This is a genomic window from Streptomyces fuscichromogenes (assembly GCF_014645815.1).
GTDB lineage: Bacteria > Actinomycetota > Actinomycetes > Streptomycetales > Streptomycetaceae > Streptomyces > Streptomyces fuscichromogenes.
The window spans coordinates 1-57,671 of the sequence record NZ_BMML01000019.1 but is presented as its reverse complement, the minus strand read 5'-3'; the positions used below and the strand labels follow the sequence as shown (position 1 = coordinate 57,671).

The following is a 57,671-nucleotide window of genomic DNA, read 5'->3' as shown; positions in this document are numbered from 1 at the left end:
GGCCCCCAGTGCCCCGGTCCGAAACCGGGCCCGCCGGGACCGAAGCCGGGGCCACCCGGACCGAAGGGCCCGAACGCCGCGCGCCCGCCGTCACGTCCACCGAAGCCGCCCCGCCCGTGCGGGTGGGAGCCGCCCTGACCATGTCCACGCTCGAATCCGTGGGAACGCATGACAATCACTCCATTCCATCGTTGATCAGTCGCGTATCGTTCGCGATGCCTCAACGATATATCGTAAGTGTTCGCATGGCAAGGCCCTTGCTGGGGATTGATGACCGACCCGCCTCGGTGAAGGTTGAGTAAATCTCAGCGAAGGTTGATGGATCACTGTTCGTCTCGATGAAGGTTCACCACCTCCCCATCTGTCTCAGCGAATGACTGACCGGAGTGATGTCCCTTCTCACATGATCTGGCCCAAGCCGTGCTCGTGACCTGCGGCGACCAGATCAGCTGGGACGGGCAGCGGCTCGGGATGCCAACTGGTCTGGTCCGGGGTGTGCGGATGTCGCACGTCGTCCCGGATGATCTGGTCCGCCTGGTGTCCCGCCCGGCGACGGTCGTCTCGTGGGACACGTGCCTCCGCCTCTCTCCGGCTCGCCGTGACCTTCACGGAGAGCCGGAGAGAGGCGGACGTATGTCCTCAGCAGAGGAACCGGGAACTGACGACGTCTTGGGCGTGGCATCCGGGTTGGTCATCGCCGAGAACTACTCGTTCAGCCTGGTCGACATAGCCGCCCCCTCGCAGGGGAACCCGACGGACCGGCAGCCGGTGCCCGGCAGCCTGGTCACCCTCGGCACCGGTTCCGTACTCGCCACGTTCGCCAGCGCGGTGGAGACCCACGAGCCGTACGTGGACCTGGAGTGCTGGCCGGCCGAACCGCCGTACGGACCGGGCGATGACCCCTGGGAGGTCAACGCCCGCGAGACCCTCGTCGTGCCGGCCGGCCGCCTCACCGTCATATCGGGCGTGTCCGGCCAGGAAGCGGCGTTCAAGCTCACCATCCCCCCAGGCCCGTACCAGATGGCCGTGTGGTGCAGAGGCCGCGCGGACGCCCGCGCCGCCAGAGGCAGCTATCTGTACGGTGTCGAGCACTGGCTGGTCCGCCTCTGGCCGCCCACCGGACACCGGACGGACCCGATCAGCTGAGACGCCAAGCGAATCGGACCAGATCAGCTGAGACAGGGACCGGATCGACAGAGACGGGACAAGTGATCTGTGACAGTGGAGGTGGCCCGTTTGCCACCGAAGTTGGACCGACGGCCATCGGTGTCACCGAAGATGGGTCACTGCATGGTTTGTGACAGTGAAGTTGGACTCGGCGAGGTATTTCCGCAGGTAGGCGGGCGGAAGACAGTTCGCATGAGCGAGCCGGGTGATGAACAATCGGGCTCCTTCGCCGCTCTGCGGACGGACCTGGAACGGCAGCCGGACGACGGGGATTTCCCCGGCCGGCGGGATCACCGGCCTGCGTCCGGGCGCTTGCGGCGGGACGCGATGTCCAGGTCGACGGCCGGCAGGCCCGCCTTGTCGATCTTCTCGGTGCGGCCGAGGACGGCGTCGACGGCGGCTCCGCGGATCTGGTGGGAGAGGGTGCCGATCATGTCGCCGGTGCGGGTGTGGATGAAGCGGTCCAGGCGGGTCAGGGTGCCGCGTGCGTGCTCGTGCAGCACGAGGTTCGCCTCCGTCTGAGCCACCAGCGCCTTCCACTCGGTGTTGTAGGGAAAAGGGTGGGTGGCCATCGAGGTGAAGCGGGCGGCGATCGGGTCTCCTCGGGTGCCGGAAAGCAGGCTGCCGGACTCGACGTCGATGCCCGCGTAGGCAAAGGTCGCTGGGATGCGCTCGGAGAAGTGCTTCAACGTGTCCGAGGCTTCGGCTCCGTGACGCGTCATCAGCGAAATGTTGTGGATCTCGTCGACCAGAATCACGCCGGTCCGGGCAGTTGGTGGCTGACGTGGTCCCAGGCCAGGTCTCCGAAGGGGACCGGCGCCCGGTTCAGGTATTTCCAGGTCGCTTGGACCCACTCGCCTTCGCCTCGGTGGTTGCGTACCCAGACGTAGGAGACGTCGTAGGGGTCGCGGTGGACCTCCCAGAGCCCCCGCTTCGCGCTGACACCGGAGTCACGCAGACGCATCGGACCGAGGTCGGGGGTGTCGTAGGTGCGGTTGTTGATGCGGATGCCGTAGGAGTTGACGGCCCGCCAGGCCGCGGGCAGGAGCTCGACGTAGTCCTGCCCGCTGAGCGCGACCGGGACGTAACCGCATGCCTCGACCAGGGCCGCGTACTTCTGGTTCGGGGTGAACGGCCGCCCCGGGTGGTCGGGGTCGCGCAGGCCCTCGTGCGGGCGGTTCTGCCAGTGCGCGACGATCCACTCGTCCAGCAGGTCCTGCAACTCGGTCAGCGACCACAGGTTCTCCTGCTCAGGGTGCCGGCCGCGCCGGTCGGTGTTGCGACCGGTGTGGCCCGGCAGGAACTGGGTGAACATCATGGCCACCGAGCCCAGCATTTTTTCGATGTGTCCCTTCTGGAAGGGCGAGCCCTTGTGGGTGGGCTGGAAGTCGATCTCCAGGAACCGGCAAGAGGCACGGAAGTTGTGGGAGATGAATGCCTTGCCGTGGTCGCAGACGATCATCTCTGGGACGATCACCGGCTTGGCCGCCGCGTGCTCCAGGCGCTCGTCCGGCGTCAGCAGCCTGCGGTGCGGCAGAACCGACCGGGACATCTTCAGCGCATCGACCCAGCCCGGCCGCATCAGCTCGGGAGTGACGGTGCGAGCCAGCAGCACACTCGCGTCCACCGACTTCGTCGTCGGCCTCAGCACCGCCGCCGACAGCGTCCTGGACGCGACATCGATCATGCCGGTGAGCTCGACCCTGCCGACCACTCCGTCGTCAAGGCGGACCATGACGTCCAGCGGGGTGGAGTCGATCTGCATGACCTCGCCCGGAGCCGACACCGTCAGCTCTCCGAACGGGGCAGCGGCCCCGTGAGCCTTCGAGCGGCGCGTGACGGCCGAGCCGGTCGCGTGGGTGCCCTTCGTCAGCTTCGCCAGCAGCCGGTGGAGCGTGGCCCTGGACGGCCACGTAGCCGCCTGCCCTTCCTCGGTCTGCTTGAGGATCTCCTTCGTCCTCCAGATCAGGTAGGACGCGGTCCGTGTGGAGGCGTCGACGCCTTCCTTGATGGCCTGACGCATCGCGTCCACCACCTTGGGGTCCACCGTCCCGAACTCCGGCCGCTTGCGGGCCGCGCGGCCATCCGCCAGCCCCGCAACCCCGTCCTTGAGGTAGCAGCGACGTGCCCGGTCCGTACTCCTCGCGCGGTTCCGTGCCGGGCTCCGCGTCCGGCGGCAGTCCGTGCACTACTTCCAGGATGTGGCTCTCCCACCACAGTGCCTGTTTGACCGCTGCCGCCGGGAGCGCCTCCAGGACGGACGAAGCCGGCAGCGGCATCCGCTCCGGGCGGAACAAGACCTCAAAATCCTCCGCCTCGAACAGCTCGATCAAGGCCACACCCGGTGCGGATCCCCGGCGTCCTCCAGGACCGCGGCCTGGGCGGTCACCTCAAGCACTGCCCGGACCTGCCCGTCGAATCGGACTCTCTCACCGACCACCAGAGCCGACGGACGCGTCAACCGGCCCACCGCTGACGCCCCTTCGCCCAGACCAGGCTCCCGGTCTCCATCAGTTCTCCCGACAGATCCGCGTTCATTTTCCCCGACCACAGCAGGTGGAACAGCACCGGCAGAACCTGTATCCGGTCGCCGACCAGTCCAGTGCCCTCCCACAAGCCCTTCGGCTCGCTGAACACTTCCAGGAGGCGCTCAGCGACAGCCTCCGGCCGACCGGAGCGTCCCCGGCGATACCGCGACAGCCAGCGGACGTTGGCCATGAGCACCGGATCAGGACGGCCGGCCCACTCGCGGCGCTGTTTTCGGCCGTCGTCCCAGTGCAGCCAGAAAGGCCGCGACGATGTCGCCATCACCTGCGGATCGCGGTCGAGCAGGATCAACCGGTCTCGCTCCAGCCACGACTCATGGCCCACGTGATCCCGCGCGGTCACCGAGTAGTACCAGCCGGCGAAGCCCGGCGTTTCCTTGTCCCAACGGAACGGCCTGACAGGTTCGACGGCCTCGAAGGAAACCTGCCGACTCGCTCCCAGAGGGAGCCTGCAATGCTCTCCGCCGCTGAGAAAGTCCAGCTCAAACGCTGCTAACGCCTCGTCGCCGTACGCACACGACAGAGCTTTCACCGCACCCCCAGCCCCCAGGCCGAGCAGGCGCTCAACCTTCGGTGAGATGAGGAGCCGTCCGTTCGCCTTCGCTGAGAATCGCGGAATCTTCACTGATACGGGTCAGGGATACCCCCTTCCCGATCCTGGGGTACGCCGGATCGCGCCCGGGGAGGGCGAAAACTAGCCTTCGGCCATGATTCCGACCCTGCGGAAGCACCTCGCCACGGCCCTCGCGGTCACCACCCTGCTCACCGCCGGGGCGGCCGACGCCGTCGCCCGGCCCTCCGGCCCCTCCCCCGCGGAGCAGTTACGCCGGGACACCGAGGCGATCCGGGCCCTTGGTGTCAGCGGCGTGCAGGCGCGCGTGATCGGGCCCGACGGCCGGCAGTCCGTCGCCACCAGCGGCACCGCCGACCTGGCCACCGGCCGGCCGGTCCGTTCCGACGGCTACTTCCGCATGGCCAGCACGTCCAAGACGCTGATCGCCGTCGTCGTACTCCAGCTGGCGGCCGAGGGCCGGCTGTCCCTGGACGACACGGTCGAGCGCCGGCTGCCGGGAGTGGTGCGGGGCAACGGCAACGACGGCAGCCGGATCACCGTCCGCCAACTCCTCCAGCACACCAGCGGCATCCACGACGACCTGCCCGGATACACCACGCCGGAGGAGTACCACCAGCAGCGCCACGACGTCCACACCCCCGGGCAGCTGGTCGCGCGGGCCATGGCCCACCCGCCGGACTTCCCGCCCGGCGCGGGCTGGGAGTACTCCAACACCGGCTACGTCCTGCTCACCATGATCGTCCAGAGGGTCACCGGCCGACCCGCCCACCGGGTGATCGAAGACCGTGTCCTGCGCCCGCTCGGCCTCGACCGGACCCGGTGGACGGGCACCTCGCCCGCCCTGCCCAGGCCGCACGCCAGGGCCTACCAGCTCTTCGGCCCGGACTCCCTGGTGGACGTCACCGACCAGATACCGGTCGACTCCGAGACCCTCTCCTGGGTCACGACCACGCGGGACGAGAACGACCTCTTCCGCGCGCTGCTCACGGGCCGCCTGCTACCGGCGCGACAGCTGGCCGAGATGAAGCGGACCGTCCCCGTGAGCGCGGAGGTCCAACAGCTGTGGCCCGGCGGCCGGTACGGGCTCGGCCTGGCCGAACGCCCGCTGAGCTGCGGCGGAACCTACTGGAGCCACGAGGGCGGGGACGGCGGCTACATCACGCTCAACGGTGTCACCGACGACGGCCGGCGAAGCGCGGTGGTCTCCATGTCCGAGGCACGCGGCGACACCCCGGAGCACATCCTGGGCCAGGAGAACGCGGCGAGCACCCTGATCGACCACGCCCTGTGCGGCGCCGTCTCCTCGTGATCCCGGGCACCCAACAGGGGCGTTGCATGACCATGCGTTCTCATGCATAATCTTCCTATGTCCAAGGTCCTCACCTCCCTTCCCGCCGGCGAGCGCGTCGGCATCGCCTTCTCCGGCGGGCTCGACACCTCGGTCGCGGTCGCGTGGATGCGCGACAAGGGCGCCGTCCCGTGCACCTACACCGCCGACATCGGCCAGTACGACGAGCCCGACATCGCCTCGGTGCCCGGCCGCGCGCACACCTACGGTGCCGAGATCGCGCGCCTGGTGGACTGCCGGGCCGCGCTGGTCGAGGAGGGCCTGGCCGCGCTCACCTGCGGCGCGTTCCACATCCGCTCGGGCGGGAGGGCGTACTTCAACACCACGCCGCTCGGCCGTGCCGTCACCGGCACCCTGCTGGTGCGGGCGATGCTGGAGGACGACGTCCAGATCTGGGGCGACGGGTCGACCTTCAAGGGCAACGACATCGAGCGGTTCTACCGCTACGGCCTGCTCGCCAACCCGCACCTGCGGATCTACAAGCCCTGGCTGGACGCGGACTTCGTGACCGAGCTCGGCGGCCGCAAGGAGATGTCCGAGTGGCTGGTGGCCCACGGGCTGCCGTACCGGGACAGCACCGAGAAGGCGTACTCCACCGACGCCAACATCTGGGGCGCCACGCACGAGGCGAAGACCCTGGAGCACCTGGACAACGGCATCGAGACCGTCGAGCCGATCATGGGCGTGCGGTTCTGGGACCCCGAGGTCGAGATCCTTCCCGAGGACGTGACGATCGGCTTCGACCAGGGCCGCCCCGTCACCGTCAACGGCAAGGAGTTCGAGACCGCCGTCGAGCTGGTCATGGAGGCCAACGCGATCGGCGGCCGGCACGGGCTCGGCATGTCCGACCAGATCGAGAACCGGATCATCGAGGCGAAGAGCCGGGGCATCTACGAGGCGCCGGGCATGGCGCTGCTGCACGCGGCCTACGAGCGGCTGGTCAACGCGATCCACAACGAGGACACGGTCGCGCAGTACCACAACGAGGGGCGGCGGCTGGGGCGCCTCATGTACGAGGGCCGGTGGCTGGACCCGCAGGCGCTGATGATCCGCGAGTCGCTGCAGCGGTGGGTCGGCGCGGCCGTCACCGGTGAGGTGACGCTGCGGCTGCGGCGCGGCGAGGACTACTCGATCCTCGACACGACGGGGCCGGCGTTCAGCTACCACCCCGACAAGCTGTCGATGGAGCGCACCGAGGACGCGGCGTTCGGCCCGGTGGACCGGATCGGCCAGCTCACGATGCGCAACCTCGACATCGCCGACTCGCGGGCGAAGCTGGAGCAGTACGCGGGGCTGGGCCTGATCGGCTCCGCCAACCCGGCGATCGGTGCGGCGCAGGCGGCGGCGACGGGCCTGATCGGCAACATGCCGGAGGGGGGCGCCGAGGCGATCGCGTCCCGTGGGGAGGCTGCGCCGGACGCCGACGAACTGCTGGACCGGGCGGCGATGGAACTGGGCACGGACTGAGCGTTCCGCTCAGGGGGCCGACTCGATGGCGGGTCGGCCCCTTTTCGTTGCCGGGGCGCGGGGGCCTCGCGCCCCGGGAGCCGACGGCAGCCCGGCCGGTGCGACACCGTCGTGGTTGCTCGCGCAGTTCCCCGCGCCCCTGAAAAATTCAGCTGCGGGCAGGCGTGCCGCAGGGCGGCACGCGCCAGGTGGAAATCGGTCCAGGGCTCCGGGATTGGCCTTGGTCGGGGGCACGGGGCAGGACCTAGCGTCTGGGGCATGCGGATTCGAATCGTCGATGCCTTTGCCGAGCGGGCGTTCTCCGGGAATCCGGCCGGGGTGGTGCTACTGGACCGCTTTGCCGAGGACGGGTGGATGCAGAACGTCGCCATGGAGGTGAACCACGCCGAGACCGCGTTCGCGCACCCCCTGCCCGCCGGCGGGGACGCCGACTGGGCGTTGCGGTGGTTCACGCCGGTCACCGAGGTCGCGTTGTGCGGGCATGCCACCCTGGCCACGGCTCATGTGCTGCACACCACGGGGGCGCACCAGGGGCCGGTACGGTTCGCCACCCGGAGCGGGGTGCTGATCGCCTCGGCCGGCGCCGACGGGTCGATCACCCTCGACTTCCCCACCGCCCCGCTCACCCGGGTCGACGTGCCCGAAGGGGTCGCCGGCGCGCTCGGGGCCGAACCCGTCGCCGTCCTCGACACCGGGCCGGACATCGGGGATCTGCTCCTCGAACTCGCCGACGAGGAGACCGTCCTCGGCCTCTGCCCCGACCACAGGGCCCTCGCCGCCTACTCCGCGCGCGGGATCATCGCCACCGCCCGCGCCGCGGATCCGGCCCAGGGGTACGACTACGTCTCCCGCTGTTTCTTCCCGAACGTCGGCATCGACGAGGATCAGGTGACCGGCAGCGCGCACACCGCCCTCGCGCCGCACTGGTCCGGGCGGCTGGGGAGCGATGATCTGACGGGGCTTCAGGCCTCCCGTCGTACCGGGCTCGTCCGGACCGCGCTGCGCGGAGACCGCGTGCTGCTGACCGGGCGCGCGGTCACCGTCGTCGACGGCGAACTGCTCACGCCGTAGGCAGCCAGCCCACCTTCCCGGCCAGCAGCGCGTAGCCGACGAACGCGCCGATGTCGAGCAGGGAATGCGCCACCACCAGGGGACCGACCCGGCCCCACCGCCGGTACAGGTAGACGAAGACCACGCCCATCACCATGTTGCCGACGAAGCCGCCGATGCCCTGGTAGAGGTGGTACGAGCCGCGGAGTACGGAACTCGCCACCAGCGCGGTGCCGGCCGTCCAGCCCAACTGGTCGAGCCGGCGCAGCAGATAGCCGACCACGATGACCTCTTCGAGGATCGCGTTCTGCATCGCGGAGAGGATCAGTACGGGGTACTTCCACCACACCTCGGGCAGTGCCTCCGGGACCACCGTGAGGTTGAAGCCGAGGCCGCGCGCGGCCAGGTAGAAGGCGATTCCGGTGCTGCCGATCACCGAGGCGACGGCCGCGCCGCGCCCGAGGTCGGGCCAGGGGCGGGTGCGGTCGAAGCCGAGGGTGCGCAGGCTCGCGCCCTCGCGCAGGAGGAGGTGGGCGACCAGGAGGACGGGGACGAGCGCGCTCGCGATGCCGAAGAGCTGCCAGGCGAGATCCAGCCAGGGGCGGCCCGGTGCGGCCGACGCGTTGAGGGTCGCCGCCTGGTCCTTGAGGCCACCCGGTTTGGTGACCGATCCGACAAAGCTGATCAGGGCGGACACTCCGCTCGCACCCAGCGAAAGCCCCAGAACGAGCAGTGTCTCGTCCCTGAACATCCGCCGCGACGGCCGCTCCAGTGGGTAAGTACCGGCCACCTGGTCCGCCTCCACCTGCACTCCTGCCTCCAGTTGAGCAATCCCGCCCCATGGCCATCTTCGCGCCACTACTGTCTCGAAAGCAGTTACGAAGACCGTGCGCGCCGGGCTGTCGGGGGACAGGGAGGGGCACCACCGTCATGGGACGTCACAGCTTGCCCGATCCACCCAGGGCGGGTGCGGCCGCCCCCCGTCCACGCACCCGCCGCCGCACGACGGCCGTCACGACCGCCCTCGTCCTGGTCGTCGCCGGGGGTACGGCGGCCGCCGTACGGAGCGGTCTGCTCCCGTTCGGCGCCTCCTGCCAGGACGACCCGGTACGGGTGACGGTCGCCGTCTCCCCCGACCTCGCGCCCACGCTGACGGCGGCGGCGAAACGGGCCCGCGCACAGGACGTCACCTCCGACGGACGGTGCATCGCGGTCACGGTCGACGCCGAGGAGTCGTACAAGGTCAGCGACACGCTCCAGGCGGGCCGGAAGCCGGATGCGCAGGTGTGGGTGCCGGACTCGTCGCTGTGGCTGGACCGGGTCGCGGCGGCCGGTACGGCGGCCCAGGTGACCTCGCTGGGCAATGTGGCCGAGACACCGGTCGCGGTGGGGATGGTGCCGGCCGCCGCGAAGTCACTGGGGTGGCCCGACCGGACGTACAGCTGGCTGGAGCTGGTCGGGGCCTCGACGCGGAGCGACTCGGTGAAGCTGGGCGCGGCCGATCCGGCGCGCAGCGCGGCGGGGCTGCTCGCGCTCACGCAGCTCGGTACGGCCGCGGCGAGGGTGAAGGGCGGGGCCACCAGGGCCGCCGCGCTGATGAAGACACTCTCGCAGCGGGTCTCCGCCACCGACGCCCAGGTCGTCGACACCCTGCCGCGCGACTCCTCCGGCACGGAACAGGGCAACCCCCGGCGCAACCAGGCGCTGATCCTCACGGAACAGGCGGCCTTCGCCCACAACGCCACGGCCGGTTCCGCCCGGCGCCTCGACCTCTTCTATCCGAAGGACGGCTCACCGGCGCTCGACTACCCCTACGCCCTGCTCGACGAGACGGAGCTGAGCACCGACGAGAGCCGGGCCGCGCTGCGGTTCATGACGTACGTGCAGCAGCCGGCCCAGCGGACGCTGCTGGCGAAGGACGGCTTCCGCACGGACGACGAGAGCGTGCCGGCGGCCCTGGTCGACCGGGCGGGCGGCAGCGACCCGCAGCCTTACGCCGAGCCGGCCGTGGCAGCGGCCTCGGAGTCGGCCGTGCGGGACGCCCTCGGCACCTGGACGATCACCGTGCAGAGCGCCCGGATCACCACGGTCGTCGACGCCTCCGCGTCCATGTCCGAACCGGTCTCCGGGGGCCGCTCCCGTATGGACGTCACCAAGGCCTCCCTCCTCCAGGCCCTCGCGACCTTCACCCCCGAGGACGAGATCGGCCTCTGGGAGTTCTCCACCAAGCTGGACGGCGCCAAGGACTACCGCGTCCTCGTCCCGACGGAACGCCTCGGCGACCGCAAGGGCACCGGCACCCAACGCGACCTCCTGTCCTCGGCGTTCAGCGACCTCAAGCCGGTCCCGAACGGCGCGACGGGCCTGTACGACACGACGCTGGCCGCGTACCGGGAGGCGACGGCCACCTACGCCAAGGGCAGGTTCAACGCCCTCGTCGTCCTCACGGACGGCGAGAACCAGGACCCGGGCAGCATCTCCCGCACCCGGCTGCTCAGCAACCTGCGCCGGCTGAGCGACCCGCAGAAGCCGGTTCCCCTGATCGTCATCGCCATCGGCCCCGACGCCTCGAAACAGGAGGCACAGCAGATGGCCGAGGCCACCGGCGGCTCGGGCCACCAGGTCGACGACCCGTCGCAGATCCACACGGTCATCCTCCAGGCGATCGTGGCAGCGGGAGCGACAGGAACGACGGGCACGGAGTGACTCCGCCGGACATGGCCGCGGTGGCTGAGCACCGTTGCGGCGGACAAGGGGCCGGCAGCAGCGCCCCCCGCAAGCGGCACACAGGCTGAGCACACCGACAAGCCCTGGCGACAACGCCCCGAAAGGGGCGCGGGGAACTGCGCGACCAGCCCCCACCGCGCCGCACCCGGCACCCCACCTCACCCGGCACGCCACACGCCGCACCCCGCACCCCGCACGCCGCCGACCCCACGGCACCCCGCCGGCCCTCACCAGCAACCCGGTCGGCCCTCACTCACCCCGCAGGGACCGGCTCCAGCAACCCCACCGGCCAGGTGTGCACCGGATCCCCCTCGTTCATCAGCTGCGCGTAGCGCCGTGTCATCGCCGCCAGCGCCGCGTCCCTCGGCAGCCCCTGTTCCAGCGCCCGGTGGAACGTCGCCGCCTGCCAGGAGGCCCCGTTGACCCTTCTGCGGCACCGCTCCTCGATCACGCCGAGGTAGAAGTCCCGGTCGGCGGGCTCCACCCCCCAGGCGTCCAGCCCGGCCTCCGCCAGCGGCAGCAGCTCGTCGCGGACCAGGGTGACCGCGTCCACCTCCGCCGTACCGCCGCCGTACCGGGCCCGCCGCGGCCAGACCAGCCGCGCGTCGATCCCGTGCCGGCACGCCGCGTCGAAGTTGGCCTCGGCCGTGGCGAACGGCAGCCGTGTCCACACCGGGCGGGACTCCTCCGCGAGGGCACGGACCAGCCCGTAGTAGAACGCCGCGTTGGCGACCACGTCGGTGACGGTGGGCCCGGCCGGCAGCACCCGGTTCTCCACCCGCAGATGGGGAACGCCGTCGGCGATGCCGTAGACCGGCCGGTTCCAGCGATACACCGTGCCGTTGTGCAGGACGAGTTCCGCGAGCCTGGGCACCCCGCCCGCGTCGAGGACGGCCAGCGGGTCCTCCTCGTCGCAGATCGGGAGGAGGGCCGGGAAGAAGCGCAGGTTCTCCTCGAACAGCTCGTACGCCGAGCTGATCCAGCGTTCGCCGAACCAGGTGCGCGGCCGGACGCCCTGCGCCTGGAGCTCCGGCGGCCGGGTGTCGGTGGCCTGGAGGAACAGCGGGGGGCGGGACTCCCGCCACAGTTCGCGGCCGAAGAGGAACGGGGAGTTCGCGCCCACGGCGATCTGCGCGGCGACCGCCGCCTGCGCCGCGTTCCACACGTCGGCGAAGCGGGCCGGGGTGACCTGGAGGTGCAGCTGCACGGAGGTGCAGGCGGCCTCCGGGACGATCGACTTCGACGTGCACACGAGGTGCTCGACGCCCTCGATGTCGAGCAGGAAGTCCTCGCCCCGGGCGGCCACGATCTGGTCGTTGAGCAGGGTGTACCGGTCCACCTCGGAGAGGTTCGCGGAGACCAGGTCGTCCCGCTCCAGGGTGGGCAGGATGCCGGTCATCACGATGCCGGCCGCCACCTCGCCCGCCTTGCGGTCCGCGTACGCCAGCGAGGTCCGGAGTTCCTCCGCGAGCCGGTCGAAAACCCGGCCGTCGAGCCGGTGTGGAGCTATGTTCACTTCCAGATTGAACATGGCGAGTTCTGTTTGGAAATCGCGGCTCGCGATACGTTCCAGAACCTGTCCGTTCAACATTCTCGGCATGCCGTCGGCGCCGGCCAGATTCAATTCGATCTCGACGCCCATGAGGTTCTTGGGGCGGTCGAACCGCTTCTCCACCAGCAGCCGCTCCAGCCCCGTCAGACAGTCACGGAGCTTTTCGCGGTAGCGCCGGCGATCGGACAGGTCGAACCGGCCCGCCACGACCTTCTCCCCCATCGAAGCGTCCCTCCTCGAATGGGCGGGCCGGACCTCCGGCCGCCGGTGTCCCGAGTCCAGGTGGGATGATGCCCAGCGGAGGCGATCGATAACGTCGCGCGCGCCACCCGTACCCGCTACTCTGTTGGAATGTGTCCCGCGGCACATTCACGAGGCATGGCACAGTATGCAACTTCAGGTTCCCCGTTCCCCTCGTGAAAAACGCCGACTGCATCCGGCCGACCGCGACAGCCCCGTCATACGAGGTCAGTAGGGTTCCGACGGGCGGGAAATCGGGAGGATTCCGCACGAATCAACGGCCGAATTGCGCCTAGCCATGTTCTGTGAAACGGCCCGGTGAAACGCCACCTGAACAGGCGTCGTATAAACTCCGCGAACAAGGCAGAAGGCTGGCGCCCACGGTCCTGGTTCCTGCCGTCCGAGTGACGTGTGGCAGGCAACGCCCGCATCTCTCTTCACCGAACCGGGCCCCCGCCTCTCTGACCTCCTGTGAGCTGACAGCGCCGTCCGCCCCCGCCCTCGCGCCGCCGCGCCTGTCGAATGAGAGGCGACCCACCATGCCGCTGCAAGTCCCTGCTGCCCCCGCGCCCGCACTGCGTTCCGTCCTGACCGCCCTTGGCTCTCCCACCGCGGTCCGCGAGGCCCGGACCCCGTCCCTGCGCACCGCCCAGGGACCCGCGACCCCCGAACTCCCGCTTCCCGTACACGTCATGGACCGGATCACCCCGGAGGGCGTGTCCGCCACCCGGCTGGCCGGCTGGCGCTTCCTGATCCGCTGCGGCGACCGGGCGGTGGCCGGGGCCGACACGATGCTCACCCCGGACGGCTGGGCCTTCTCGCACTTCTTCGAGGGCCCCTACATCACCTCCACCGAGCGGGCCGTACACCAGGCAGAGGCCCTGCAACAGACGTACCAGCCGCGCCTGTTGTCCCTGCCCGGCCTGTACATGCTCACCCTCTGGCTGCACGGCGACTGCACGGCGGACGGCGCCGAGGGACACCCGGCCGCCACCGACCTGCTGGTGCCGCTGGCGCCCGCCCCGCCCGGCATCGCGGCCCACCGGCCGCACCTGGTCGCCGAGCTCCTCCCGGTGCTGACCCACCGGATCACCCCGGCGCCCCTGCTCATCACACCCGCCTGACATCTGCGCCGCAGCCCCCGTCGTGCCCCGCCGCTCCCGGTCGAGCGGCGGGGCACGCACTGCTTTCCTTTCCATTCCGCTCGTACGAGCAATTCACCGCTCCAAAGAGACTGACTAGCCCCATCCGGCCATGTGAAATCATCCGAAAGGACAACCGGGCCGAGTTGAACCGTCCGCGCGGGTGACGCGTCTCCAACCTGTGAGAAGCGGTGCAGCCAAATCCCTGCGGAGCAACGTCCGGAAGGCAACACTGGATTCTGACCGACTCATCAGCACGGGGGACCTAGATGACCACGACCGAGCGAGAGACCCTATCCATGTGCCAGCACCAGCCGCCGTGTCCGACAGCCGAATCCGCCGACCGGGAGTCCGCCCGCCTCATGGCGCACCACCCGGAGCAGGGGTGGAGCCTGCTGTGCAACGGCGTTCTGCTCTTCGAGGACACCGGTGAGCTCCTGCCCGACGGCCAGATCATCGCGCCGCACCGCCCGCTCGGTGCCGGCCGTGTGGTGACCGCCGCCTGACGGACCAGCGCACCACTCCCGGGCGGCCCCGCCGCTCCGCCCGGTGACCAGCAGGGGCCGGACGCACACCCAAGGTGCGCACCGGCCCCGACGTGTGTCCGGGGCCGGTTACCCCGTGTAGCCGAGCGCTGTGCGCAGCGCGAAGTAGGCCGGTTTGGGAGCGAACGTCTCGTCCCAGGGCAGGGCCGCGCCCTCGCCGGGGAAGAACGCCGGGATCCACGAGTACTTGTCCGTCCAGTCCCAGACCGTGATGCCCACGCAGTGCCGGACCGCCAGGCAGGCCTTGGTCAGATCGGCGTACCAGGCGGCCTGCTCGGCCAGCTTCTCGTCGGTGGCCGGCAGCTGCATGCGCACGTCCACCTCGGTGAGCGCGGTGTCCAGGCCGAGCCGGGAGAACCGGCGGAGGTTGTCCTCCAGGGTCGACGGATAGCCGTACTGGAGGGCCAGGTGGGCCTGGAAGCCGATGCCGTCCAGCGGGACCCCCGCGGCCCTGAGCTGCTGGGCGAGCGCGTAGTAGGCGTCGCTCTTCGCGCCGAGGCCCTCGATGTTGTAGTCGTTGAGGTAGAGCCTGGCGTGCGGGTCTGCCTGGTGGGCCCAGCGCAGCGCGTCCGCGATGTAACCGGGGCCGAGCGTCTTGTACCAGAGGGTCTCGCGGTAGCTGCCGTCCTCGTTGAACGCCTCGTTGACGACGTCCCAGGAGTAGACCTTGCCCCGGTAGTGCCGTACCTCGGTCTGGATGTGCTTCTTCAGGACCGCCCGCAGTTCGGTGGCCGTCCAGTCACGGGAGGTGAGCCAGTCGGGCAGCTGGCTGTGCCAGACCAGGGTGTGGGCGCGGATCTGCTGGTGGTTCCTGCGGGCCAGGTTCACGATCTGGTCGCCGTTGGTCCAGTCGAAGACGCCCTGCTGGGGCTCGGTGGCGTACCACTTCATGCCGTTGCCGGGCGTGATCATGTCGAACTCGGTGCCGAGCAGCTTCGTGTAGGCGGTGTCGGTGAGTTCGGGGTTGTCGGTGGCACTGCCGAAGTAGCGGCCATGGCGCTGGGCCAGTTCGGCGAGGGTGGGCGGCCGGTCGTGGGCCTGGGCGGCCGGGCCGGTGGCCACTCCCGCCGCCACGAGTACGGCCGCGAGGGCACCGGCGAGTCTGAGACGCGTGCGGGACATCGTGCGACTCCTGTCCGTGAAGGGGCGTGAAGGGGGTGTTCAGCCCTTGGTGGCGCCTGCGGTGAGGCCGCCGACGAGCTGGCGCTCGGCGACCGAGTAGAAGGCCAGGGCGGGAACCATGGCGAGGACCAGATAGGCGAAGACCCGGGCGGTGTCGGTGGCGTACTGGCCCTGGAACTGCTGCACGCCGACCGGGATCGTCCACCACTTCGGGTCGGTGAAGACCAGCAGCGGCAGGAAGAAGTTGTTCCAGCTGGTGACGACCGCGAGCACGGAGACCGTGCCGAGCGCCGGCCGGGCCATGGGCAGCAGGATCCGCCAGAAGAAGGCGAACGGCCCGCAGCCGTCGAGGGTCGCGGCCTCCTCCAGCTCACCGGGGATCTCCCGGAAGAAGCCACGCAGGATGATGATGGTCATCGGCAGTCCGAACGCGGCCTGCGGCAGGATCACGCCCAGCGGGTTGTCCAGCAGGTCCATCGAGCGCAGCAGCAGGAAGAGCGGCAGGGCGGCCACCGCGAAGGGGAACATCAGGCCCATCGTGAACACGGTGAACAGCACTTCCCGCCCGCGGAACGCGAACCGTGCGAAGGAGAAGGCGGCGAGTGCCGAGACCGCGACCACCAGGACGGTGGTGGCGACGGCGATCAGCGTGCTGTTGCCGACCAGCCGCCAGAACGCGCCGGAGCCGAGGATGCCGGTGTAGTTGGAGGTGATCCAGGACTCGGGCAGCCCGACCGGGTTGCGGGACAGCTCGCTGGTCGTCTTGAACCCGGAGAGCAGGGCGTACAGCAGGGGTACGACCATCAGCGCGCCGACCACGACGAGGACCAGGTGCAGCGGAAGTGTCCGTACGGTCTTGCGGCTGCCGTTCATGCGCCGTCCCCCCGCATGTTCGTGGTGGCGCCCGCCAGGTCGCGGCGGAGCACGAACCGCTGGTAGGCGAGGGCGAAGACGAGGCTGACGCCGAACATGGCGACGCTGATCGCGCTGGCGTAGCCGACCTGGTAGCGCTTGAAGCCGTACTGGAACATGGTCACGGCCATGGTCTCCGAGTGGTGGTCGGGGCCGCCCGCGGTGACCACCCACACCAGGTCGAAGAGCTGGATGGAGCCGATCACCGACAGGAAGACGCTGATCCGCAGGGTGGGGGCGAGCAGCGGCAGGGTGACGTGCCGGAAGCGCTGCCAGGGCGAGGCGCCGTCGACGGTCGCGGCCTCCGTCAGCTCGGCCGGGATGGACTGGAGTCCGGCCAGGTAGAGCATCATGTGGAAGCCGAAGTACTTCCAGGTCATGACCAGGAAGAGGGTGGCCATGACGGTGGAGGGGTCGGCGAACCACTTCCCGCCGAGCGCGCCGAGGCCGATGTCGCTCAGCAGGTGGTCGGCGAGCCCCTCGTCGGGGGCGAAGATCATGCCGAACAGCACGCCGGTGATCGCCTCGGAGAGCACGTACGGCGCGAAGAACAGCATCCGGTAGACGGCCCGGCCGCGGATCCGCTGGTTGAGCAGGACCGCCATGGCGAGGGCGAACGGCAGTTGCAGCGCCAGCGACAGCACGACCAGGAGCAGGCAGCGCCACAGGTCGCCGAGGAAGACGTCGTCCTGGAGGAGTCGGGTGAAGTTGTCGGCGCCGGTGTAGTCCGAGGGCATGCCGAAGCCGCCCCAGCGGAAGAACGAGGCGTACAGCGCGAACAGGATCGGCAGCAGGACGAGCACGCCGAACAGGACGAGGGCGGGCAGCTGGAAGCCCATCGCGGTGAGCCAGTGCAGCAGCCGGCGCCGGGTGCGCGCCCGGCCCGCGGGCGGGAGCGGGCGCGGCGCGGCGTCCGGCCCCGGCCGCGTGCCGGGCAGGTAGGTCGAGGTCATCGGGCGGCCTACTGCTCTTCCTTCGCGGTCTTGGTGATCGCCTGGGTGACGTCCTGGGGCGACTTGGATCCGGCGATCAGCCCGGCCACGCTGTCGTTGACCTGCTGGCCGACGGCGGGCGCGTAGGCCTGGTCGAGGTAGAGCTGGAAGCCGGTGGCGGCCTTCAACTGGGCCTGCACGAGCTTGAGGTTGGCGTCGCTCAGCGCGCTCTCGGCAGCCGGTACGACGGGCAGCACGCTGGTCTTCTTCACCAGTTCCACGTCCGTCGTCTCGGAGGCGAAGAACTTCAGGAAGTCGACGGCGGCCTGCGGGGCGTCGGCGCGCAGTGCGTGTCCGCCGCCGCCCCCGAAGACCTCGGTGACGGTGCCCTGGCCGCCCTCGACGGCCGGGAACGGGAAGAAGCCGAGGTCGGCGCCGATGCCCTTGCCGGCGTCGGCCTCGACGCTCGGGGCCCACTGGCCCATCAGCTCCATCGCGGCCTTGGCGTTGCCGACGGAGGCGGCCTGGCCGGTCGGGCTGGAGTAGGCGGCGCCCAGGAACCCCTTCTGGAAGGGCTGGAGGGCGACGAGGTCCTTCAGGTGTTGTCCGGCCTCGACGAACCCGGCGCCGGTGAAGTCCTTGTCGTCGTTCGCCTTCTTGAGGGCGGCGATGCCGGCGGTGCGCATCGCGAGGTAGGCCCAGTAGTACATGCCGGTCCAGCTCTCCTTGCCGGCCAGGGCGAGGGGGGTGACACCGGCGGCCTTCAGCTTCTTCACGGCGTCGAGGAAGGCGCTCCAGGTGGCCGGGGGCGCGCTGATGCCGGCCTTCTTGAAGAGCGCCTTGTTGTACCAGAAGCCGACCATGCCGATGTCGAAGGGGATGCCGTAGGTCTTGCCGTCCAGGAGGTACGGCTGCTTGGCGACCGGGAGCAGGCCGTCGGCCCAGGACTTGGTGGGGGCGGTGAGGTCCTTGACCAGCCCGGCGTCGACCTGCTGCTGGAGGACGCCGCCGCCCCAGGTGTGGAAGATGTCGGGGAGCTTCCCGGAGGCGGTCAGGGCCGTCATCTTGGTCTTGTAGGCGTCGTTCTCCAGCTGGACGATCTTTATCTTCACCTTGGGGTTCTGTGCCTCGAACTTCTTGGCGAGGGCCGCCCAGACGCTTTTGGCCGGTTCGGTCGTGGAGATGTTCCACCACTCGACGGTGGTGGTTCCCGACGACCCCGAGTCCGAGCCGCCGCCGCACCCGCTGAGGGCGGTCATGCCCAGCCCGGCGGCCGCGGTGGCCGTCAGGAAGCCGCGTCGGGACAGTGCCGGGTCGCCCATGTTGCGCTCCTTGGGATACGGGACGACCGACGCCGTCCTGGTTCGGTGGTGCTCTGGGGGCCGCCGTTTTCGAAACATTCGGTATTTTCACCGAACGTTCCGAACGGCGACTCTAGAAAGGCGGATCAGGAGCGTCAAGGTGTCGCGCATCAGCTGATGGGCACGTATTCGAACCAGTCGAAGGCGGACCGGCCCTCGGTGACGTACATGCCGACGACCCGGCCGGTGAACCCGCCCGCCACCTCGGTGGAGAGGTACCGGCCGTCGAGTTCGGCCAGCCGAACGACACCGTCGGACGTTTCCACCGAAAGGGTCACGGCATCGGGCCCGGCGGGGCGCACGCCGGTCCCGTCGTCCTGGCCGGGGGCGGTCGCGGTGGGCGGTGGCACCCGGGTCGTACGGATCTCCACCACGAGGGTCAACGGACCCGGCGGCACGACGAGTTCGGCCAGCCGCTGCCGCAGCGGCCCGATCCGCGCGACCGCGCTCGCCACTCCCCCGCCCACCTCCAGGTCGTAGTGGTGGGCCTCGTCGATGCGGACCGACAGGCCCGCGCGTCCCGGGCCCGGGTCGAGCAGGGCGGCGGCCCGGCAGTCGGCGTGCTGCTGGCGCCGGCCGACGAAGGTGTGCCCGGCGCGGTCCAGGGTGTCCCCGGTGGCCGTGAGCGTGAGCCACCCGGGCCGTTCGGCCAGCGACCAGGACCCGTCCGGCCGGCTGCGCGGGGAGATCCAGTGCGGCGCGAGGGCCGGGGCCGTGAAGTCGTCCCGCGCGGGCGGCTGTTCGACCGGGTGCCGGGCGGCCGGCGCCCCGTGCCGGGCCCGGACCGGGCCCATCCGCGGCCAGCCGTCCACCCACGTCACCGGGGCCAGGAAGGTCTCCCGGCCGAGCACATGGAACTCCGGGAACCAGCCGCGCGGCCGGGTGCCGAGCAGCACCGCCCACCAGCTGCCGTCGGCCGCCCGGACCAGGTCGGCGTGTCCGGTGCTCTGGACCGGCTCCCGGGTGCCCCGGTGCGAGACCAGCGGGTTGCCGGGCGCGGGCTCCCAGGGCCCGCGCGGCGAGCGGGCGCGGGCCACGGACACCCCGTGGCCGAGCGCGGTGCCGCCCTCGGCGACCAGCAGGTACCACCACCCGTCGATCCGGTAGAGATGCGGTGCCTCGGGGTCGCGCAGCCCGGTCCCGGACCACATCGGCAGCGGGCCCTCCAGCACCTTCCCGGTCCGGGTGTCGATCCGGGCGACCGCGACCCCCGCCACCGCGCACCAGCAGTCGCCGTTCTCGTCCCAGGCGAGGTCCGGGTCGATGCCGGGGACGTCGATCCACACCGGGTCGGACCAGGGCCCCTCGGGCCGCTCGGCGGTCACGAGGAAGTTGCCTCCGCCGCTGACGTTCGTCGTGACGACGTGGAAGAGCCCGTCGTGGTGCCGGATCGTCGGGGCGTACACACCGCCCGAGGCCGGCGTGTCGTCCGGCAGCGTCAACTGCCCCGGCCGGTCGAGGACGTTGCCGAGCTGCCGCCAGTGCACCAGGTCCCGGCTGCGGAAGAGCGGGACGCCGGGGAAGTACTCGAAGCTGGAACAGACGAGGTAGTAGTCCGCCCCGACCCGGCACACGCTCGGGTCCGGGTGGAAGCCGGGGATGACCGGGTTGTCGTACGTCCGCATGCGCGGGTCCTGCATAGGTGTACCCCTCCCCAGGCCGCACCGAAAGTTTCGGCACGGTCGGCGAACATTACGGGGCGCACTGTAGGAGTCCGTCCGAGCTCCGACAAGGCGGCGGTCACAGCTTCAACCGGTACGGCAGCAGACACACCACGACGTCGGTGCGGGCCCGCAGGACGGTGGCGAGGAGCAGGCCGCGCTGGTTCTGGAGGATCTCGTAGCGCCGGTGCCTCGGCTCCACCTCGGGGATGAGGACGGCGACCTGGCGGCCGTCCGCCGCCGCCCGTTGCACGTAGGCGACGACGGGCTGCACCAGCGAGCGGTGCGGGCTGTCGATGATGTCGAGGCGCACGCCCGGGTCCCAGCGCGCCCAGGCCTCCTCCAGGGCCCGGGACCTGGCCGGGTCGGCGTGCACCGCGACCGCGACCACCTCGTCGCCGAGGGCGAGGGCGGCGCCGACGGCGTGCCGGGCGAGCTCGCTGACCTCGCCGATCGGCACGATCACCAGGCTGGCGGTGCGCCGGGGCGGCGGTTCCGGGATCCGGCCGAGGCCCAGTTCCTCGCCCACCTCGGTGTAGTAGCGCTGGATCCGGGCGAACAGCAGCATCAGCAGGGGTACGGCGAGCACGACCACCCAGGCGCCCGACAGGAACTTGCTGAACAGCAGGATGACGCCGGCCAGGGTGGTGAGCACGGCACCGGTGCCGTTGATCAGCGCACGGCGTCTCCAGCCGGGCGGGCGCCGGGCCGCCCAGTGCCGGACCAGGCCGAGCTGGCTGAGGGTGAAGCCGATGAAGACGCCGATGGCGAAGAGCGGCAGCAGCCGGTGGGTGTCGGCGTCGGTGGCCAGCAGGAGGAGCGCGGCCAGCAGGGCGAGGGCGACCACGCCGTAGCGGTAGACCGGGCGTTCGGCGCGCAGGCCGAAGAGGTGGGGCAGCCGGTGGTCGCGGGCGAGCAGGCTCATCAGCACCGGCAGGCCGCCGAAGCTGGTGTTGGCGGCCAGCCCGAGGACGAGGGTGACGACGAGGTTGGTGGCGTAGTAGGGCCAGCCGGTGCCGTAGGCGCCCGCGGTGAGCTGGGCGAGGACGGTCACCCCGCCGCGCGGGGCCACCCGGTCGCGGTGGATCAGGACGGCCAGCCCGATCAGCATGGTGCCCAGCAGCGCCCCCAGCATCAGTTCGGTGCGCTGGGCGCGTCTGACCCTCGGCTCCCGGAAGGTCGGCACGGCGTTGGCGATGGCCTCGACACCGGTCAGGGCCGAGCAGCCGGACGAGAACGCCTTGAGGACCACCAGCGCGGTCAGCGCCTCGGTCGCGTGCACGGGACGGGCGGTGCCGACGACGGCGAGCGGGTGCGCGCGCAGCAGGCCGAGCAGGATCACCCCGAGGATCGCGACGACGAAGAGGACGGTCGGCAGCATCAGCACCCGGGCGCTCTCGGTGACGCCCCGCAGGTTCACGGCCGCCAGCAGGGCCAGACCGACCAGACAGACGAGCAGCTTGTCGCCGGCGAGGGCCGGGAAGGCGGAGGCGAGCGCGTCGGCGCCCGCGGCGAGACTCACGGCGACGGTGAGCACGTAGTCGACGACCAGGCTGGCGGCGGCCAGCAGGCTCGCGGTGGCGCCGAGATCGGCCTTGGCGACGGCGTAGGCGCCACCGCCGTCCGGGTGTACGGCGATGACCTGGCCGTACGAGACGACGAGCGCCGCGAGCAGGAAGGTGATCGCGAGGGTGATGGGCAGGGTGGCGGTGAGCGCGCCGGTGCCGGCGACCACCAGGGCCAGCACGATCGCCTCGGGGCCGTACGCCACCGAGCTGAGCGCGTCCAGAGAGAGCGCGGCCAGGCCTTCCAGACTGGTCAGACGGTGTTTGTCGCCCTCGCCCGGACGCAGCGGAACCCTCGGTCTCAGTTCACGGCGTGCCAGGCCATACACCATCGGGACCTCATCGGGGCCGGAAGGGACGGGTCGCCACCAGTGTCAGCGGCCGCCCGGTCAGGCGCAGCCCACGAGCCGCCGACCTGGCCGGGCCCGGGGGCGGTCATGTCCGGGGGCGGTCATGTCCGAAGGCCGCCGCCTCCTGGGGGCAGGGATGCTGACGGGACACCGGCCACCTGCCCTTCGGCGCTGGTGGCGGTGGTCACAGCGGCTGTCAGAGGCGTGCCAGGAAGCTCCCCGGGCACTGGCGATCACCCGTTCGGCGCAGTGTGATGCAACAACCGGATCGGGGTACCCGTCCGGCCGGCTGCGGAAGAACGGTGGAGACATGTCCGGTGACGACGCCTGGTGGGTGCGCCGGCAGTTCCTCGACGTCCTGCCGGCGCTTGGCGTTGCGGGAGCCGGGGATGTCGGTGTGCGGGAGTTCGTCGACGAGGGCGACCCGGGGGGCGGCGCGCGAGCACGGCGTCGACGTCCATCTCCGTGAACACCGCGCCCCGGTACTCCAGTTCGCGGCGCGGGAGTTCCTCCAGGCCGTGCAGCATTGCCGCGTGCCATGTCATCCTTCGAAGCGGTAGCCCGTGCCGGGCTCGGTGATCAGATACCGGGGGTGCGAGGGGTCCGCCTCCAGCTTGCGGCGGAGCTGGGCCATGTGGACCCGCAGGTAGTTGGTCCTGTCGCGCTGCGACACCCCCCACACCTCACGCAGCAGGTGCTGCTGCGTGACGAGCCGGCCGGGGTTGGTGACCAGGATCTCCAGCAGGTGCCACTCGGTGGGGGTGAGGCGCACGTCGCGGCCCGCGCGTACGGCCTTCCTGGCGAGCAGGTCGATGGTGAAGCCGTCGGTCTCCACCAGGGTGGTCCCGGGGACGAGCGGCACGTCCTCGGTGCGGCGGACCGCGGCCCGCAGCCGGGCGAGGAGTTCGTCCATGCTGAACGGCTTGGTGATGTAGTCGTCGGCGCCCGCGTCCAGCGCGGCCGCCTTCTCCTCGGAGGCCTGCCGTGCCGACAGCACCAGGATCGGTACGCGGGTCCGGCCGCGCAGCGCCCTGATGACGTCGACCCCGTCCATGTCGGGCAGTCCGAGGTCGAGCATCACCACGTCGGGCTGACGCGCGGCCGCCAGCCGGAGGGCCGTGGCGCCGTCGGGCGCCGCGTCCACTCCGTACCGGCGTGCCTGCATGTTGATCACGAGTGCCCGTACCAGCTGGGGGTCGTCTTCCACGACCAGCACGCGGGTCATCAGCTGCCCCTGGTCAGATCCTTCAGTGCGATGTTGAGTTCGAGGACGTTCACCCGGGGCTCCCCGACGAAGCCGAGGGTGCGGCCCGTGGTGTGGTCCTTCACCAGCCTCTCGACCGAGGTGACCGGCAGGTGGTTGCGTTCGGCCACCCGGCGCACCTGGAGCTGCGCGTACGCCGGGGAGATGTCCGGGTCCAGTCCGGAGCCGGAGGAGGTGACGGCGTCGGCGGGCACCTGGGACGGTGTGACCGGGTAGCCGGGCACCGAGTTGTCCTTGACGACCGCGGCCCTGGCGGCCTGCACCTGCCGGATCAGCACCTTGTTGTCGGCGGCGAGGTTGGTCGCGCCCGAAAGGATCAGCTTGTACCGGGTGTTGACGCTGTTGCTGCCGAGCCCGTTCGCCGGACGGCCCTGGAAGTAGTCCAGGCTGTAGCCCTGTTGTCCGATCAGGGACGAACCGACGACCTTGCCCTGCGACTTGGTCTCGGAGCCGTTCGCCTTGTCGTGGAACGCGGCCTGGGCGATGCCGGTGACCACGAGCGGGTAGATGACGCCCGTCACCAGGGTCAGCACGAGCAGCGCCCGCAGACCCGCACCCAGCAACCGGGCAGTGTTCGTAACGGAGTTGTTCATGGCGATCAACACGCTTTCAAAAAATTACAGCCCGGGGACGAGGGAGATGAGCAGGTCGATGATCTTGATGCCGATGAAGGGGGCGATCAGCCCGCCGATGCCGTAGATCGTCAGGTTCCGGCGCAGCATCTTGTCCGCACTCACCGGCCGGTACTGCACGCCCTTCAGGGACAGCGGCACCAGCGCGACGATGATCAGGGCGTTGAAGATGACGGCCGACAGGATCGCGGAGTCCGGCGAGGACAGGCCCATGATGTTGAGCTTGTCCAGACCGGGGTACACGGCCGCGAACAGCGCCGGGATGATCGCGAAGTACTTCGCCACGTCGTTGGCGATGGAGAACGTGGTCAGCGCACCCCGTGTGATCAGCAACTGCTTGCCGATCTCGACGATCTCGATGAGCTTGGTCGGGTTGGAGTCGAGGTCGACCATGTTGCCGGCCTCCTTGGCGGCCGACGTACCCGTGTGCATCGCCACGCCGACGTCCGCCTGGGCCAGCGCCGGTGCGTCGTTGGTGCCGTCGCCGGTCATCGCGACCAGCTTGCCGCCCGCCTGCTCCCGCTTGATGAGCGCCATCTTGTCCTCGGGCGTGGCCTCCGCGAGGAAGTCGTCGACACCCGCCTCCTCGGCGATCGCCTTGGCGGTCAGCGGGTTGTCGCCCGTGATCATGACGGTCTTGATGCCCATGCGGCGCAGTTCCTCGAACCGCTCGCGCATGCCCTCCTTGACGACGTCCTTGAGGTGGATGACGCCCAGGACCCGGGCGCCCTCGGCGTCCTCGACCGCGACGAGCAGCGGGGTGCCGCCGGCCTGGGAGATGGCGTCGGCAAGGGGGCCCGCGTCCTCGGCGACGGTGCCGCCCTGCTCGCGGACCCAGGCGAGGACCGAACCGGCGGCGCCCTTGCGGATCTTCCGCCCGTCCACGTCCACACCCGACATCCGGGTCTGGGCGGTGAAGGCGATCCACTCGGCGTGCGCCAGCTCGCCCTGGTGCCGCTCCCGCAGCCCGTACGTCTCCTTCGCCAGTACGACGACGGACCGGCCCTCGGGGGTCTCGTCGGCCAGCGACGACAGCTGGGCGGCGTCGGCCACCTCGGCCTCGGTGGTCCCGCGCACCGGCACGAACTCGGAGGCCTGGCGGTTGCCGAGGGTGATGGTGCCGGTCTTGTCGAGCAGCAGGGTGGAGACGTCGCCGGCGGCCTCCACCGCACGGCCCGACATGGCCAGCACGTTGCGCTGCACCAGCCGGTCCATGCCCGCGATACCGATCGCGGAGAGCAGCGCGCCGATGGTGGTCGGGATCAGACAGACCAGGAGGGCGACCAGTACGACCATGGTCAGGTGGGTGCCGGCGTAGTCCGCGAACGGCGGCAGGGTGGCGACGGCCAGCAGGAAGACGACGGTCAGCGAGGCGAGCAGGATGTTCAGCGCGATCTCGTTCGGCGTCTTCTGCCGGGCCGCGCCCTCGACGAGGCTGATCATCCGGTCGATGAAGGTCTCGCCCGGCTTCGTCGTGATCTTGATGACGATCCGGTCGGAGAGCACCCTCGTACCGCCGGTCACGGCGGAGCGGTCACCGCCGGACTCCCGGATGACCGGAGCCGACTCGCCGGTGATCGCCGACTCGTCGACCGAGGCGACGCCCTCGACGACGTCACCGTCGCCGGGGATGATGTCGCCGGCCTCGCAGACGACCAGGTCGCCGATCCTCAGCTCGGTACCGGGCACCTGCTCCTCGGCGCCGTCCACCAGCCGCCGGGCCACCGTGTCGGTCTTGGCCTTGCGCAGGGTGTCGGCCTGGGCCTTGCCACGGCCCTCGGCGACGGCCTCCGCGAGGTTGGCGAAGATCACGGTCAGCCACAGCCAGGCGCTGATGGTCCAGCCGAACCAGTCGCCCGGGTCCTTGAAGGAGAAGACCGTGGTCAGGATCGAGCCGACCCACACCACGAACATCACGGGGGACTTGACCATCACCCGCGGGTCGAGCTTGCGGCAGGCCTCGGGGAGCGACCTGACCAGCTGCCTGGGGTCGAACAGGCCCGCGCCGACACGTCCTTCGGCGGGCTTGTGCCCGGTCGGGGCGTCCTGGTGGGGCGCAAGGGTGGGAGCGGACATCGTGTCCTCGTGGTCTTCCGTGCGGGTGGTCATGACGCCAGCCCCTCGGCGAGCGGCCCCAGCGCCAGGGCCGGGAAGTAGGTCAGACCGGTGATGATCAGGATCGCGCCGACGAGCAGGCCGGTGAACAGCGGCTTCTCGGTGCGCAGGGTGCCGGCCGTGGCCGGGACGGGCTTCTGCTCGGCGAGCGAGCCGGCCAGCGCCAGCACGAACACCATCGGCAGGAAGCGGCCGAACAGCATCGCGAGCCCGGTCATGGTGTTGTACCAGTCGGTGTTCGCGTTCAGGCCGGCGAACGCCGAGCCGTTGTTGTTGGCCGCCGAGGTGAAGGCGTACAGCACCTCGGAGAAGCCGTGCGCGCCCGGGTTGAGCATGGAGTGCGGCGGGGTCGGCAGGGCCATGGAGGCGGCCGTGAAGACGAGGGCCAGCGCCGGGGTGATCAGGATGTAGATCGCCGACAGCTTGATCTCGCGGGCGCCGATCTTCTTGCCCAGGTACTCGGGTGTACGGCCGACCATGAGACCGGCGATGAACACCGCGATGACCGCCATGACGAGGATGCCGTAGAGGCCGGAGCCGGTGCCGCCGGGCGCGATCTCGCCCAGCATCATGCTGAGCATGGTGATGCCGCCGCCGAGACCGGTGAAGGAGGAGTGGAAGGAGTCCACCGCGCCGGTCGAGGTGAGCGTGGTCGACACCGCGAAGATCGACGAGCCGCCGATCCCGAAGCGGACCTCCTTGCCCTCGTAGGCACCGCCCGCGGCCTGGAGCGCCGCGCCGTGGTGGGCGAACTCGGTCCACATCATCAGGGCCACGAAGCTCAGCCAGATGGTGAACATCGTGGCGAGGATCGCGTACCCCTGCTTCACCGAGCCGACCATCACACCGAAGGTGCGGGTCAGCGCGAACGGGATGAGCAGGATCAGGAAGATCTCGAAGAGGTTGGTGAAGGGCGTCGGGTTCTCGAACGGATGGGCGGAGTTGGCGTTGAAGTAGCCGCCGCCGTTCGTACCCAGTTCCTTGATGGCCTCCTGCGAGGCCACGGCCCCGCCGTTCCACTGCTGCGACCCGCCCATGAACTGCCCGACCTCGTGGATGCCGGAGAAGTTCTGGATCGCGCCGCAGGCGACCAGGACCACCGCGGCGACCGTGGCGAACGGCACCAGGATGCGGACGGTGCCGCGCACCAGGTCGGCCCAGAAGTTGCCGATCTCACCGGTGCGGGAGCGCGCGAACCCGCGCACCAGCGCCACCGCGACGGCGATACCGACAGCCGCCGACACGAAGTTCTGCACGGCCAGACCGGCGGTCTGCACCACATGCCCCATGGTCTGCTCGCCGTAGTACGACTGCCAGTTCGTGTTGGTCACGAAGGAGACGGCCGTGTTGAACGACTGTGCAGGGTCGACCGAGTCGAAGCCCAGAGAGCCGGGCAGGACGCCCTGCAGCCGCTGCAGCAGGTAGAGGAAGAGGACGCCGATCAGGGAGAAGGCGAGGACCCCGCGCAGGTAGGCGGGCCAGCGCATCTCGGTGTCGGGGTCGGCGCCGATGCCCTTGTAGATCCACTTCTCGATCCGCCAGTGCCGGTCGGAGGTGTAGACCCTGGCCATGTAGGTGCCGAAGGGGATGTAGCAGAGCGCCAGCGCGCCTATGAGGGCGGCGAGTTGGAGCACGGCGGCGGTAACGGGACCCATGTCGTTCTCAGAACCTCTCCGGGAAGATCAGGGCGAGGACGAGATAGCCCAGCAGGGCGACGGCCACGACCAGGCCGACGATGTTCTCGGCGGTCACAGCTTCGTCACCCCCTTGGCGACGAGGGCCAGCAGCGCGAAACCCGCGAGCACGGTGACGACGAAGGCCAGATCGGCCATCGTGAACTCCTGGATGAGGTTCGGGAACAGACGTTGACGATGAGAGCAAACCGCCTCGACGGCCGGACACGACCGCCGTTGACGGCTCCCTTACGGCCAGGAACACGGCATTGACGGGACTCATACGACGGGACGATCCCGCAGGTCCCCCGGCATCAGGCTCCCGCAAGGGGCGCGGGGAACCGCGCGAGAAGCCCCCACCGGCCCGCACGGCCCCACAACCGTCGGTGCCCCGCCGAAGAGCGGTGCGGCTCCTGACGCCCCCCGCCCGGCCTCACCCTCCCCGCACCCCCGTCATCAGCACTTCGAGCCCCCGCCGGGTGGTGGCCATCACGACCCGGTCCCCCGCCGCCAGCACCCGCCCCTGCGCCGGCCGCCAGTCGAAGGCCGGCCGTCCCGGGGCGGCGCCGCCGACCGGCCCCACCGCCAGCACCCGCCACTCCCGCCGCCGGAACGCCTGGTGCACCGAGCGCCCCTCCAGCTCGGGGTGTCCGGCCACGTCCACGCAGGTGAACAGCAGCGACCCCCGCTCCACCGGCATGACCCCCAGCACATGGCGCCCCATCATGGCCGCCGCGAACGACGGCGCGGCCAGCGCCGAGACGCTCCGGCTCCGGGTGAGCGCGTCGGGGTAGGACGCGCGCAGGGTGCGCTGGACGGTCGCGGCGAAGGCGTCGTCGTACAGCCGGGTGACCACCCGTACCCCGGGGTTGGCCTCCCGGACGGCCATCACGATGTCGAGGTTCCGGCCGTCGTCGCGGGTGAGGACGAGCAGGGAGCCGCACTGCCGGACCCGGGCGAGTTCGAGGACACCAGGAGCGGCCGCGTCCTCCAGGACCAGCGGGACGCCGAGTTCCCGGGCGAGCGGGACGCCCCTGGCACGCGGGTCCCGTTCGATGGCCACGACCCGGTGGCCGGTGGTGCGCAGCCGGTCCAGCACCCGGGTGCCGACCATCCCGAGGCCGACCAGGACGATGTGGCCGCTGACGTCGTCGTCGGGCGGATGGTTCACGGAGGCGGTACGGAACGCCTCGGTGGCGTTCATGGTCGCGGCGACCACGAGCGGCAGCACGGCGAGCCCGACGAAGCCGGCGAGGAGTTGGAGTATGCGGCGGGCGGGCGACTCCTCGGTCGCCGGATCCCCCATCGTGAAGATGTCCAGCAGCGGCAGATAGACGTTCTTCCACCAGGGACGCTCGTCCGCGAAGAGCGCGGTGGCGGTGGACAGGGCGACCACCACGGCCGCCAACGAGCCGTAGACGGCGGCCAGTTGCCGGGAGAGGAGGACCCGCCACGGCAGATGGGCGAACCGGGCCCGGGCCCAGCGCAGCGGCCGGAACCGCCAGGCACGGCGGGCCGGTTCGGCCGTGTCGAGGTGGATCACCTCCTCCAGCATCAGCCGCCCGTGCGTGGACTGCCGGTGGTACGCCGTCCGGTCGTCCGGCAGCAGCTGGGTGCCGTCCTCTCCTGCCGTCTCGGCGCTGTCCTGGCTGGCCGGGTCGTCCTCGTGGGCGCCGGAGAGCACGGCCAGGGTGGCGAGGTCGGTGACGTGGGTGGGGGTGCCCGCGGGCCGTACGACCCCGCGGAAGACCTTGCCCTCGACCTCCAGGGTGTGGCCGTGGCCCACGGCGGCCGCCGCGACCAGCTCCGGTACGGCGGTGTCGGCGTCGGAGAGCACGGTGGTGGAGGTGTCCGGCGCGGGGGCGTCGCACAGGCCCGCCGCCCGGTCGAGGAGCCGTTCCAGATGGCTGCCGCGCTCCCGGTCGAACATTCGCACGACCAGCCGTACGGAGGGGTTCACCGCGCGGGCGAGCAGGGCCGCGGTGACGTTGGCCTGGTCGTCGCGGTAGGTCAGGGCGAGCGCGGCGGCCCGTGCCACGCCGGCCGCGCGCAGGGTGGCCTCGTCCGGGCGGGCCGAGATCTGCAGGTGGACGGCGGACGCCGGGTCGCGGTGCAGGGCGGCGAGCCGGGCGCCGTGCTCGTCGTCGGCGGACGGCAGGACCACGGTGACGACCTCGCCGCACACGGCGTCCAGTTCGACGGCCAGCCGGTGCGCGAGGCCGTCGTCGCCGCAGATCACCATGTGGCCGGTTCTCTCTGCGGATGCCGCTGGTACGGGGAGGGTTGACGTCACATCAGCCAGAACGGCACGAGTCGCGGCGGCAGTTCCGGCCGGCCCCCGCACTCCGTTCAAATGTCCGTCAAGAGCATGTCAAAGACGGCCCGCCTCGACCCGCCTCGGCCCGCCTCCCGCGGGTCAGCCCGCGCCCGCCGGTCCCGCCGTGTCCAGCGGGGCACCGGTCCGGGTCCCGGGGTGAGCCTGAACCGGCTGAGGTGGTGCCCGTTGCCGTAGCTGCGCAACTCGATCTCGCCCTCGGGCCGGCCGCCGCGGCCCAGGTCCCGGGCCCGGCCTCCGACGGTGATCCCCCCGTCCGTGCCCAGCCGCGCCGACTGTCCCAGCAGCATGCCGTCCGCGAAGCGGCAGCCGGACAGGCCGAGCAGCGCGGCCAGTTCGCCGCGCACGTGGTCGACGACGGTGTCGGCGGACCGGACGGACCGGACGGACCGGACGGACCGGACCAGGCCGGCCGTGCCGTGGACGCGGGCGAGGGCGGCCAGGAAGGGGGCGGCGAGGGCAGCCCGGTCCCTGGCGGGCAGGGGCCGACCGGATGTCGTTCGTCCCGGGTCGGCGGAAGTCCGGTCGACCGGGGGCATGGCGGCCCCCGTCGGTCCCGTCCGGGGACCGGCTACCGGCTCCGGGCCCCGCGCTCCGGGCCCCGCGCTCCGGGCTCCCTGGCTCCGGGCCCCTGGCTCCGGGCTCCCGGCTCCCGGCTCCCGGCGGGGCCTCGACCGGGGCCTCGACGCCCGCCCGGATGACGCCCGCGACCGCCTCACCGACGGCACCGTCGAGTCGGCCAACCTGGTCCACCGGCAGCTGCGCCGCGACCTCGTCACGGTGCGGGCGGCGGAGCCGCCACGGCTTCCGCGACGCACACACGACACATCGGCGCCCGGCCCGGCGGGCGTCGTGCGGGATAACGCTCGGTGGTCGGCGCCCCGCACGGGCCCACCGTCCCCCGTACAGCTCAACGTCCTTCCGTGGCCTCCTGGATGCCGTTTCCTGATGGCCGACCCCCGCCTGTCAGGGCATTCTTAACGCAAGCTTGACGCCCAGCGCCTCTCGATCCGTGGGCCCACGCGTCACTCTCTGCTTACGCTGGTGCCGCCGTCCGCGTGATGGCCGGAATCGAACTGCGCCCCACCACACACCGCGCCGGACACCAGGAGCCGACCCCATGGCCACGACCGAACACCCTCCTCCCAGTCGCCTGCGCGCCTGGATGCTGGAGGGGCTGTCCGACATGGGCAAGGGCGGCGGCCACACCGGCTCCCAGGCGCAGCCCGAGCCCGCGCACCACGGCCAGCGCTGGTGGCGGGTGATGTGCCTGACCGGTGTCGACTACTTCTCCACCCTCGGCTACCAGCCGGGCATCGCCGCCCTGGCCGCCGGCCTGCTCTCGCCGATCGCGACCATCGTGCTGGTCATAGTCACCCTGGCCGGCGCGCTGCCGGTCTACCGCCGCGTCGCCGAGGAGAGCCCGCACGGCGAGGGCTCCATCGCCATGCTGGAGCGGCTGCTCTCCTTCTGGCAGGGCAAGCTCTTCGTGCTGACCCTGCTCGGCTTCGCCGCCACCGACTTCCTGATCACCATCACCCTGTCGGCCGCGGACGCCTCCACCCACCTGGTGGAGAACCCGCATCTCACCGACTTCCTGCACGGCAAGCAGATGATCATCACGCTGTTCCTGGTGGCGCTGCTCGGCGCGGTCTTCCTCAAGGGGTTCCTGGAGGCGATCGGTGTCGCGGTCGTCCTCGTCGGCATCTACCTCGCGCTCAACGTCGTCGTCGTGATCGCCGGCTTCTGGCACGTCATCACCGCCGAGCACGTCATCACCGACTGGACCAGCGCCCTCACCCAGGAACACGGCAACGTCTTCGTCATGATCGGCGTCGCCCTGATCGTCTTCCCGAAACTCGCCCTCGGCCTGTCCGGCTTCGAGACCGGCGTCGCCGTCATGCCGAACGTCAAGGGCGACCCGGGCGACACCGAGCAGCAGCCCACCGGCCGGATCCGGGACACCAAGAAGCTGCTCACCACGGCCGCCCTGATCATGAGCGTGTTCCTGATCGCCACCAGCTTCATCACCACGCTGCTGATCCCGGAGAGCGAGTTCAAGAGCGGCGGTCAGGCCAACGGCCGCGCCCTCGCCTACCTGGCGCACGAGTACCTGGGCAACGCCTTCGGCACGGTCTACGACGTCTCGACCATCGCCATCCTGTGGTTCGCCGGCGCCTCCGCGATGGCCGGCCTGCTCAACCTGATGCCCCGCTACCTGCCCCGCTACGGCATGGCCCCGCACTGGGCCCGTGCGGTGCGCCCGATGGTCATCGTCTTCACCCTGATCGCCTTCCTGGTGACCTGGATCTTCGACGCCGACGTCGACGCGCAGGGCGGCGCCTACGCCACCGGCGTGCTGGTGCTGATCAGCTCCGCGGCGGTCGCGGTGACCATCGCCGCCCACAAGGCCGGGCAGCGCAAGTGGACGATCGGGTTCGGGGTCATCGCGGCGGTGTTCCTCTACACCACCGTCGTGAACGTCATCGAGCGCCCCGACGGTGTGAAGATCGGCGCCTGCTTCATCGTCGGCATCATGCTCGTCTCGCTGCTCTCCCGCCTCGCCCGCGCCTTCGAACTGCGCGTGACGAGCGTGACCCTCGACGACATGGCGGAACGGTTCATCCGCGACATGGCCAGCCGCAAGATGCGGTTCATCGCCAATGAGCCGGACCGGCGCGACAAGGCCGAGTACCGCGACAAGATCGACCAGATCCGGGCCGACAACGACATGCCCGAGCAGGAGGACTTCGTCTTCGTCGAGGTGACGGTCACCGACCCCTCCGAGTTCGAGGCGGGCCTGGCGGTACGCGGCGAGGTGCTGCACAATCGCTACCGGGTGCTCACCCTGGAGTCGGCCTCCATCCCCAACGCCCTGGCCGCGCTGCTGCTGCACGTCCGGGACGACACCGGCTGCATCCCGCACATCTACTTCGAGTGGACCGAGGGCAGCCCGTTCGCCAACTTCCTGCGCTTCTTCCTGTTCGGCCAGGGCGAGGTGGCCCCGGTCACCCGCGAGGTGCTGCGCGAGGCGGAGCCGGACCGCTCCCGGCGGCCGCGCGTCCACACCGGCTGAGAACGGGGCACGGGCGGGTCGTAAGAATCCCGTCAATAACCGCTCGGTCTGCATAAGAACCCCGTCAGCGGCCGCTCCGGGCCCCCCACCGGCACCTACCGTCGGCCTCATGGCGGACAGAAGACGCAGTGGCCGGGCGGCCGGCGACCGCACCTGGCGCGGCAGCGCGCACCTGGCCGTCGGCTGCGCCCTCGGCTTCGGCGGGCTGACGCTCATGGTGGACTGGGATGCCGGCACCCTCACCGCGGCCCGCGCGCTGCTCTGGGTCACCCTTTCGGTCGCCGTCCTGACCATGCTGCTGCCCGCCCGGGTCACGGCCGGCCCCGGCTGGCTGGCCGTGCGCGGCCCGCTGCGCCGCCGCACCGTCCGTACCGACGCCCTGGTCTACGTCGGCCAGTACGGGGACGTCGCCGCGCATCTGGTCCTGCGCGACACCCTCGGCAGCCGTCTGGAGCTCGACCCGGGCGTCCTGCACGCCAACCCCCTGCTCTGGCACGAACTGGACACCGGCGTCCGCCGCTCCTTGGAGCGCGGCACGCTGCGCGGGGGCGCCGAGGTGCTGACCCGGCTCGGCCATGAGATCGACGACACGAACGCGCGTGCGGTCCTGCACGCGTCCGGCCTCATCTGACCGCCCACCCCCTGGCCGTGGGCCCCGCCGGCTGGGCCTATCGTGACCTGCATGCCTTCCTACACGATCGGCCAGGCGGCACGGCTGCTCGGCGTCAGCCCGGACACCGCCCGCCGCTGGGCCGACGCGGGCCGGATGGCCACCCACCGTGACGAGGGCGGCCGGCGGCTCATCGACGGCGCGGACCTCGCCGCGTTCTCCGTCGAACTGGCCAAGGCCGGTACCGGCGAGGAGGACGCCTCCTACACCTCGGTGCGCAACGCCTTCCCCGGCATCGTCACCGCCATCAAGCTCGGCGACGTCGCCGCCCAGGTCGACATCCAGGCCGGCCCGCACCGCCTGGTCTCGCTGCTCACCCGGGAGGCGGTCGAGGAACTCGGCCTGGAGGTCGGCATGGAGGCCACCGCCCGGGTGAAGTCCACGAACGTGCACATCGACCGCGTCTGACCGCCCACCGGGTCACCGGACAACCGGACCGACCGGTCACCCGACGGTCCGGCGACTCGGTCGTCCGGCCACCCGGTCGCCCCGCCATTCATTCGCCCTGCCACCCGCTCGCCCGGTTACCCGGCCACCCGGTCGCCCACTCACTCGCACAGCAGTGCGGCCCACAGGTCCAGCCGGTCGCTCAGCCGGGACAGGTCCCGGCCGGTGAAGTGCTCCACCCGCTGCATGCGGTAGTGCACGGTGTTGACGTGCAGATGCAGCGCCTCCGCCGTGCGGGCCCAGGAGCCGTCGCAGGCCAGGAAGGTCCGCAGGGAGCTCAACAGCACGGCGGAGGCGGCCCGTTCACCGGTGAGCAGCGGTCCGAGGACGGTACGGCGATAGGCCGCGCGGACCTCGGCCGGCACCCCGGTGAGCAGCGCTTCCAGGCTGCTGAGGGTGGCGGCGTCGGTGAGGACGGAGGTGTCCGGGGCGGTGCTGCGGGCGGAGGTGAGCGCGTAACGCGCCTGCGCCAGCGCCCCGGTGAGCTCGCCCGGCCCCGCCGCCACCGATCCGGTCCCGCCGTGCAGCGGCACCCCCGGCTCACAGCCGGCGACCAGCTCCCAGGCCTCGCCGATGCTCTGCGAGGGCAGGACGGCGAAGGCGGTCCCGTCCGGCAGCCGCCCCACCGCAGCCTGGGGCGCCCGCGGCGCGACATGCCCGGCGACCTCCGCCAGCGCGCCCTCCGCGAGCCCCGGCCGCCGGGCCCCGGTGTCGGCGACGACCACCCGGTAGGGCCCGTCCAGGGGCAGGCCGCACTCCTGGAGCGCGGCCTGCAGGGTTCCCTCCACCGCCCCGGCCCCGGCCAGCAGCGCGCCCAGTTCGTCGGCGGCCTGCCGCTCGGCCGACCGGCGCCGGACCGCGGTCTCCTGGCAGCGGCCCAGCGCGGCGGCGACCTCGTGCAGCATCCCGGCCGGCGCGCCGTCCGGGTCGGGCAGGTACAGCAGCCAGCGCTCGTACGGCGAGACGCTGTCGGCGGCGACGGACACCGTCAGCCCGCGTCCGTCCGCGACCAGTGCCGCGGCCTCCCGCGCCGGCACCCCGGGGGCCGCCGCGGTGGCCGCGACGGTCCGCCCCGACGGCGTGAGGACATACGCGGCGGTCCGGTCCACATGCGCGAAGGCCGCCGCCAGGACGTCCGCCGGACCGGCCTCCTGCGCCAGCAGCCTGCTCAGCCGGGCCCGCGCGTTCTCCGGCAGCGCCTGCCTGCGGCTCAGCTCGCCCCACTGCCACAGGTACACGGTGTCCGTGATCGCCCGGAACATGATGTGCGCCGGCACCCCGGCGACCGGGACGCCGTGCCGTACGCAGGCCTCCACGAGCTCCTCGGGCACGCCCCCGTGGGTCTCCTCCCCCGCGAACAGCGCCGCGGCACCGGCGTCCTTGAGGGCGGACACGAACCGCTCCGCCTTCCCCGGGGCCCACCACACCAGCCCGCTGAGCACCACCTCCCCGGGCCGCACGAAGCGGGCCGGGTCCTCCAGGTCCGTGACCGTGACCCCGCTGATCTCCCGTGCCAGCAGGGCGGCGTCCTGCGCCCACAGGGGACGCAGCCCGAGAGAGCGGTCCGTCAGGAGGTGTTCGACGTGCATGTGCGCAGACTCCTTGTGCCGACCTCGCATTCACCAGGTGAGTACGAGTTACAGCATCGTAAATGCAAGTCTTTCGACACGGAACGCCTCTTGGTGAATCATCCAGGACCGGCCCCGCCCGGCGCGCTTTTTCCGTGCCCCGCACCCGTCGTGCGGGGCCCGTACGCGTTGCTTCACTGACCGGCATGGACCTGAACACGGTGGTGGAGATCCGCGACGCCCGGGACCCGGCCCCCTGGCGCCCCGGCGACGCCTGGCTCGGCGGCGGCACGTACCTCTTCTCCGAGCCCCAGCCGCAGCTGCGCCGCCTGGTCGACCTGAGCCGCACCGGCTGGACCCCCGTGCACCGCGCCCCGGACGGCGCCCTGGAGATCGCCGCCACCTGTACCGTCGCTCAGCTCTCCCGCTTCGCCCGGACCCTGCCGACGACGGCCGCCCCGCTCGTCGAGCAGTGCTGCCGGGCCTTCCTCGCCTCCTTCAAGATCTGGAACATGGCCACCGTCGGCGGCAACCTCTGCAACGCCCTCCCGGCCGGTCCGATGATCTCCCTCACGGCCGCCCTGGACGGGGAGTGCCTGCTGATCGCCCAGGACGGCGTACGACGGCGGGTCCCGGTCGCGCGCTTCGTGACCGGCGCGGGCCGCAAGGACCTGGCCGAGGGCGAGTTGCTGCGCTCGGTCACCGTCCCGGCCCGCGCGCTGGAGTGCCGTACCGCGTTCCGCCAGGCCTCCCTCTACGGCCTGGGCCGCTCGGGCGTGCTGGTGATCGGCACCCTGGACCCCGTCGACCGCTCCTTCGCCCTCACGGTCACCGCCTCGACCGTGCGCCCGGTCCGGCTGTGGTTCCCGCTCCCGCCGACCGCAAAGGCGCTGCGCACGGCGATCGGCCGGGCCGTCGCCGACGACGAGTGGTTCGACGACATCCACGGCCTGCCCGAGTGGCGACGGCACATGACGTTCCGGTACGCGGAGGAGATCCGGCGGGAGGTGACCCGGTGAGGATCGAGGTCAACGGGCGGTGCCACGAGCAGGAGCCGCGGCCCGGCCAGTGTCTGCGCACCTATCTGCGCGAACACGGCTGGTTCGGGGTGAAGAAGGGCTGCGACGCGGGCGACTGCGGAGCCTGCACGGTCCACGTCGACGGCGAACCGGTGCACAGCTGCCTCTACCCGGCCTTCCGCGCCGACGGCCGCACGGTCACCACCGTCGAGGGCCTGGCCTCCCCCGACGGCGAACTCCACCCCGTGCAGCGGAAGTTCCTGGACGCCCAGGGCTTCCAGTGCGGCTTCTGCACGGCGGGCTTCCTGATGACCACGGCGGCCCTGACCGACGACCAACTCGCCGATCTCCCCCGGGCGTTCAAGGGCAACCTGTGCCGCTGCACCGGCTACCGGGCCATCGAGGACGCGGTGCGCGGGGTCCGGCACGTCGAGGAGCCGTCCGCCGGTGAGTCCGTCGGCCGCAACCTGCCCGCGCCGGCCGGACCGCAGGTGGTCACCGGCACCGCCCGCTACACCTTCGACGTCGACGTGCCCGGCCTGCTCCACATGAAGCTGCTGCGCTCCCCGCACGCCCACGCCCGCATCACCTCGATCGACACCTCGGCCGCCCTGCGCGTCCCCGGTGTCCACGCGGTGTTCACCCACCACGACGCACCCGAACGGCACTACTCCACCGCCCGCCACGAGCACCCCGAGGAGGACCCCGCCGACACCCGCCTCCTCGACGACACGGTCCGCCACATCGGCCAGCGGGTCGCGGCGGTGGTCGCGGACAGCGAGGCGGCGGCGGAGGAGGGCTGCCGCCGGATCACCGTGGTGTACGACATCGCGCCCGCGGTCCTGGACCCGGAGGAGGCGATGCGCCCGGGCGCCCCCGTCGTCCACGACAAGGACCCCTCGGCGGCCCGCATCTCCCGTCCGCAGGCCAACGTCGTCGGCGAGGCGCACGGCGAGATCGGCGACGTCGAGGCCGGGTTCGCCGAGGCCGACGCCGTCCACGAGGAGACGTTCCGCACCCAGCGCGTGCAGCACGCCAGCCTGGAGACGCACGGCGCGGTCGCCTGGCTCGACGAGGACGGCCGCCTCACCGTCCGCACCAGCTCCCAGACCCCGTTCCTCACCCGCCGCGCCCTGTGCGCGCTCTTCGACCTGCCGTCGGAGCGGGTCCGGGTGGTCGCGGGCCGGGTCGGCGGCGGCTTCGGCGGCAAGCAGGAGATGCTCGTCGAGGACATCGTGGCCCTCGCCGTGCTGCGGCTCGGCCGCCCGGTGAAGCTGGAGTACACCCGCGCCGAGCAGTTCCACGGCGCCACCACCCGGCACCCCTTCACCGTCCGCGTGAAGGCGGGCGCCCGCCGGGACGGCACGCTGACCGCGCTCCAGCTCCGGGTGGTCTCCAACACCGGCGCGTACGGCAACCACGGCCCCGCCGTGATGTTCCACAGCGTGGGCGAGTCGACGGCGATGTACCGGGCCCCGCACAAGAAGGTCGACGCCTACTCCGTCTACACCCACACCGTCCCGGCGGGCGCCTTCCGCGGCTACGGACTGGGCCAGGTGCTGTTCGCGGTCGAGTCCGCCCTGGACGAGCTGGCCCGGCAACTCTGCCTGGACCCGGTCGACTTCAAGGCCCGCAACATCATCGGTCCGGGCGAGCCGATGCTCACCCCCGGCGGCCACGAGGAGGACCTGCACATCGCGAGCTACGGCTTCGACCAGTGCGTCGCCGTCGTCCGCCGGGCCCAGGCGGAACCCGGGGAGCCGCCCCCCGACGGCTGGCTGGTCGGCGAGGGCGCGGCGCTGGCGATGATCGCGACGGGTCCGCCGGGCGGCCACATCGCCGACGCCAGGGCCGCCCTGCTCGCCGACGGCGGCTTCGGTCTCGCGGTCGGCACGGCCGAGTTCGGCAACGGCACCACCACCGTTCACCGGCAGATCGCGGCCGGTGAACTCGCCACCACCGTCGACCGGATCACCGTCCGCCAGTCCGACACGGACGTCGTACGGCACGACACCGGTGCCTTCGCCTCCACCGGCACCGTGGTCGCGGGCAAGGCCACCCTGCGCGCCGCCCGCGCCCTGGCCGACCTGCTCCTCGACTTCGCCGCGGCCCACCTGCGGGTGGCGCGCGCCGACTGCCGGCTGGCGGACGAGGCCGTCCTGCACCCCGGCGGGCGGCTGCCGCTCAAGGAGCTGTACGCCGCCGCCCGCGCGGTCGGCATCGAGTGCGCCGCCGACGGCCACTTCGGCGGCACCCCACGCTCGGTCGCCTTCAACTCCCAGTGGTTCAGGGTGGCCGTGGACCCCGGCACCGGCGAGATCCGCATCCTGCGCAGCGTGCACGCGGCCGACGCGGGCCGGGTGATGAACCCCATGCAGTGCCGCGGCCAGGTGGAGGGCGGGGTGGCCCAGGCGCTCGGCGCGACCCTCTTCGAGAACGTACGCCTCGACGCCCGCGGCGAGGTCGAGACGGCCGCCTTCCGGCGCTACCGGCTCCCGCAGTACGCCGACATCCCGCGCACCGAGGTGCACTTCACGGAGACCACCGACGCGATCGGGCCGCTGGGCGCCAAGTCGATGAGCGAGAGCCCGTTCAACCCGGTGGCACCGGCCCTGGCCAACGCGCTGCGGGACGCGACGGGCATCCGGTTCACGGAGCTGCCGCTGACGCGCGACCGGGTGTGGCGGGCGCTGGATGCCAGTCGCCGTACGCCCCGTCCACCCGTATCCCCCTGATGCCGCTGATGTGCCGGGCCCCGCAGCGGTCCTGCGGAAGCACCAGTTGCGGCCCCGCCCGGTCCAGCGGGGCACCGTCGATGCTGACACCGAGCAGAACGGGAGCACGGCCGAAATCGGGGTCGATCTCGGCCCAGGAGAGCAGCGCGTGGTGCCCGTCGGCACCGGAGACCGCGATGAGGAACCGCAGCCGGTCCTTGCGCCGGCCCGGGTCGAAACCGGGTCCGGCATCGGTGAGGACGTCGTACAGCCGCGGGCCGGTGAAGCCGTGGTGCTGGACGCCGCTGGTGGCGCACTCGAAGCTGACCCGCACCTGGTGCTGGGGCCAGCGCAGGAGGTCGGGCACGGTCAGCCGGACCGGTCGTGCCAGGTCTCCGGTGAGGACGAGTTCGGCGAGCGTCATGGGCGGCCACCTCCCGGATGACGGTACCCGCGGCACGCCACCATACAAACGCACATGCCAGCTCCAATCCGTAAGTATGCAGCTCATGCGATGTGACAGAAGACTTACGGCTGGCAAATGCGGCAGTATCATCGCCAGGCGGCTGATAGACAGGCCGCGGCAGGGCGCGACAGATTGTTCATAGAATCCAGAGGAGTTCACTCGTGATGACCCGTTCCGTGCGCCGGACCCGGCGGACGCTCCAGGTGGCCGGCGCCTCGGTCGCGGCCCTGCTGGCCCTGAGCGCCTGTTCCTCCTCCGACGACAGCTCGTCGGCGAAGACGAAGTCGGACACGTCGTCGGCGGCGACGCCCAAGCTGTCGGGCTCGATCACCGTGTTCGCGGCGGCCTCGCTCCAGGAGAGCTTCACGACCCTGAAGGCCGACTTCGAGAAGGCCCACCCGGGCACCAAGGTCAACTTCAGCTTCGGCGGCAGTGACACCCTCGCCGCGCAGATCACGGGCGGTGCGCCGGCCGACGTCTTCGCCGCCGCGAGCCCCAAGACCATGGCGATCGTGACGGCCAAGAGCGACGCCGTCGGCACGCCGGCCACCTTCGTCCGCAACCAGCTGGAGATCGCCACGCTGCCGGGCAACCCCGACAAGATCTCCTCCCTGAAGGACCTCACCAAGTCCTCGCTCAAGGTCGTCCTCTGCGACAAGACGGTGCCGTGCGGCGCCGCCGCGCAGAAGGCCCTGGACGCCAGCAAGCTCAAGCTCACCCCGGTCTCCTACGAGGAGGACGTGAAGTCCGCCCTCAACAAGGTGGTCCTCAAGGAGGCCGACGCCGCGGTCGTCTACAAGACCGACGTGAAGGCCGCCGGCAGCAAGGTGGAGGGCGTGGAGTTCCCCGAGTCCGCGAACGCGATCAACGACTACCCGATCGCCCTCCTCAAGGACGCCCCGAACCCCGCGGTGGCCAAGGCGTTCATCGCCCTGGTCCAGTCCGCCGAAGGCCAGCAGGTGCTGAACCAGGCCGGGTTCCTCAAGCCGTGACGAAAGCCGACGGGTCCGGCGCCGTGGCCGCTCCCCGCAGGGGCGGCCCGCGGCGCCGGCGCGTCCGGCCCGCCGTCCCGCTGCCGCTCCTCCTCCCCGGAGCGGTGGCCCTGGTCTTCCTGCTCCTGCCGTTGGTCGCCCTGCTGGTCCGGGCCCCCTGGAGCAGCCTCCCGTCCCTGCTGACCAGTACGGAGGTCTGGCAGGCCCTGCAGCTCTCCCTGATCTGCGCGACGGCGGCGACGGCCGTGAGCCTGGTCCTGGGCGTCCCCCTGGCCTGGCTGCTGGCCCGCACGGAGTTCCCCGGCCGGGGTTTCGTCCGCGCGCTGGTCACCCTCCCCCTCGTCCTCCCCCCGGTGGTCGGCGGGGTGGCCCTGCTCCTGGCCCTCGGCCGCAACGGGGTGGTCGGCCAGTGGCTGGACGCCTGGTTCGGCATCACCCTCCCGTTCACCACGGCAGGTGTGGTGGTCGCCGAGTCCTTCGTCGCCATGCCCTTCCTGGTGATCAGCGTCGAGGGCACCCTGCGCGCCGCCGACCCCCGCTACGAGGAGGCGGCCACCACCCTGGGCGCCTCCCGCTTCACGGCGTTCCGCCGGGTCACGCTCCCGCTCATCGCCCCCGGCATCGCGGCCGGCGCCGTACTGGCCTGGGCCCGCGCCCTCGGCGAGTTCGGCGCCACCATCACCTTCGCCGGCAACTTCCCCGGCCGCACCCAGACCATGCCGCTCGCCGTCTACCTCGCCCTCCAGAACGACCCCGACGCGGCGATCGCCCTCAGCCTGGTGCTGCTGACGGTGTCGATCGCGGTCCTCGGAGCATTGCGGGACCGTTGGATGACAGCCTCATGAGAACAACCCGCTGGACACCCCTCCCATGACAAACCCACACGCAGCCGCCGACGGCGCTCCGCCCCCACAGGGGCCACCCGCACCCGACACTGATGCCTGCACAGGTGGTGCGGGTGGGAACCCGCACCCGGCCGAAGGCCGGGCGGCCACCACGCACCCGCACCCCACCACTCACGGCCTCCACGCCCACCTCGTCGTCACCCGCCCCGCCTTCCACCTGGACATCACCCTCACCGCCGCCCCCGGCGAGGTCGTCGCCCTCCTGGGCCCCAACGGCGCCGGAAAGACCACCGCCCTCCGCGCCCTGGCCGGCCTCACCCCCCTCACCACCGGTCATCTCCACCTCGACGGCACGGAGTTGGACCGCACACCCCCCGAATCCCGCCCGGTCGGCGTCGTCTTCCAGGACTACCTCCTCTTCCCCCACCTCACGGCCCTCGACAACGTCGCCTTCGGCCCCCGCTGCCACGGCGCGACGAAGACCGACGCCCGCACCCAGGCCGCCGCCTGGCTCGACCGCATGGGCCTCACCGAACACGCCGGCGTCAAGCCCCGCCGCCTCTCCGGCGGCCAGGCCCAGCGCGTCGCACTGGCCCGCGCCCTGGCCACCCACCCCCGGCTGCTGCTCCTGGACGAACCCCTCGCCGCCCTCGACGCCCGCACCCGCCTGGACGTACGGTCCCAACTCCGCCGTCACCTGGCCGAGTTCGAGGCCGTCGCGGTACTGGTCACGCACGACCCGCTGGACGCCATGGTGCTGGCCGACCGCCTGATCGTCATCGAGGACGGCCGGGTCGTCCAGGAGGGCACCCCCGCCGACATCGCCCGCCACCCCCGCACCGACTACATCGCCCACCTGGTCGGCCTCAACCTCTACCGGGGCCGGGCGGCCGACGGCCATACGGTCGAGCTGGCCGCGGGCCCCGTGATCACCACCACCGAGGACCTCGCCGGTGACGTCTTCGTCGCGTTCCCGCCGAGCGCCGTCACCCTCTTCCGGGACCGCCCCACGGGCGCCAGCGCCCGCAACCTCTGGCGCTGCGAGGTCGCCGGCCTGGAGATCCACGGCGACCAGATCCGCGCCGACCTGACCGGCGAGCTCTCCCTCGCCGCCGACCTCACCACGGTCGCCGCCGCCGAACTGGACCTGCACCCGGGGGCCCCCGTCTGGGCGACGGTGAAGGCGGCCCAGACGCACGCGTACCCGGCGTAGCGCACACGGCAGAGGCCCCGCCGAAGCGGGGCCTCTGTCCTGCGTGTCACACGATCCCTGTACGTCAGTCCTCGTACGCGTCCAGCGGCGGGCACGAGCACACCAGGTTCCGGTCGCCGAAGGCCTGGTCGATCCGGCGCACCGGCGGCCAGTACTTGTCGGCGGCGGACACCCCGGCGGGGAAGACCGCCTCCTCCCGGCTGTACGCGTGCTTCCACTCGCCGCCCAGCGCACCGGCGGTGTGCGGAGCGCCGCGCAGCGGGTTGTCGTCGGCGGGCCACTCCCCCGCCCCGACCTTGTCGATCTCCGCGCGGATGGCGATCATCGCCTCGCAGAACCGGTCCAGCTCACCGAGGTCCTCGGACTCGGTCGGCTCGATCATCAGCGTGCCGGCCACCGGGAAGGACATCGTCGGCGCGTGGAAGCCGTAGTCGATGAGCCGCTTGGCGACGTCGTCGACGCTCACCCCGGTCGCCTTGGTCAGCGGCCGCAGATCGATGATGCACTCGTGCGCGACCAGCCCGCCGGGCCCGGTGTAGAGCACCGGGTAGTGCGGCTCCAGCCGCTTGGCGACGTAGTTGGCGCTGAGCACGGCCACCTGGGTGGCCCGCTTCAGCCCCTCGCCGCCCATCAGCCGGACGTACGCCCACGAGATCGGCAGGATCCCCGCGGACCCCCACGGCGCGGCCGAGATCGGCCCGACGCCCGTCTCCGGCCCGGCGGCGGGCTGCAGCGGGTGGTTCGGCAGGTACGGCGCCAGGTGGGCCCGCACGGCCACCGGACCGACGCCAGGACCGCCGCCGCCGTGCGGGATGCAGAAGGTCTTGTGCAGGTTGAGGTGGGAGACGTCACCGCCGAAGTGCCCCGGCTTGGCGACCCCGACCAGGGCGTTCAGGTTGGCGCCGTCGACGTACACCTGGCCGCCGGCCTCGTGCACCTGCGCGCAGATGTCGGCGACGTGCTCCTCGAACACCCCGTGCGTGGACGGGTAGGTGATCATCAGCACGGCGAGCTCGTCGCGGTGCTGCTCGATCTTCGCCCGCAGGTCCTGGACGTCGATCTCGCCGTCCTCGGCGGTCTTCACGACGACGACCTTCATCCCGGCCATGACCGCGCTCGCGGCGTTGGTGCCGTGCGCGGAGGACGGGATGAGACACACGGTCCGCTGCGCGTCACCGTTGGCACGGTGGTACGCGCGCACGGCGAGCAGCCCGGCCAGTTCGCCCTGGGATCCGGCGTTGGGCTGCAGGGACACGCTGTCGTACCCGGTGACCTCGGCGAGCCGCTCCTCCAGCTCCCGGATGAGGGTCAGGTAGCCCTGCGCCTGCTCGGCGGGCGCGAACGGGTGCAGCCGGCCGAACTCGGGCCAGGTGACCGGCTCCATCTCGGTGGTCGCGTTGAGCTTCATGGTGCAGGAGCCCAGCGGGATCATGCCCCGGTCCAGCGCGTAGTCGCGGTCGGCGAGCCGTCGCAGGTAGCGCAGCATCGCGGTCTCGGAGCGGTACTGCCGGAAGACCGGGTGGCCCAGGTAGCCGTCGGCGCGCAGCAGCGCCTCGGGCAGCGTGTCCTCGGCGACGGCGTCCAGCGTCTCGACGTCGCCCTCGACGCCGAAGGCCGTCCAGACGGCGGCCAGCTGACCGCGGGTGGTGGTCTCGTCGCAGGCCATGGAGACGTGGTCGGCGTCGACGAGCCGCAGGTTGACGCCACCCTGGCGGGCGGCGGCGACGATCTCGGCGGCCTTGCCGGGCACGCGGGCGGTGAGGGTGTCGAAGTAGGCGCCGTGGACGATCTCGACACCGCCGGCCCTGAGTCCCGCGGCGAGGATCGTGGCGTACCGGTGCGTCCGCTGCGCGATCGCCCGCAGTCCCTCGGGGCCGTGGTAGACGGCGTACATGCCGGCCATGACGGCGAGCAGCACCTGCGCGGTGCAGATGTTGCTGGTGGCCTTCTCCCGCCGGATGTGCTGCTCGCGGGTCTGCAGCGCCAGCCGGTACGCCTTGTTCCCGTCGGCGTCCACGGAGACGCCCACGAGCCGTCCGGGCAGGCTGCGCGCGAACTTCTCGCGGACCGCCAGGTAGCCGGCGTGCGGCCCGCCGAAGCCCATCGGGACACCGAAGCGCTGGGTGGTGCCGACGGCGATGTCGGCCCCGAGCTCGCCCGGCGAGGTCAGCAGGGTCAGCGCGAGCAGGTCGGCCGCGACGGTGACGAGCGCGCCGGTCTCGTGCGCCTGCTCGACGACGGCCCTGATGTCGCGTACGGCACCGGAGGCGCCGGGGTACTGGACGAGTACGCCGTTGATCTCGCGCGCGGCGAGGTCGGCCGGAATCCCGTCGCTCAGGTCGGCGACCACGACCTCCACGCCGGTCGGCTCGGCCCGGGTCTGGATCACCGCGATGGTCTGCGGCAGCGCGTCCGCGTCGACGACGAAGACGCCCTTCTTGTTCTTGCCCATCCGCAACGACAGGGCCATGGCCTCGGCGGCGGCCGTGCCCTCGTCGAGCAGCGAGGCACCGGAGGTGGGCAGGCCGGTGAGGTCGGCGACCACGGTCTGGAAGTTGAGCAGCGCCTCCAGCCGGCCCTGGGAGATCTCCGGCTGGTAGGGCGTGTAGGCCGTGTACCAGGCGGGGTTCTCCATCACGTTGCGCAGGATGACGGGCGGCGTGAAGGTCCCGTAGTACCCGAGGCCGATCATCGAGTCGAGCACCTGGTTCCGGTCCGCCAGCGACCGCAGCTCGGCCAGTACCTCGGCCTCGGTGCGGGCGCCGGGCAGCTCCAGGCGGTCGGCGTTCTTGATCACGTCCGGCACGGCGGCGGCGGTCAGGTCGTCTAGCGAGCCGTACCCGACCTGGGCGAGCATCTTTGCCTGAGCCTCGTGATCGGGCCCGATATGGCGCTGCTCGAAGGGAATGCCCTGCTCGAGATCGGAGAGCGGGATGCGCTGGGCGGTCATTGCGGAGGCCTCCTGGTCTTACGCGACCTTCGAGGGGTACCCCGGCACGGGTACCCCGACGGCCTCCCCCTCTGTCATCTAACCTGAGAGCTTCACCGATGCGCCCTTGCGGAGCACCGGCTTTCACCGTCGGTGAGGGCGGACACCGTCGACGTCCGCCCTGCTTTCCAGAGTGACCTCGTCCGTGCGGTACGTGGGCCTGAGAGATTCCGGGGAGGATTTGCTCCTTCGGCGCCTCCGGTTGCCCGGAGGACTCTCCCGCACGGGGTCAGCAGCCGTCTGCCAGCCTACCAGCGAGGGCAACACCGGAGCCTTCGAGTGGCCGCCTCCTTCATTGTGCTCTTTTGTAGTGCTTACGGATGAGTTGCGACCAAGTGGAGGGCCCGTGCTGACCGACATCGATCCGCGCAACCTGATCGGCCGCAAGGCGTTCGACCGCAACGGCACGAAGATCGGCACGATCGACGAGGTGTACCTCGACGACGCGACGGGCGTGCCGGAGTGGGCGGCCATACGCACCGGCCTGTTCTCCCGGGACGCCTTCGTCCCCCTGGAGCCCAGCGAACTGGTCGAGGGCACGCTGCACGTCCCCTTCGACCGCGCCCTGATCAAAGACGCCCCCGACTTCGGCGTGGGCCGCCATCTCTCCCCCGAACAGGAACTCCAGCTCTACCACCACTACGGCCTGGACACGACTCCCCCGCCTCAGGGCCATCCGGATCACGACTTCGGCAAGCTGGCCGGCACGGAGGACGCGGGCGCGTGAGGCCGACACCGGGTCCGGTCGCATCTCGGCTGCGGGCCGGCGGGGGCTGGTCGCGCAGTTTCCCGCGCCCCTGAGATTCAACCGCGGGCAGGCGTGCCGCGGGGCGGCACGGGTGGGCGCGGCGGCACCCTGCAGCGCCGGTGAGCGTCCCCGCCCCCGGCCCCGACGCCCGTCACATCCGCGCCCCGGCCCCCGAAATCCCCGGCACCAACGGCAACGGCTCCGCCGGCTCCAGCTCAGGATCCTCGACCCGGAACGTCCGTACCCTCCCCGGTCCCACCGCCGCCGGCGTCTCGAACCGAACCGTCACCCGCCCCAGCCCACTACCCTGCACCCATCCGTGCCCGTACTCGGCATGCCGCACGTCGTGCCCCGCGGGCCACCGCCGCTCGGCGACGGCCTCCTCCTGCGTCACCGGCTCCGGGACGTCCTCCTCCGCCACGAAATCCGCCGCCCCCTCCCCGGCCGCCGCCTGCGCGAACAGGTCCTCCTGCGTGTAGTCGGCCAGCCCCGACACCCCCACCCCCAGCAACCGCACACCCCCCGTCGTGTCCACCGAGTCCAGCAACCGGGCGGCCGCCTCCCGGACCACCGCCGGATCGTCGGTCGGCCCCCGCAACGTCTCCGACCGGGTGAGCGTCGAGAAGTCGTACCGCCGCACCTTCAGCACGATGGTCCGCCCCGACAGCCCGGCCCCCCGCAGCCGCCGCACGCACCGGTCGGCCAGCCGCTGCACCTCAAGACCCACCCGCAGCCGGTCGTGGATGTCCACGTCGTAGGTGTCCTCGACCGACACCGACTTGGTCTCCCGCTCGGCCACCACGGGCCGCTCGTCGTGCGCCAGCGCCATCGCGAACAGCGCGTGCCCATGGGCCTTGCCGAGCAGCCGGACCAGCTCGTCCTCCCCGGCCTCGGCGATCTCGTCGACCGTGGTGATCCCGGCCCGCCGCAGATGGTCCCCGGTCGCCGGCCCCACCCCCGGCAGGATCCGCACCGGCATCGGCCCCAGCATCGCCCGCTCCGTGCCCGGCTCGATCAGCACCAGCCCGTCGGGCTTGGCCTGCTCGGAGGCGATCTTCGCGAGCATCTTGGAGGCGGCGAGCCCGACGGACCCGGAGAGCCCCGTGACAGCCCGTATGTCCGCGCGCAGCCTCTCCCCCACCAGCCGCGCCGCCACCGCGTCCCCGGCCGCCCCGGCGGCCTCCAGATCCACGAACGCCTCGTCCAGGCTGAGCGGCTCCACCAGCGGCGACAGCCCGCGCAGCAGCCCCATCACCTGCTCGCTGATCGACCGGTACAGCCCGAAGCGCGGCACCAGGTACGCGGCGTTCGGCGCCAGCCGCCGTGCCTGCCCCATCGGCATCGCGGAGTGCACCCCGAACACCCGGGCCTCGTACGACGCGGTGGCCACCACACCCCGCGGCCCGAGCCCGCCCACGACCACGGCCTTCCCGCGCAGGCTCGGCTTGGACGCCTGCTCCACCGAGGCGAAGAAGGCATCCATGTCGAGATGCAGGATCGTGGGCGCGGTTCTCACATCTCCGATGCTGCACCACGCCACTGACAATGCCCCGGCACGGACCCGTGCCGGGGCGTCAGAAGGTGTTCGAGGGCCCGAGGGCCGAGGGACCCGAGGGCCTGCGGGCCCGGACCTCAGACCGCCCGGTTGCGCCGCCGGGCCAGTTCGTCGGCGGGGTTGTGGCCGACGAGCGTCTCGCCGGTGTCGACGCGCTCACCGTGCAGCTGGGAGAGAGCGCTCTCCACGTCCCGCCACACCACGCCGACCGCGATCCCGAAGACCCCCTGACCGCCCTGGAGCAGGGCGTGCACCTCGTCGGGGGACGAACACTCGTAGACCGTGGCGCCGTCGCTCATCAGGGTCATGCGCTCCAGGTCGCGGAAACCGCGTTCCCTGAGGTGCTGGACGGCGGTGCGGATGTTCTGGAGGGAGACCCCGGTGTCCAGGAACCGCTTGACGATCTTCAGGACGACCACGTCCCGGAAGCTGTACAGACGCTGGGTGCCCGACCCGTAGGCGGGCCGCACACTGGGCTCGACCAGGCCGGTACGGGCCCAGTAGTCGAGCTGCCGGTAGGTGATGCCGGCCGCCGCACAGGCCGTGGGCCCGCGGTAGCCGATCTCCTCGGTCGCCATGGACGCCGCCCCTCCGCCGCTCGGCACTGCGGTCGGCCGCTGCGGGGCGTGACCGGCAGTGCTGCTGTGAAGCGGGTACGGACCGCTCTCCCCGAAACCGCGTTCCGGGGCACCCCCAGCCGTACCGTCGCCGCTGCTTCTCACGCCGACCTCCGTCCTTGACCTGCCTTCTCGACGGTAGGCAGTCACCAGGGGTGCGTCAACGATCGCCACACTCGGCACGCCGAGTGATAATCGCCCTGGGAGTGGTTTCCCGTGTCCCACCGCGGGGAAAGGCTAGCCGAATGCTCTGGCGGGAAGCCGTAGGACGCTCTCAGTGGCCGCTGGCAATTGCCCATGAGTTTCGGCTGTGACCAGCCGCGAACCGGCCCGTCACCGGCCTTCCGGCGGATGACGGGCCGCTCCGGTACCTCACTGGCTGCTGGTGCCGAAGTCCTCGGGCGAGATCTGGTCGAGGAACTCGCGGAACTTCTCCACCTCGTCCTCCTGCTCGTCGGGGATCGCGATGCCCGCGTCGTCCAGCACCGTGTCGCTGCCGTAGATCGGCGTTCCGGTGCGCAGCGCCAGCGCTATGGCGTCGGACGGACGGGCACTCACCTCGACCCCGCTGGCGAAGACCAGCTCCGCGTAGAAGACGCCTTCACGCAGGTCCGTGATGCGCACTTCGGTGAGCTCCTGGCCGACGGCCTCCAGCACGTCCTTGAACAGGTCGTGGGTCAGCGGCCTGGCAGGCGCCATCCCCTGCTGGGCGAAAGCGATCGCCGTCGCCTCCCCCGGCCCGATCCAGATGGGGAGGTAACGATCGCCTCCCACTTCGCGCAGGAGCACGATCGGTTGGTTGGAGGGCATTTCCACCCGGACACCTACGACATCGAGCTCGTTCACACAGCAACCCTAGGCCGTGCCCGGGACGTTTGGGTAGTCGGGCCGGGAACGCACGCCCGATCCGGCCCCGGTCCGGGTCCTGTCGTGGTAGTCACGGCAGCCGCACCCCGAGCGCGGTCTGCACCAGCGCCGCGTGCAGCTTCACCGTGAGTTCCGCCAGCTCCTTCGTACGGGCCTCCGCGTGGGCCCTGGTCTGCGGATTGCGGTGCCGCTTGAGCGGCGCCACCACCTGGTCCACCAGCCCGGCCTCACGATCGGCGGCGGCCTTCATCACCCGGAGATGGCGCGGTTCGATCCCGAACCGCCCCAGCTCGGCCACGAGCGAGGCCACGGTGACCGTCTCGGCGTCGTACACGCCGTCCTCCAGCGGAGCGATCAGCCCGTACGACTCCCACTCCGCGAGGCAGTTCTCGTCGATGTCGGCGGCGGCGAGCAGCTCGCCCCGTCCGATCCGGGCCACCGTGGGCGTCTCGGGAACCGTCAGCACGGGCTCACCGTCGCGCTGCCGCCCCAGCACGGGCAGCTGGACCGCCTCGCCGCGCTCCATGGCGTCCAGGTACTCCCGGATGACCTTGAGCGGCAGATAGTGGTCCCGCTGCATCCGCAGGACGTGTCCGAGGCGCTCCACGTCCCCGGCGCTGAACTTCCGGTACCCGGAAGGGGTCCGGCGCGGCTCGATGAGCCCCTCCGACTCCAGGAAACGGATCTTGGAGATGGTGACTTCGGGGAACTCGTCGCGCAGCACGTTCAGCACCGTGCCGATGCTCATCAGCCCGGGTTCCGTGGCGGCGGTGCCGTGACCGGTACCGCCGCTCGGTGTGTGCAGCATGGGCCTTCTTCCCTGGGGTCCCCCGGACGAGGTCCGGCGGGGTCAGATGCCCTGCCGGCTCGCGTAGAAGACCAGCCGGTACTTACCGATCTGGACCTCGTCACCGTTCGACAGGGCGACCTGGTCGATGCGCTCGCGGTTGACGTACGTGCCGTTGAGGCTGCCGACGTCGGCCACCGTGAACGACCCGTCCGGCTGCCGGCGGAACTCCACGTGCCGACGCGAGACCGTCACGTCGTCCAGGAAGATGTCGCTCTGCGGGTGACGGCCGGCCGTGGTCAGGTCGCTGTCCAGCAGGAAGCGGCTGCCCGAGTTGGGCCCACGGCGCACGACCAGCAGCGCGGAGCCCAGCGGCAGCGCGTCGACCGCAGCCTGCGCCTCGGGCGAGAGCGACGGCATCTGGGTCTGGCCGGTGACCTCGGCGTCGTAGGCCTCCAGGCCCGAGATCGAGATCGTGGACGTCGTCTCCGACGCACGCTCGGGAACAGCACCCGGGCGCAACGGAGCTCCACAGTTGGAACAGAAGCGGGCGTTCTCCGCGTTGCGGTTACCGCACCTCGTACAAACCAGGGCCGACATGGACGGATCCTCCTGCCGCGGCTGCCCCGCCGGGGCGTTGGACGCGTACGGGCCGGAGGCAAACCCTCCACCCGCACCTGAGGTTGACGGTTGCCCGAAACCTATGCCGCCGGACTGGGACGGGTCAACTGACGGCGCGCCCTGACCTCCCGAAATGTCACCCCCCGGACCAGCCACCTGGTCCCGGAACAGTGGGCGCTGGCCCTCCGCGTCGGGCTGTGCCCGATGGCGAGCGGTCGCGTTGTCGCTACCCTCTCGCGCGCTCTTGCCGAACAACTTCGCAAACAACTTCACGGGCGATTCCCCTTGACCGAAACAGACCCGCCCGTGGGGCAGGACGAACCCTGACTGAATAAACCGGCCGACCCGGACAACCACACAACGTCCGTATCCACCAGACAGTTTCCACCACGCACCGGTTCCCCGGTGCGCCGACCCCCCGCATCCTCATGCCCTCGCCCGACGCCCCCCATGCACCGCCGGTTCACTGTGAGGACGACCGAGCGTAGTCAGGCTGCTTCGCCGGTCGCAAGGCATCGACAATGATCTTGGCCGACCGCTGGACGGTCACAGTCGCCTGTTCCTTCTCCAGGGTCTGCACCACTCCTCCCGGGATGTTGAGAGCCGGTTCGAGATCCTGCGGCTTGCCGATCACCCTGAAAACGTAGGGCTGGGTGATCTTGTTCCCGTCGACACTCACACCCTTGCCGGAGTCGTTCAGGTAGGTGCCGGCGATCACCCGTACCCCGTTGACCTGGATCGCCTCCGCACCGGCCGCGCGCAGCTCCTGGACCGCGTCGAGCAGCATGTCCGCCTGCACCGTCCCCTTCGGGTCGTCGACCGTCATCGTGATGCCAGGACCCTGGGCCGCCACGGTGCCCGCGAGAATGCCGAGTTGCCGCTCCTTCTCGGCCGTCTGCCTGCGGGCCTCCGCCGCCTGGTCGGAGCTGCTCTGCAACTCCTGACGCTGCTTCTCGAGTCCTGTCTTCTCGTCCTCAAGACGCTGAGTACGGTCGTCCAGTTCATCGAGGATGCGTACAAGATCTTCCTGCCGGGCCCCGCGCAGCGCGCTGTCGCTGTCGCTGTTCGACGCCACCTGCACGGCGAGCCCGAATCCGAGCCCGAACAGCAGCACCGCAACGATCAGTTGGGCCCTGCTCACGCGGGGTGGCCACAGCCCCTGGACCAGCCTCCGGCGGCCGGTCAGGCCGGCCTCCGGCTTCGGTTCGGCGGCGGACTCGGCCTCCGGCGCGGCGGGCACCTCGGCCGGGAGTTCTCTGCGCAGCCGGTGCTCCGGCCGCTCCTCGTGGTCGCTCATGCCGCTCACGCCCTGAACACGTGCCGCCGGATCGCCGCGGCGTTGGAGAAGATACGGATACCGAGGACCACCACGACCCCCGTGGACAACTGCGAGCCGACACCCAACTTGTCGCCGAGGAAGACGATCAGCGCGGCCACCACCACGTTGGACAGGAACGACACCACGAAGACCTTGTCGTCGAAGATCCCGTCCAGCATGGCCCGCAGACCGCCGAAGACGGCGTCGAGCGCCGCGACGACGGCGATCGGCAGATACGGCTCGACGACCGCCGGAACCTCAGGACGGACCAACAGTCCGGCCACGACGCCCACGACGAGGCCAAGTACGGCGATCACGATGTGCCCTTCTCAGTCTTCTCGGTGTACGGCTGTGCTGTACGTACGATCACGCTCGGCGCGGCCGGCAACCGGACGTCACTCTGCGTGGAGATGGTCGCCCGGATGTCGAAGTTCTCCTCCAGCGCATGCAGGTACAGCCCGTCGGGACTGTCCTGGAACCTGGAGCCGAGCTTCGCCCCGTCCCCCACCGCCAGCACCGTGTACGGCGGTACCAGCGGCCTGTTGTCGACCAGTATCGCGTCCCCCGCGGCCCTGATCGCGGACAGTGCCGTCAGCCGCTGCCCGTTGATGGAGATCGCCTCGGCACCCGAGGCCCACAGCCCGTTCACGACGCGCTGCATGTCATGGTCCCGCACCCGGCCGGTATCGGAGAACCCCGAGGTCTCCCGGGGATTGCCGGCGTCACCGCCCGAGGATGCCTCCTTGGCGTCGTTCACCACCAGCTTCACGCCGGGGCCGTGCACCGCCGTGGCGCCCGACAGCATGCCCACCAGGTCCGCCTGCCCGCTGCCGCCGCTGTCCTTCAGCGCGGCCCGCTGGCGGGCGCTGACGTCGTCCCGCAGCGTGTCGACACCGGTCTCCAGCTTGTCGGCGGCCGCCGTCTCCCGATCGATCCGGTCGATGAGCTCCTGGCGCTCCTTGGCCACCACCGGCGCCGTCACGCGTGCCTGCGCCGCTCCCACGGTCACCACGAGGGCCGCCAGCACCAGACCACCGGCGAGACCCAGCCTGGCCCGCAGGGTCTTCGGCATGCCGCCGTCCTCGCCCCGGGCCCGCTTCCGCGCGGCCGCCTCGGCGTACCCGTCGTCCAGGCTGTGGTCCATGACGTTGGTGATCAACGACATGGAGGCGTCCGGGCGCGACGGCCGGGAGACGCTGCTCCGAACGGGGGGTTGCTGCGGCATGCCGCACATCGTCGCACGTTGCGACCGGTACCTCCGAACGGCCCCACCGGCGTGCCGGACCGGCCCCCCGTGGGGACACGTGTCCGGCACGCACGCGTGCAGCGGTTCTACCGCCCGGCGCTGTCCACGATCGCCGACCACTCGTCCAACAGGGCCTGTGCGGAGGCGTCGTCGGGCCCCTCGGCCCACAGATGGGTGACCGCCTCGGCCGGGTCGGGCAGCACCATCACCCAGCGCCCGTCGGTCTCGACGACCCGCACCCCGTCGGTCGTGTCGACGAAACGATCATCGGCGGCCTCCACGACACGCCGCATGACCAGCCCCTTGACAGCCCACGGCGTCGCCAGGTCCCGCTTGAGGACATGCGCCTTCGGGATCCGGGCGTCGATCTGGCTCAGCGTGAGCTGCGTCCGCGCCACCAGGCCGATCAGCCGTACGAAGGCGGCCGTTCCGTCGTAGACGCTGCTGAACTCGGGAACGATGAAACCGCCCTTGCCGTCACCACCGAAGATGGTGCCTTCCTCGCGCCCCACGCGCGTGAGGTCGTCGGGAGAGGTGGTCGTCCACTCGACCTGGGTGCCGTGGTACGCCGCCACCTGCTCGGCGATCCGGGTCGTGGTGACCGGAAGCGCCACCCGGCCGCTGCGCCGCTCGGCGGCGACCAGGTCGAGCATCACCAGCAGCGCCCGGTCGTCCTCGATGATGCGGCCCTTCTCGTCCACCAGGGACAGCCGTTCACCGACCGGGTCGAACCGCACGCCGAAGGCGGCCCCGGAGGACGCCACGATCTCGCCGAGGCGCACCAGCCCCGCCCGCCGCTGGTCGGCCGTCTCCGTGGGCCTGGCCTCGTTCAGGCCGGGGTTGATGGTCAGCGAGTCCACACCGAGCTTGCCGAGCAGACTGGGCAGAACAAGCCCGGCACTGCCGTTGGAGGCGTCCACGACGACCTTGAGGCCCGCCTCGGCGATTCCGGTCGTGTCGACGTTCCGCAGCAGGGACCCGGTGTACGAGTCGAAGACGCTGGCCGGGAAGTGCAGGTCACCGATCTCACCGGGGAACGCACGCCGGTACTCCTGCCGCGCGAAGATCCGGTCCAGCTTGCGCTGGCTGGCCTGGGAGAGGTCGGCGCCCTGGCCGTCGAAGAACATGATGTCGACGGAGTCCGGCACCCCGGGCGAGGTCCGGATCATGATCCCGCCGGCGCTGCCCCGCGCGGTCTGCTGCCGCGCCACGGGCAGCGGCACGTTCTCCAGGTCGCGTACGTCGATGGCACTTGCCTGGAGCGCGGAGATCACCGCCCGCTTGAGCGCACGGGCACCACGGGAGTGGTCACGGGCCGTCGTGACGGTGGATCCCTTCTTCAGGGTGGTGGCATACGCGCCGGCCAGCCGCACGGCCAGTTCCGGGGTGATCTCGACGTTCAGGATCCCGGACACACCGCGGGCGCCGAACAGATGGGCCTGGCCGCGCGACTCCCAGATCACCGAGGTGTTGACGAAGGCGCCGGCCTCGATGGTCTTGAAGGGGTAGACCCGGACATTGCCCTGCACGATCGATTCTTCACCGATCAGGCACTCGTCACCGATGACCGCCCCGTCCTCGATCCGCGCGGCCCGCATGATGTCGGTGTTCTTCCCGACGACACAGCCCCGCAGGTTGCTGTGCTGCCCGACGTACACGTTGTCGTGCACGACGGCCCGGTGCAGGAAGGCGCCGCTCTTCACGACGACGTTGGATCCGACGACGGTGTGCTCGCGGATTTCCGCGCCGGCCTCGACCTTGGCGTAGTCACCGATGTACAACGGCCCGCGCAGTTCGGCGTCCGCATGCACCTCGGCACCCTCGGCGACCCAGACACCCGGGGATATCTCGAAGCCGTCGATGTCGACGTCGACCTTGCCCTCCAGGACGTCGGCCTGCGCCTTCACATACGACTCGTGGGTACCGACGTCCTCCCAGTAGCCCTCGGCGATGTAGCCGTAGATGGGCTTGCCTTCCTTCATCAGCTGCGGGAAGACATCGCCGGACCAGTCGACGGGAACATCGGCCTCGACGTAGTCGAATACTTCGGGCTCCATGACGTAGATGCCCGTGTTCACCGTGTCGGAGAAGACCTGGCCCCAGGTCGGCTTTTCGAGGAAACGCTCGACCTTGCCTTCCTCGTCGACGATGGTGATGCCGAATTCCAGCGGATTGGGCACACGCGTCAGACAGACCGTGACGAGCGCGCCCTTCGCCTTGTGGAAGTTGATCAGCTCGGTGAGGTCGAAGTCGGTCAGCGCATCGCCGGAGATGACGAGGAAAGCATCGTCCTTCAACGCGTCTTCGGCGTTCTTGACGCTTCCGGCGGTACCGAGTGGCTTCTCCTCGTTGGCATAGGTGAGCTCCATACCGAGCTCCTCGCCGTCCCCGAAGTAGTTCTTGACCAGCGATGCCAGGAACTGCACAGTGACGACGGTCTCGGTGAGCCCATGCCTTTTGAGCAGCCGTAGCACATGCTCCATGATCGGCCGGTTGACGACCGGAAGGAGTGGCTTGGGCATGCTGGAGGTCATGGGGCGAAGGCGTGTGCCTTCACCACCGGCCATCACGACGGCCTTCATGTCGGAAGCGTCCTCCTCTAAGAGATGACGGTCTAGCCGACTTCACCCGCCCCGATTGTCCCGCACTTTTCCGCCGCGGGCCATCGAGAGCTTTCGAGGGGCCACCACGTCCGGACAATCGCCGAGCTCAATCGGCTGTGGCGTCCGCACGAACCAGGCGACGGACCTGCACCACGTAGAGCACTCCTGCCCACCAGTACAGGGTTGTACCCCACCCTGCGAACGCCCATCCGAAAATAGCAGCGAGTGACGAGATCCAGCCGCTTCCGTCACTGAGCAGGAGGAGCGGGAACGCGTACATCAGATTGAACGTGGCGGCCTTCCCCAGGAAGTTCACCTGTGGCGGCGGATAGCCGTGGCGCCGGAGGATCCCCACCATCACCAACAGAACCAGCTCGCGCAGCAGTAGCGCGGCCGTCAACCAGAGCGGCAGAATCTCGCGCCAGGTGAGTCCGACCAACGTCGACAACACGTAGAGCCGGTCCGCGGCGGGGTCCAGCAGCCGGCCGAGGCTGCTGATCTGGTTCCAGCGCCGGGCGAGCTTGCCGTCCAGGTAGTCGCTGACGCCGCTGAAGAGGAGCACCAGCAGGGCCCAGCCGTCGCTGTTGGGCCCGCCGAACTCGGGCCTGAGGATCAACCACAGGAAGACGGGAACGCCGACCAGACGGGCCATGCTGAGGATGTTCGGGATGGTGAGGACCCGGTCCGTCTGGACACGGGTCTCCTGGACCTCCACCCGGGAGCCTCCTGTGGTGGGAAACGAGCCAACTTTGCTCCCTGACCCTACCTCAACGCAAAAAAGCTCTGGCTCCTGGGCTAGTTGCCCAAGAGCCAGAGCTCTAAAAGGAGTTCGGCGGTGTCCTACTCTCCCACAGGGTCCCCCCTGCAGTACCATCGGCGCTGTAAGGCTTAGCTTCCGGGTTCGGAATGTAACCGGGCGTTTCCCTCACGCTATGACCACCGAAACACTATGAAACTGTCGAACGATGCCACACCACGCTCTGTGAAACGTGGGGCTGTTCGTGGTTTCAGAACCAACACAGTGGACGCG

48 protein-coding genes, 1 rRNA gene, 1 pseudogene and 1 riboswitch (1 of these 51 running past the window's edge) are annotated in these 57,671 nt (G+C 70.9%); of the genes and pseudogenes, 16 read left to right on the top strand and 34 right to left on the bottom strand.

From position 1 onward, the window contains the following. Positions 1-170 carry the 5' end (the start) of a PadR family transcriptional regulator gene (locus tag IEZ11_RS33710; RefSeq protein ID WP_189266753.1) on the bottom strand. 466 nt of this gene lie to the left of the window's left edge, so the window shows 170 of its 636 coding nt (coding positions 1-170); its start codon is at positions 168-170; its stop codon lies off the left edge, out of view. 505 nt (positions 171-675) lie between these two features. On the opposite strand from IEZ11_RS33710, the gene IEZ11_RS33705 reads away from it, so the two are divergent. Next, complete coding sequence (locus tag IEZ11_RS33705) at positions 676-1,146, top strand: hypothetical protein (protein WP_189266752.1); 471 nt, start codon at positions 676-678, stop codon at positions 1,144-1,146. Positions 1,147-1,457: 311 nt separating this feature from the next. Here the strand turns inward: IEZ11_RS33705 and IEZ11_RS33700 are convergent, their stop codons facing one another. The 3 genes from IEZ11_RS33700 to IEZ11_RS33690 form a co-directional block, all read right to left on the bottom strand. Then, positions 1,458-1,889: a hypothetical protein gene (locus IEZ11_RS33700; protein WP_373295010.1), complete on the bottom strand. Its 432-nt coding sequence runs from the start codon at positions 1,887-1,889 to the stop codon at positions 1,458-1,460. 32 nt (positions 1,890-1,921) lie between these two features. Then, a complete protein-coding gene (locus tag IEZ11_RS52565) occupies positions 1,922-3,214 on the bottom strand; it encodes a TnsB C-terminal domain-containing protein (RefSeq protein ID WP_373295009.1) in 1,293 nt (430 codons plus the stop codon). A gap of 410 nt (positions 3,215-3,624) precedes the next feature. Next, complete coding sequence (locus tag IEZ11_RS33690) at positions 3,625-4,338, bottom strand: hypothetical protein (RefSeq protein WP_308426545.1); 714 nt, start codon at positions 4,336-4,338, stop codon at positions 3,625-3,627. Positions 4,339-4,420: 82 nt separating this feature from the next. Here IEZ11_RS33690 and IEZ11_RS33685 point away from each other — a divergent pair, with 82 nt between their 5' ends. The 3 genes from IEZ11_RS33685 to IEZ11_RS33675 all read left to right on the top strand — a co-directional run bounded on the left by IEZ11_RS33685 (position 4,421) and on the right by IEZ11_RS33675 (position 8,173). After that, positions 4,421-5,596, top strand: coding sequence for a serine hydrolase domain-containing protein (locus IEZ11_RS33685; RefSeq protein WP_189266751.1), 1,176 nt, complete (start codon positions 4,421-4,423; stop codon positions 5,594-5,596). A gap of 57 nt (positions 5,597-5,653) precedes the next feature. After that, positions 5,654-7,102, top strand: a complete 1,449-nt coding sequence (gene argG, locus IEZ11_RS33680; RefSeq protein WP_189266750.1) for an argininosuccinate synthase — start codon at positions 5,654-5,656, stop codon at positions 7,100-7,102. Positions 7,103-7,360: 258 nt separating this feature from the next. Continuing rightward, complete coding sequence (locus IEZ11_RS33675) at positions 7,361-8,173, top strand: PhzF family phenazine biosynthesis protein (RefSeq protein WP_189266749.1); 813 nt, start codon at positions 7,361-7,363, stop codon at positions 8,171-8,173. Here the strand turns inward: IEZ11_RS33675 and IEZ11_RS33670 are convergent. After that, positions 8,163-8,963 (bottom strand): CPBP family intramembrane glutamic endopeptidase, encoded by an 801-nt coding sequence (locus IEZ11_RS33670; RefSeq protein WP_189266748.1) that lies wholly within the window; start codon positions 8,961-8,963, stop codon positions 8,163-8,165. The two genes, IEZ11_RS33675 and IEZ11_RS33670, sit on opposite strands and share 11 nt — an antisense overlap. A gap of 119 nt (positions 8,964-9,082) precedes the next feature. Between IEZ11_RS33670 and IEZ11_RS33665 the strand changes: the two genes are divergently transcribed. Then, positions 9,083-10,858, top strand: coding sequence for a substrate-binding and VWA domain-containing protein (locus tag IEZ11_RS33665; protein ID WP_189266747.1), 1,776 nt, complete (start codon positions 9,083-9,085; stop codon positions 10,856-10,858). Between the two features lie 274 nt (positions 10,859-11,132). Here IEZ11_RS33665 and IEZ11_RS33660 read toward each other — a convergent pair whose 3' ends face one another. Continuing rightward, positions 11,133-12,653, bottom strand: coding sequence for a glutamate-cysteine ligase family protein (locus tag IEZ11_RS33660; protein WP_189266746.1), 1,521 nt, complete (start codon positions 12,651-12,653; stop codon positions 11,133-11,135). A gap of 557 nt (positions 12,654-13,210) precedes the next feature. Between IEZ11_RS33660 and IEZ11_RS33655 the strand changes: the two genes are divergently transcribed. Further along, entirely contained in the window at positions 13,211-13,795 is a 585-nt protein-coding gene (locus IEZ11_RS33655; RefSeq protein ID WP_189266745.1) for a hypothetical protein, read from the top strand. A gap of 317 nt (positions 13,796-14,112) precedes the next feature. After that, a complete protein-coding gene (locus IEZ11_RS33650) occupies positions 14,113-14,319 on the top strand; it encodes a DUF5999 family protein (RefSeq protein WP_181807334.1) in 207 nt (68 codons plus the stop codon). Between the two features lie 108 nt (positions 14,320-14,427). Here the strand turns inward: IEZ11_RS33650 and IEZ11_RS33645 are convergent, their stop codons facing one another. The 14 genes and pseudogenes from IEZ11_RS33645 to IEZ11_RS33580 all read right to left on the bottom strand — a co-directional run bounded on the left by IEZ11_RS33645 (position 14,428) and on the right by IEZ11_RS33580 (position 30,819). Then, on the bottom strand, positions 14,428-15,480 hold the full coding sequence (locus IEZ11_RS33645) for an endo-1,4-beta-xylanase (RefSeq protein WP_189266744.1): 1,053 nt from the start codon (positions 15,478-15,480) through the stop codon (positions 14,428-14,430). Between the two features lie 39 nt (positions 15,481-15,519). Then, entirely contained in the window at positions 15,520-16,353 is an 834-nt protein-coding gene (locus IEZ11_RS33640) for a carbohydrate ABC transporter permease (RefSeq protein WP_189266743.1), read from the bottom strand. After that, on the bottom strand, positions 16,350-17,345 hold the full coding sequence (locus IEZ11_RS33635) for a carbohydrate ABC transporter permease (protein WP_189266742.1): 996 nt from the start codon (positions 17,343-17,345) through the stop codon (positions 16,350-16,352). Before IEZ11_RS33635 ends, IEZ11_RS33640 begins: the two co-directional genes overlap by 4 nt. A gap of 8 nt (positions 17,346-17,353) precedes the next feature. Beyond that, positions 17,354-18,646: an extracellular solute-binding protein gene (locus IEZ11_RS33630; RefSeq protein WP_189266741.1), complete on the bottom strand. Its 1,293-nt coding sequence runs from the start codon at positions 18,644-18,646 to the stop codon at positions 17,354-17,356. A 149-nt stretch (positions 18,647-18,795) separates the two neighbouring features. After that, positions 18,796-20,310, bottom strand: coding sequence for a glycoside hydrolase family 43 protein (locus IEZ11_RS33625; protein WP_189266874.1), 1,515 nt, complete (start codon positions 20,308-20,310; stop codon positions 18,796-18,798). Positions 20,311-20,425: 115 nt separating this feature from the next. After that, positions 20,426-22,243 (bottom strand): APC family permease, encoded by a 1,818-nt coding sequence (locus IEZ11_RS33620; protein WP_189266740.1) that lies wholly within the window; start codon positions 22,241-22,243, stop codon positions 20,426-20,428. A 355-nt stretch (positions 22,244-22,598) separates the two neighbouring features. Beyond that, a pseudogene (locus IEZ11_RS33615) lies at positions 22,599-22,788 on the bottom strand (sensor histidine kinase KdpD); the annotation flags it as partial. Positions 22,789-22,802: 14 nt separating this feature from the next. Further along, the gene (locus IEZ11_RS33610; protein ID WP_189266739.1) at positions 22,803-23,486 is read right to left on the bottom strand and encodes a response regulator; all 684 of its coding nucleotides are present in this window, start codon (positions 23,484-23,486) and stop codon (positions 22,803-22,805) included. Continuing rightward, on the bottom strand, positions 23,486-24,118 hold the full coding sequence (locus tag IEZ11_RS33605; protein ID WP_189266738.1) for a potassium-transporting ATPase subunit C: 633 nt from the start codon (positions 24,116-24,118) through the stop codon (positions 23,486-23,488). The genes IEZ11_RS33610 and IEZ11_RS33605 overlap by 1 nt, the downstream gene beginning before the upstream one ends. 24 nt (positions 24,119-24,142) lie before the next feature. Further along, positions 24,143-26,266, bottom strand: a complete 2,124-nt coding sequence (gene kdpB, locus IEZ11_RS33600) for a potassium-transporting ATPase subunit KdpB (protein WP_189266737.1) — start codon at positions 26,264-26,266, stop codon at positions 24,143-24,145. Further along, entirely contained in the window at positions 26,263-27,927 is a 1,665-nt protein-coding gene (gene kdpA / locus IEZ11_RS33595) for a potassium-transporting ATPase subunit KdpA (protein WP_189266736.1), read from the bottom strand. Before kdpA ends, kdpB begins: the two co-directional genes overlap by 4 nt. A gap of 7 nt (positions 27,928-27,934) precedes the next feature. Next, on the bottom strand, positions 27,935-28,024 hold the full coding sequence (gene kdpF / locus IEZ11_RS33590) for a K(+)-transporting ATPase subunit F (RefSeq protein WP_016434100.1): 90 nt from the start codon (positions 28,022-28,024) through the stop codon (positions 27,935-27,937). Between the two features lie 354 nt (positions 28,025-28,378). Next, positions 28,379-30,187 (bottom strand): potassium channel family protein, encoded by a 1,809-nt coding sequence (locus tag IEZ11_RS33585; RefSeq protein WP_189266735.1) that lies wholly within the window; start codon positions 30,185-30,187, stop codon positions 28,379-28,381. A gap of 107 nt (positions 30,188-30,294) precedes the next feature. Further along, positions 30,295-30,819 carry a hypothetical protein gene (locus IEZ11_RS33580; RefSeq protein WP_189266734.1) on the bottom strand — a complete coding sequence of 175 codons (525 nt, stop codon included), beginning with the start codon at positions 30,817-30,819 and terminating at the stop codon, positions 30,295-30,297. 581 nt (positions 30,820-31,400) lie between these two features. On the opposite strand from IEZ11_RS33580, the gene IEZ11_RS33575 reads away from it, so the two are divergent. The 3 genes from IEZ11_RS33575 (at position 31,401) to IEZ11_RS33565 (ending at position 34,434) form a co-directional block, all read left to right on the top strand. Further along, on the top strand, positions 31,401-33,356 hold the full coding sequence (locus tag IEZ11_RS33575; RefSeq protein WP_189266733.1) for an APC family permease: 1,956 nt from the start codon (positions 31,401-31,403) through the stop codon (positions 33,354-33,356). Between the two features lie 109 nt (positions 33,357-33,465). Next, on the top strand, positions 33,466-33,987 hold the full coding sequence (locus tag IEZ11_RS33570) for a hypothetical protein (protein WP_189266732.1): 522 nt from the start codon (positions 33,466-33,468) through the stop codon (positions 33,985-33,987). Between the two features lie 51 nt (positions 33,988-34,038). Then, positions 34,039-34,434 carry a TOBE domain-containing protein gene (locus IEZ11_RS33565; RefSeq protein WP_189266731.1) on the top strand — a complete coding sequence of 132 codons (396 nt, stop codon included), beginning with the start codon at positions 34,039-34,041 and terminating at the stop codon, positions 34,432-34,434. A gap of 140 nt (positions 34,435-34,574) precedes the next feature. Here IEZ11_RS33565 and IEZ11_RS33560 read toward each other — a convergent pair whose 3' ends face one another. Beyond that, positions 34,575-36,062: a PucR family transcriptional regulator gene (locus IEZ11_RS33560; protein WP_189266730.1), complete on the bottom strand. Its 1,488-nt coding sequence runs from the start codon at positions 36,060-36,062 to the stop codon at positions 34,575-34,577. Positions 36,063-36,247: 185 nt separating this feature from the next. On the opposite strand from IEZ11_RS33560, the gene IEZ11_RS33555 reads away from it, so the two are divergent. Beyond that, positions 36,248-37,060: an FAD binding domain-containing protein gene (locus IEZ11_RS33555; RefSeq protein WP_189266729.1), complete on the top strand. Its 813-nt coding sequence runs from the start codon at positions 36,248-36,250 to the stop codon at positions 37,058-37,060. Beyond that, positions 37,057-39,795, top strand: coding sequence for a molybdopterin-dependent oxidoreductase (locus IEZ11_RS33550; protein ID WP_189266728.1), 2,739 nt, complete (start codon positions 37,057-37,059; stop codon positions 39,793-39,795). Before IEZ11_RS33555 ends, IEZ11_RS33550 begins: the two co-directional genes overlap by 4 nt. On the opposite strand, the gene IEZ11_RS33545 is transcribed toward IEZ11_RS33550, so the two are convergent. Next, entirely contained in the window at positions 39,710-40,198 is a 489-nt protein-coding gene (locus IEZ11_RS33545) for a molybdopterin-dependent oxidoreductase (RefSeq protein WP_189266727.1), read from the bottom strand. The two genes, IEZ11_RS33550 and IEZ11_RS33545, sit on opposite strands and share 86 nt — an antisense overlap. 206 nt (positions 40,199-40,404) lie before the next feature. Here IEZ11_RS33545 and modA point away from each other — a divergent pair, with 206 nt between their 5' ends. Genes modA through IEZ11_RS33530 form a run of 3 tightly spaced genes read left to right on the top strand, consistent with a single transcriptional unit; the run spans position 40,405 to position 43,290 of the window. Next, positions 40,405-41,232, top strand: a complete 828-nt coding sequence (modA, locus tag IEZ11_RS33540) for a molybdate ABC transporter substrate-binding protein (RefSeq protein ID WP_189266726.1) — start codon at positions 40,405-40,407, stop codon at positions 41,230-41,232. Next, positions 41,229-42,077, top strand: a complete 849-nt coding sequence (locus IEZ11_RS33535; RefSeq protein WP_189266725.1) for an ABC transporter permease — start codon at positions 41,229-41,231, stop codon at positions 42,075-42,077. Before modA ends, IEZ11_RS33535 begins: the two co-directional genes overlap by 4 nt. A gap of 25 nt (positions 42,078-42,102) precedes the next feature. Then, on the top strand, positions 42,103-43,290 hold the full coding sequence (locus IEZ11_RS33530) for an ABC transporter ATP-binding protein (protein ID WP_189266724.1): 1,188 nt from the start codon (positions 42,103-42,105) through the stop codon (positions 43,288-43,290). 64 nt (positions 43,291-43,354) lie between these two features. Here the strand turns inward: IEZ11_RS33530 and gcvP are convergent, their stop codons facing one another. Continuing rightward, complete coding sequence (gene gcvP, locus IEZ11_RS33525; protein ID WP_189266723.1) at positions 43,355-46,240, bottom strand: aminomethyl-transferring glycine dehydrogenase; 2,886 nt, start codon at positions 46,238-46,240, stop codon at positions 43,355-43,357. Positions 46,241-46,417: 177 nt separating this feature from the next. After that, positions 46,418-46,511: riboswitch (glycine riboswitch) on the bottom strand. 114 nt (positions 46,512-46,625) lie between these two features. On the opposite strand from gcvP, the gene IEZ11_RS33520 reads away from it, so the two are divergent. Further along, complete coding sequence (locus tag IEZ11_RS33520) at positions 46,626-47,006, top strand: PRC-barrel domain-containing protein (RefSeq protein WP_189266722.1); 381 nt, start codon at positions 46,626-46,628, stop codon at positions 47,004-47,006. A 172-nt stretch (positions 47,007-47,178) separates the two neighbouring features. Here the strand turns inward: IEZ11_RS33520 and IEZ11_RS33515 are convergent, their stop codons facing one another. The 11 genes from IEZ11_RS33515 to rrf all read right to left on the bottom strand — a co-directional run bounded on the left by IEZ11_RS33515 (position 47,179) and on the right by rrf (position 57,585). Beyond that, entirely contained in the window at positions 47,179-48,543 is a 1,365-nt protein-coding gene (locus IEZ11_RS33515; RefSeq protein WP_189266721.1) for a DNA polymerase IV, read from the bottom strand. 116 nt (positions 48,544-48,659) lie between these two features. Further along, positions 48,660-49,304 (bottom strand): MerR family transcriptional regulator, encoded by a 645-nt coding sequence (locus IEZ11_RS33510; protein ID WP_189266720.1) that lies wholly within the window; start codon positions 49,302-49,304, stop codon positions 48,660-48,662. 267 nt (positions 49,305-49,571) lie between these two features. Beyond that, complete coding sequence (locus tag IEZ11_RS33505; protein ID WP_026253112.1) at positions 49,572-50,045, bottom strand: bifunctional nuclease family protein; 474 nt, start codon at positions 50,043-50,045, stop codon at positions 49,572-49,574. Positions 50,046-50,136: 91 nt separating this feature from the next. Beyond that, positions 50,137-50,874, bottom strand: coding sequence for a transcriptional regulator FtsR (gene ftsR, locus IEZ11_RS33500; RefSeq protein WP_189266719.1), 738 nt, complete (start codon positions 50,872-50,874; stop codon positions 50,137-50,139). Positions 50,875-50,916: 42 nt separating this feature from the next. After that, a complete protein-coding gene (locus tag IEZ11_RS33495) occupies positions 50,917-51,747 on the bottom strand; it encodes a zinc-ribbon and FHA domain-containing protein (RefSeq protein ID WP_189266873.1) in 831 nt (276 codons plus the stop codon). A 190-nt stretch (positions 51,748-51,937) separates the two neighbouring features. Next, complete coding sequence (locus IEZ11_RS33490) at positions 51,938-52,771, bottom strand: DUF881 domain-containing protein (RefSeq protein WP_189266718.1); 834 nt, start codon at positions 52,769-52,771, stop codon at positions 51,938-51,940. A gap of 5 nt (positions 52,772-52,776) precedes the next feature. After that, positions 52,777-53,109, bottom strand: a complete 333-nt coding sequence (locus tag IEZ11_RS33485) for a small basic family protein (protein WP_046727248.1) — start codon at positions 53,107-53,109, stop codon at positions 52,777-52,779. After that, complete coding sequence (locus tag IEZ11_RS33480; protein ID WP_229713515.1) at positions 53,106-54,017, bottom strand: DUF881 domain-containing protein; 912 nt, start codon at positions 54,015-54,017, stop codon at positions 53,106-53,108. The genes IEZ11_RS33485 and IEZ11_RS33480 overlap by 4 nt, the downstream gene beginning before the upstream one ends. A 107-nt stretch (positions 54,018-54,124) precedes the next feature. Next, positions 54,125-56,620 (bottom strand): mannose-1-phosphate guanyltransferase, encoded by a 2,496-nt coding sequence (locus IEZ11_RS33475; protein ID WP_189266716.1) that lies wholly within the window; start codon positions 56,618-56,620, stop codon positions 54,125-54,127. 127 nt (positions 56,621-56,747) lie between these two features. Then, positions 56,748-57,356, bottom strand: coding sequence for a cardiolipin synthase ClsA (gene clsA / locus IEZ11_RS33470; RefSeq protein ID WP_189266715.1), 609 nt, complete (start codon positions 57,354-57,356; stop codon positions 56,748-56,750). A gap of 112 nt (positions 57,357-57,468) precedes the next feature. Then, positions 57,469-57,585 (bottom strand): 5S ribosomal RNA (rrf, locus tag IEZ11_RS33465). Positions 57,586-57,671: the final 86 nt, after the last annotated feature.

Coding starts and splice junctions, on each gene's coding strand:
- IEZ11_RS33660 (WP_189266746.1), bottom strand. CDS start 12,653: ATGGGGGAGAAGGTCGTGGCGGGCCGGTTCGACCTGTCCGATCGCCGG.
- IEZ11_RS33630 (WP_189266741.1), bottom strand. CDS start 18,646: ATGGGCGACCCGGCACTGTCCCGACGCGGCTTCCTGACGGCCACCGCG.
- IEZ11_RS33530 (WP_189266724.1), top strand. CDS start 42,103: ATGACAAACCCACACGCAGCCGCCGACGGCGCTCCGCCCCCACAGGGG.
- kdpA (WP_189266736.1), bottom strand. CDS start 27,927: ATGGGTCCCGTTACCGCCGCCGTGCTCCAACTCGCCGCCCTCATAGGC.
- IEZ11_RS33545 (WP_189266727.1), bottom strand. CDS start 40,198: ATGACGCTCGCCGAACTCGTCCTCACCGGAGACCTGGCACGACCGGTC.
- IEZ11_RS33570 (WP_189266732.1), top strand. CDS start 33,466: ATGGCGGACAGAAGACGCAGTGGCCGGGCGGCCGGCGACCGCACCTGG.
- IEZ11_RS33560 (WP_189266730.1), bottom strand. CDS start 36,062: ATGCACGTCGAACACCTCCTGACGGACCGCTCTCTCGGGCTGCGTCCC.
- IEZ11_RS33700 (WP_373295010.1), bottom strand. CDS start 1,889: ATGACGCGTCACGGAGCCGAAGCCTCGGACACGTTGAAGCACTTCTCC.
- IEZ11_RS33610 (WP_189266739.1), bottom strand. CDS start 23,486: ATGACCCGCGTGCTGGTCGTGGAAGACGACCCCCAGCTGGTACGGGCA.
- IEZ11_RS33585 (WP_189266735.1), bottom strand. CDS start 30,187: ATGGTGATCTGCGGCGACGACGGCCTCGCGCACCGGCTGGCCGTCGAA.
- IEZ11_RS33665 (WP_189266747.1), top strand. CDS start 9,083: ATGGGACGTCACAGCTTGCCCGATCCACCCAGGGCGGGTGCGGCCGCC.
- IEZ11_RS33675 (WP_189266749.1), top strand. CDS start 7,361: ATGCGGATTCGAATCGTCGATGCCTTTGCCGAGCGGGCGTTCTCCGGG.
- argG (WP_189266750.1), top strand. CDS start 5,654: ATGTCCAAGGTCCTCACCTCCCTTCCCGCCGGCGAGCGCGTCGGCATC.
- IEZ11_RS33475 (WP_189266716.1), bottom strand. CDS start 56,620: ATGAAGGCCGTCGTGATGGCCGGTGGTGAAGGCACACGCCTTCGCCCC.
- IEZ11_RS33650 (WP_181807334.1), top strand. CDS start 14,113: ATGTGCCAGCACCAGCCGCCGTGTCCGACAGCCGAATCCGCCGACCGG.
- kdpB (WP_189266737.1), bottom strand. CDS start 26,266: ATGACCACCCGCACGGAAGACCACGAGGACACGATGTCCGCTCCCACC.
- IEZ11_RS33575 (WP_189266733.1), top strand. CDS start 31,401: ATGGCCACGACCGAACACCCTCCTCCCAGTCGCCTGCGCGCCTGGATG.
- gcvP (WP_189266723.1), bottom strand. CDS start 46,240: ATGACCGCCCAGCGCATCCCGCTCTCCGATCTCGAGCAGGGCATTCCC.
- IEZ11_RS33625 (WP_189266874.1), bottom strand. CDS start 20,310: ATGCGGACGTACGACAACCCGGTCATCCCCGGCTTCCACCCGGACCCG.
- ftsR (WP_189266719.1), bottom strand. CDS start 50,874: ATGCTGCACACACCGAGCGGCGGTACCGGTCACGGCACCGCCGCCACG.
- IEZ11_RS33490 (WP_189266718.1), bottom strand. CDS start 52,771: ATGAGCGACCACGAGGAGCGGCCGGAGCACCGGCTGCGCAGAGAACTC.
- IEZ11_RS33555 (WP_189266729.1), top strand. CDS start 36,248: ATGGACCTGAACACGGTGGTGGAGATCCGCGACGCCCGGGACCCGGCC.
- IEZ11_RS33640 (WP_189266743.1), bottom strand. CDS start 16,353: ATGAACGGCAGCCGCAAGACCGTACGGACACTTCCGCTGCACCTGGTC.
- modA (WP_189266726.1), top strand. CDS start 40,405: ATGACCCGTTCCGTGCGCCGGACCCGGCGGACGCTCCAGGTGGCCGGC.
- IEZ11_RS33565 (WP_189266731.1), top strand. CDS start 34,039: ATGCCTTCCTACACGATCGGCCAGGCGGCACGGCTGCTCGGCGTCAGC.
- IEZ11_RS33480 (WP_229713515.1), bottom strand. CDS start 54,017: ATGCCGCAGCAACCCCCCGTTCGGAGCAGCGTCTCCCGGCCGTCGCGC.
- IEZ11_RS33655 (WP_189266745.1), top strand. CDS start 13,211: ATGCCGCTGCAAGTCCCTGCTGCCCCCGCGCCCGCACTGCGTTCCGTC.
- IEZ11_RS33580 (WP_189266734.1), bottom strand. CDS start 30,819: ATGCCCCCGGTCGACCGGACTTCCGCCGACCCGGGACGAACGACATCC.
- IEZ11_RS33620 (WP_189266740.1), bottom strand. CDS start 22,243: ATGGTGTATGGCCTGGCACGCCGTGAACTGAGACCGAGGGTTCCGCTG.
- IEZ11_RS33605 (WP_189266738.1), bottom strand. CDS start 24,118: ATGAACAACTCCGTTACGAACACTGCCCGGTTGCTGGGTGCGGGTCTG.
- IEZ11_RS33635 (WP_189266742.1), bottom strand. CDS start 17,345: ATGACCTCGACCTACCTGCCCGGCACGCGGCCGGGGCCGGACGCCGCG.
- IEZ11_RS33645 (WP_189266744.1), bottom strand. CDS start 15,480: ATGTCCCGCACGCGTCTCAGACTCGCCGGTGCCCTCGCGGCCGTACTC.
- IEZ11_RS33685 (WP_189266751.1), top strand. CDS start 4,421: ATGATTCCGACCCTGCGGAAGCACCTCGCCACGGCCCTCGCGGTCACC.